This window comes from Roseibium sp. RKSG952, from assembly GCF_009711355.1.
The window spans coordinates 1-51,772 of record NZ_SMMF01000909.1; the positions used below are offsets into that span (position 1 = coordinate 1).

A 51,772-nucleotide genomic window follows, 5' to 3' on the forward strand; every position below is an offset into this window, starting at 1 on the left:
GAACAACCTGATTGGAAACCACACCTAGGCAGCAAACCCTTCTATGCGGAGATCGTTAGGGAGGGCCTTCCGTGAACACATCATATCCACTCAAACGAGTAATAATTCGCGCGCTTGGTAAGAGCTGCGAAGGCAGGCAATATACAAAGGCTTTGACGCTGGTGGATTTTACCCATCAAGCATCTGACGTCATTGCCATATTTCCGCAAGGCCTGATTGCGCCCCGCAGACGAAACCCCAGCTACATCTGGATCACCCCCCGTAAAAACCACACCCTTCGGAAGTATAACCTAAAAATTCATAGAATTGGCAATCAAACCAAATTGCCATTACCTTTTTCAATAATGTAAAAAAATTACAAAACGTTAAATTGCCATTCATTTCCAATTATATCATTTTATAAATGCAGAAACGATCAATCATGTACTCAGTTATGAATATCGGAGGCGAATAATGCTGCAATATTTACAAGAAAAATCACATTTTGAATTCAAAAATTTGCATGATATATTTATGCTAGATCTAGCTAGACTTGAGAAACAAAAAACGCCACCCCTTGTGGAAGACGAGACATTCCTTTTGAATCCGCTTGCAGTCATGGAGGCCGCGCCGCCCGGGCAGTCAGACCCGCTCGATCTGCCGTTCCAGAACCTTGATCCGTTCGTGCTGGACGGCAAGGACGACTTACCGGAATTCGAGCTCATTCCAAACATGCCCGACTATATCGACTGGGAACTGGGTGGGACGCCGCATCAGCTCGAGCACGATCTCGGCGTTTTCGATGTCACCTTGCGATCGGATGAGGCGTTCATCTATCTGGAGGGGCTTTCAGAAACCCGCGTCAGCGAAGTACAGTACTCCCAGCTGAACGGGCAGGATATCGCCATAGAATGGCAGAACGGCCGGGAATACGAGGTCAGCGGAACCATCGATCATCAGGGGATGGGAACAGTTCTGGTCGAGTCGGCCACCGCTTTTCACGAGAGCGTGCAGGCCGAACGCTTCATTTTCAACAATGACGGTAGCATGACCCAGGGGCTGAGCGCCTATGAATGGGGCATGGAAACCGCTCTTGAGGGATCGGCACAGTCTTACGGCATCGACACGTTCGAAATGGAATTCGCCGTGGAAATTGCCATCGAATGGGATCAGGAACTCGGGCTCTACATGTCCACGGTCGGGGCGGAAGTCACTTACACCATCGAGATGCTGGACGGCCGGGTGATGGAAGGCGAAGCCCTGATGGAGATAGAGGGCTTTTGGTCGGATCTCGACTTTTTCAGCTTCGACCTGAGCGCCGACATTATACAAGAGTTGACAAATTTCCAGCGTGACATGGGGGATGCTATGGAGGCTCTCAACGCCTTCGACAACCACATGGAAGCCCTGATGCTTCAGCTGAAGGATGACGGCTGGTACGACCTCTACGAGAGCATGGGCGGCGGGATCGACAACCCGTTCGACTTCAAGCTGCCCGAAATCGAACTGTTCTGATCTCCCCTCGTGTTGCCCACCCCCCCTTCCCGGCCCACACCGGGAAGGGGTCTTGGTTTTCGTATTTCGTTTTTCTCTTCGGCGCAAAAAACGCCAATCGACAGCACCTGGAAAACTGCCTTATGCCGGTTTTGGCGTCCGCAGGATGCGTGTAAGCTCGGTATGCAATACACATAGATGATCTCAAACCGGGGGGACCGGCATGCGCGTCAGGAACGGCAGGAACATTGCAATGTGCGGACTACTGTCGGCCTTGCTTGCCGGATGTCAGGCAGGGGGCAGCGCGGAGCAGCTGGCCGATACGGTTCTGTTTGCCCCGACGCCCAACGCCTCGCGCAATGTGCCGACCACCTACAACACTCCCTATGATTGCCGCAGCTTTGAGGGCACCGGCTGGAAGGGCATCGCGGGCGGGCAGCGGCAGCTGTTCAGCGACAGCTGGAGCGTCTCCCAGGCTGGCTGTTTCAAAACCCAGCAGGAATGTCAGGCCTTTCTGGCGGTCATGCGGCAATATATCACCCGGCCCGGCTATATCGGCTGCCGGCCTTACGACTCCGCCCGCCACAGCTGGCTTTAGCACAGCTCCCCGCTCTCGGGCACAGCTCCCCTTAACACGGGCAAACCGGCGATATGATGTTGCATGAAATCACGCAAGGCTGACGCACGCGCACTCAACAGCCTGCCACTGGGCCAGATTGCATAGATCTCGCGCCGGGGCCCCTGCCAGCGGGGCAAGACCCGCACCAGACGCCCGCTCTCCAGATCCCGCACAATCTCGCTGACCGGCAACAAGGCCAGCCCAAGGCCATCCGCCGCGAACTGGCTGGCAAGGGCGATATCATCCACCGAGAGGAACGACTCCGGCCGGAACGTGGCCGCTTCCTCATCTTTCTCCAGCCGCCAGATCGGTAAAGGGCGCACGCTGATGATCCGGTGATTGTAAAGTTCCTCTGGCACCGCTGGATTGCCCGCAGCTTCCAGATAGGACGGTGCGGCCACAACCACCGTTGCGATGTGACCGAGACGCTTTTGGGACAATTGCGAATCCGGCTGCGGGCCAATTCTCAACGCCATGTCGATCTGCAACCTTTCCATGTCCTCCAGATCAGTGCTGAGCCGGAGGTCCAGACGGACGTCCGGGTACTGCACCACAAACGCCGACCACATGGGCTGCAGGATCCCGACCGATATGTTGGTCGGGGCCGACACCACCAGCTTGCCGCTCATCTGGGACCGGTCCCGGCTCATTTGCCGGGAGGCACTATCGAACTGATCAACCAGCTCTGCGAAGGCGGCATAATAGCTTTCGCCCTCATTGGTGAGCTGGAATGTTCGGGCAGATCGATGGATAAGCCGGCAGCCGAGCGCTTCTTCAAGGCGGCGCAAGCGCCGGGTCACGGTCGGCGCGGCAAGCTTCAGCTGTGCCGCTGCCGCAGCCAGTCCCTGTTGGCGCACGATATGAACAAAGAGAGCGGTGTCGTCATACATGATTTCATTTTTGAAATTTAAATCTGCGATAATTGATCTTTTAGCACAAAAACGAAACTATTACAGCTGTGTCCTGCAACACAACACAGGAAACGGGTCATGAATAACCTATGGATATACGCCAGCCTTGAATTGGAAGCAGGCGCAGACAGGACCGACACCATGCGTAAACTACAAGACCTCGCCCAAATCACCACCCAGTCCGAACCCGGCTGTTTGCTGTTCGAAGTGCGCGAAGACCTGGAAGACCCGAACCGATTTGTCCTTTGGGAAGAATGGACAGGCGAGGCCGCCCTGGCCAACCACTTCACCCTGCCCCACACAATCCGATACAAGGCGCAAAACCTCACCCGCGTCGCGAGGGTAGAGCGGCTCCAGAGGATTGTTACAGCAGCCCCGGACGGGAGGCTTTCATGAAACAAACCCTCGTCCTCGCGATCACATCAACAGCTTTGATGTCCCTTGGAATGTCATTTGTAATGTCGCTCTGGATTTCCTGGATCCATACCGGCTTCACTCCCGGCTTTACCGCCCGCTGGCTGGACACTTTTGTACTTGCGTGGCCCGCTGCAGCCCTGACGTCCTGCCTGCTGATGCCCGTGGTCAAACGGCTGTCGATGGGAATTGCAGAGAGCCTTGCGCGCGCACCACAAGCACGCACTGACGGACTATAGAGGAACTGGAGAGCCGCAAAAATCGCTTGCCTTCCGGGGTCTTCGACCCTTGATCACACGAGGGCTTGCCGGACCCCGGAAAACACGGGTTTCGGATTCCATTTGGCAATGACCCGGCCTGATCGAGGGTAGCCCCAAGGCTGGCCCCGGTCCGGACGGATCGCGCGACCTCATTCCGGAACCGAGGGGATCGCCTTCAGGTAGACTGCAATGGCCTCCCGATCCTCAGGCGCCAGTTTTGCCAGATTCTCTTGGACCGCGACCATCGACCCGCCAACGGAGTCATAATCCGGGGTGAATCCGGTCTCGAAATAGTAGGCAATGTCCTGAACCGACCAGCCCTCAAGTCCCGCAGGCGTGATATCGGGCACCTTGCCGCCGCCTTCGAAGGAAGGGGCGCCTGCGAGCCATTGCCACAAAAGCGGCGCACCGAGGAAATTCCGCGGCGTATGGCATTCACCGCAATGCCCGGCCCCTTCAACAAGATAGCGCCCGCGATGCCAAAGGGCCGTGTCCACATCCAGCCCGACCGGTCCGGCGATCACGGGATTTGCGTCCATGAACAGGACCTTCCACACCCCCACTCCCCGCCGGATATTGAAGGGAAAGGCAAGATCATGCGGCTCCGAATTGCCCGAGACCTCCGGCAGGGTCTTCATGAAGGCAAACAGATCCGCGACATCCTGCAGCTTCATGCGTGTGTAGGAGGTATATGGAAACGAAGGATAGTAGTTTCCGCCGCCGGGCGCCGTGCCATGCACCATCGCGCTGGCAAAGTCGTTCAGGGACCATCCGCCGATCCCGTCATCCGACTGCGAGATATTCGGGGCAACAAAAGTGCCGAAGGGCGATTCCAGCTTCAATCCGCCGCCAAGCTTGAGCTTGTCATCTCCCTTGGCATCCTTGTCAGCATGACAGGAAGCGCAGCCACCCGCCCAAAACCAGTGCTCACCGGCCTCGACGTTGCCGGGGGCCAGTTCGGCAATATCCACCTCGGGCACCTTTGCCCCTGCGGTAAACATGTAAAGCGCACCGGCGAAGACGATTACAATCGCCAAAAGACCGTAAAATGCCGTTTTCAAGTCTCGCTCCCTGCAGGGCCCGGCACCGACCGTTCAGACCATCGAACGGCGCAAGGCTGCTTGACCAATCATTCGCTTACCCGGGGGGGCAGGTTGTGGCCCCACTTGATCCGGCAGTCTATTTCTTGGTCCGGTATCCTTCATGGCAGGACTTGCAAGTGCTCAACACCGGCGCAAAGGCCGCCTTGAAGGCTTGAACACCGTCCGGCCCGTTGCGGCCAGATGCATTCATGGCTTCGGCAGCCGCGCCCTGAAACTTGACGATCTGGCTTTGAAAGCCCTCTGGGTCCGACCAGATCGCTGGCGCCGCCTCGGTGTTTTCACCAGTCTCCGACCCTTCCGGAAAGAAGCTGCCGAAAGACAGGGAGGCTGCATACATTGCCGCAATCGCCGCCTTGGCCGCAGCCGGACTGTAATCGACATTCCCCTTCATCATGCCGCCCCCAAGACCTGCCGCCGCACCGACCGAGCTCATGATTGCCTGACGTGTCTTGATCGGATCATCGGCAGCCGTTGCCGCATAGCCGGCCAGTGTCACCGAAAGCGCCAGACCGGCACCAAGAACCAATGGCATTTTCCGCATGCGTCCGTCTCCTCTCCTGAACCGCCATCTCCCAATGGCATACAATTGATTGCCAATTCAGGCTCAAATTGCCGGACTTAGGAAATCATGCGCGCGTGAAAGGCACAAGACGCGCTTTGCGAACAATGTCAAAAAGAGCCAAGCGGAGGACAGACATGAATCGCCAACGCCAGAGCGTGCCCCGGCCATTTCACACCATCTTTTGGTAAAAAACGGTTCAACCGGTTGAGCGCGTTCGCGAAACGTGACCTGGTTGACCGCATGAACGGTAAAACGCCACCGAATTGCTGTTTTTATCGCCGAAGACCCGCGTCCCTGAGCATGCCGGCTCATCCTGGCGGGCGCTTTTGGCCTCTGGTGCCGACGGTCTGCACTTTTGGTTCAACTCCACTGCTCCCAAACCGCCTCGCCAGACACCAAATGCGCCGCGTTCAAAAAAATCCAAGTGACCGGAACACGCTCCAACCCGCAACCGCGATCCCCGGCGCCACAGGCTATGGCTTCAAGGGCGCTCCAACCGGTATTTTTCGTGGCAGGGTCGGCAGGTTGACAGGACCGGCTCATAGGCCGCCTTGAAGGCTTCGAGATCCAGCGGCCCCGTTTCACCGGAGGCCTTGCATCCCTGTTCGGCCGCAGCAACAAAGTCGGCAAGCTTGGTGTCAAAATCGTCCCGATTCTTCCAGATGTCCGCAGATGCGCCAGTGTCGCCACAATGAGACCCCTCAGGGAACAGCTCCCCGACAGCACGGGCTGCATTGACTAGATCCCGAAGCACCATCTTGCCGTCTTCAGCACTGTACTCGATGTCCCCGGACACGATAGCATTGCCCAACCCGGCAGCTGCAAACGCCGATTGCATCGCTTCCTGACGTGTTTCGACGGGATCATCAAGGGCGTTTGCCGGTCCGGCAATGCCCAGTCCGATTGCCAAGCTGCAAGCCACTTTGCGTATCCACATCCGTTCATCTCCTCATCTCGCTGCGGAGTGGCGCTGATCGAACGGAATTGCGGGTTAAGTCAGGTCCAATTTCGAAAAAACAATGTTATTTCGTATCCGTTAGTGACGAAACAATTCTGACAAACAAAACCCCGGCTCAAATGAACCGGGGTCCCGTATTTTCATTCGGATGCAACAAGATCAGGAGGCAGCTTCGAATAGCTCCAGCACATAATCCCAGTTGATCATGTTGTCGACAAAGGCTTCCAGATACTTCGGACGCGCATTGCGATAGTCGATGTAGTAGGAATGCTCCCAAACGTCACAGCCGAGGATCGGGGTGGCACCGTGAACCAGCGGGTTCTCGCCGTTCGGGGTCTTCATGATTTCCAGTTTGCCGTCCTTCAGTGCAAGCCAGGCCCAGCCCGAACCGAACTGGCCGATACCGGCGGCAATGAAATCGGCGCGGAACTTGTCGAACCCGCCCAGGTCACTGTCGATCCTGGAGGCAAGCACACCCGGCAGGGACGAACCGCCGCCGTCCTTCTTCATCCACTTCCAGAAATGGATGTGGTTGTAGTGCTGGCCGGCATTGTTGAACAGCGCCTGATTGGTGCCGTAGCTTTCCTTGACGATCTCTTCCAGAGACTTGCCTTCCAGACCGCTGCCTGCAAGCAGTTCGTTGCCCTTGGTCACATAGGCCTGATGGTGCTTGTCGTGGTGAAACTCGAGCGTTTCGGCGGACATGTACGGTGCCAGGGCATCATAAGCATAGGGAAGTTCGGGCAATTCGAAGGACATGGTAAAACTCCTTAAGGGTCTACAGACCGGCAGAGTGGTTTATTTTGAACGATTCAAGCAATTACACCCTGCGTCGTGCGGCAATTTAGGCACCAAGTCCCGGTTGGGCAATGACTTCGGACCCGAAAACGAAAAAATTTATAAGGACTTTTTCATATGTCCTGAAACAGCGCCCAAAAATGCGGAAAGCCTTGGCAAATCAATGCCCAACCGGCTGACAGGGCAAAGGCGGGAAATAGCGCGCCACGCCAACAACTGCGCATGTTCGGGCAAATCGTATCCTGATCCCGGCAAGGCATCAGGTCCCTATTCCGAAAGCGCCGAAAACCCCGGCATAAACGCCGAAACCGGCGGTCAGCACCACGACAACCCCGACCGCCCACATCCATATGCCCTTCAGCCGGTATTCTTCCGGCAGGGTCTTGATACTGAGTGCGAAGAGGAAACCGAGCACAATCGGAAGCAGCAGCGCGTTCATCACCTGAACCCCCACATTCAGGTCAATCAGATTGACCCCGGACAGGGTGATCACTGCCCCAACCACCAGGACGGCTGCGTAAACCAGATAGAACCATGGCGCTTCGCGCGGGCTGCTGGACAGCGAGCGCTTGTAGCCGGTCAGCTCGCCCAGTCCCCATGCGGCTGTACAGGAAACCACGATCGCCGCGACCAGTGCCGCCCCGACCATGCCGAGTGAAAACAGCACCTGCCCGACAAACTCGCCAAGGAACGGTGTCAGGGCGTGAGAGATCTGTTCGACCGTTTCCAGTTGCTCGCCGGGATCGGACTTGCCGATGGTCGCCGCCACCGCGATCAGGACGGAGGCCATGACAACCTGCGTGATGATAGCACCGATCACCGTATCCCAACGGCTGTGCTTGAGATGCTTGACCGTCAATCCCTTGTCGACCACGGCGGACTGCTGATAGAAAATCATCCAGGGCATGATCACCGCGCCAATGTTGGCTGCCAGCAAATAAAGATATTCCGGATTGCCAAGCGGGACCTTGACCAGTCCCTGGGCAACGTCCCGGACATCCGGTTTTGCCCATACCATGACGATGAGAAACACAAGCTCGAACAGGCCGATGGACAACGCGATCAGCTCGACCCGCCGGTAGCTGCCCGTCACCACGACAGCGCCCAGAAAGATCACCACCGCTGCAACGCTGACGCTGCTTGGAATGCCCCAGATGTGCCCGACGCCCGCAATCCCCGACATCTCGCTCACGATGGCACCGGCACAGGCGATCACAAGGGTCACGACCGCGATTGCCGCCCAAAGCTTTCCGAAACGCTGGCGAATAAGCTCGCCATGCCCGCGCTGGGTAACAATTCCGAGCCGGACGGTCAGCTCCTGTGCCATGATCAGGATCGGGATCAGGATGAATTGCGCGAGCAGCAACTGGTACCCCCATTGGGCACCACTCTGGGCGGCTGTAATGAGACTGCCTGCATCGGTGTCGGCCAGCATGACGACAAGGCCGGGTCCCATGACCGCCAACCAGATGGACAGGCGGCTGCGCCTGGACATAAACGCCGGCTTGCTTTGCCCAGGCTCATGGGGACTGCTATCCATCACACGCACTCCGGGGGATCGTCCTCAAGCCGACTGGCTTCGGATTCAGGAGATCAGATGACAGGTGCATCACCTGAAGCTGTTGGCATCAGGTAACAATGCCGATGCCGGGAAAGAACGCAACTTGGAAACTCATACCTCTTAACACGGAACTGCATTGCAGCACATGAAAACCTGATAATAAATCTCAAGTTTAGAACAATTCTTAACTACTGCACACGCAAACTTCTCGGGACGCAACAGTTCCGAACGCTGCGCAAGCCGGCAAAAGCGTGTTATTTTCCCATCGAAAATACAACCTGTGATCTGAAACACGTTTTCAATCTGACTTCTCGTTTATCCCTTTGTGCGTGGAAGGATGAACCACAGCAACCGAATGGGAGACTTTGAGAATGACTTCTTTGAAAACACTTGCCTTGTCGATCACCTCTGCCGGCCTGCTCTCTGCAGCAGCATCCGTCAGCGCATTTGCAGGACCGAGCACCGGCTCCAGCCTTGGCGAGTGCTACAACAATTTTATCAATTATTGTAACGAGCACACCACCGGCTACCCGAACAACTGTTACGAAGAAAGCCTCAATCTGTGCGATCAGACCCATTCGGCGGCCATTTCGACTATCCCCGCTTACAAGGTCCAGGCCATGAAAAAGGCAAGCTTGCGGCAGGCGAAACCGGCCCGCGCCCAGCTTAAGGCGCCCGTCCTTCAACCGGCCCGAACCGCCAACTGATTGACCCAGAATTTTTGAAAAACCCGCAGTGTCTTCACTGCGGGATTTTTCCGTTTGCAACCGGTCACTTGCCGTCCGGCACCGGTTCACCTTAGGATCAGGCCTCTGCCAACCGGTGTGTTTCGCTTGTCCGAACAGCCTCCCAATCATCACCCTATTGTTCTGGCGCTCGGTGGCTTTCTTGCGTTGGCCTCTGCCATGGGCATCGGTCGTTTTGTATATACTCCGATTTTGCCCGACATGATCTCCGGCGTTCCCCTGTCACCGGCGGCAGCAGGCGCGATCGCTTCTGCCAATTTTCTTGGCTACCTCGTTGGCGCACTTGCTGGCGCGACCGGTTGGCTGAAAGGCGCTCCGCGTCTCTGGTTCCTGACCGGCCTGGCGCTCAGCACGTTGACCACCGCAGCCATCGGCCTGTTCGGCAGTGTTGCCGCATTCGTGGTCCTGCGTTTCGCAGGTGGTGCCGCCAGTGCGCTGGTACTGGTATTTTCCTCCGCCCTTGTGCTGGATCGGCTGCAACAGATCGGCCGCCCTAGACTGTCGGCCTTGCACTTTGCCGGTGTCGGGACCGGGATTGCCTTTTCCGCAACTCTAATTGGCACGCTCCATTCGCAGTCCGCCTCCTGGCAACAGCTCTGGTTTGCAAGCGGGGCGGCAAGCCTTGTCCTGATGGGCCTTGCCTGGTTATGCGTTCCCGGCGTCCGTTCCCCAAAGACGACCCCGCACGCCTCAAACGAACCCGCCCCGCACCTCGCCTGGTCCCCTGCCCTGATCCGGCTGGTCATCGCCTACGGATTGTTCGGTTTCGGCTATGTGATTACGGCAACCTTTATTTCGGTGATTGCCGCAGATAACCCGCATATGTCCGGTACCGGACAACTTGTCTGGCTGATCGTTGGTCTTGCCGCTGCACCATCGATATTCTTGTGGAACCGGGTCACGGAAGCTTGCGGATCAGCCGCGGCCTTTTCCGTCGCCTGCCTGCTGGAAGCCTTAGGCGTCGCGCTGACTGTTTCCGGCCTCGGTCCCGCCGCCATTGCAATCGGGGCCGCCCTCCTTGGCGGGACCTTCATGGGATTGACCGCGCTCGGTCTGACCCGGGTCCGGCTGATTACGGAAAATGATCCGACTCGCATGCTGGCGCTGATGACCGCGAGCTTCGGGTTGGGACAAATGGCAGGCCCCTCTGTTGCCGGCGCCTTGCGCCAAGCGTCGGGTTCCTACACATTCGCCTCACTGATCGCAGCCGCCGCACTTTTGGCCGCAGCCGCCCTGGTTTTCCGGTCAGATCCGCAAGATTGAACAAGACCCCTGCAACTCTCACGCATACGCAAAGTCCCAGTACAAATCGCGCGCCTTTGCCGTGACCGGTCCGGGCTGGAGATCCCGGTCTTCGATGCGCTTGACTGCGGAAACCTTGTTGTAGTTGCCGGTCGAAAAGATCTCGTCCGCGTCTAGGAATTCCTGATAGGCCATGGTGCGCTCATAGACCGGTGTCCCGGCATCGCGCAGAAGCTTGATCACCCGCTGGCGGGTAATCCCGTTCAGGAATGTGCCATTCGGCGCCGGCGTATGCACATCGCCGTTCTTCGCCATGAACAGGTTGGCCGATGTGAGTTCCGCGACATTGCCAAGCAGGTCCAGCACGACCGCATTGTCAAAGCCGCGCCCCCTGGCTTCCATCATGGCCCGCGCGTTGTTGGGATAAAGGCACCCCGCCTTGGCGTTGACCGGCATGCATTCCATGGTCGGGCGGCGGAATGGCGACAGTGTGATGGCTGATGCAGCATCTTTCGGCGCCATCGGAGCATCGAACAGGCACAGGCAGAAGCGGGTTGTGGCCGGGTCCGGCGTGATCACCCCCGGACCATCGCCTTCCGACCAGTACATCGGCTTCACGTAAATCTGCTTGTCAGATGAGAATTTCGCCGCACCTTCCCAGGACAGTTCGGCCATCTCCTGTGCCTGCATGGTCGGCATCAGCCCGAGCGCACCGGCTGAATCATTCGTCCGCTGGCAATGAAGCAGCAGATCCGGAGCGACCCCTTCAAAGACCCGGGCGCCATCGAAAACGCTTGACCCGAGCCACGCCGCATGGGTACGCGGCCCCATCAGCGGCGGATTCCCCGCATGCCACGCCCCGTCGATCCATGTCCAGGTTTCGCTCAACTCGCCCATTGCGTTTCATCCCGTTTGAACCGCCTGCTGGCGGCTGATTTTTTGTCTGGCCGTGAGATACTGCGTCACCAAACGCCTATCCGGCCTTATGGTCAATAATCTGTCAGGTTTCGCGCAAAAACTGCATGCAATTCACTGCTTTCCGCCTTCCGCGAGGTGATTATTTTCCCAATGTCCGGGCAGACGGAAACAAGCTTTTTTCCGGCATGCTTGAAAGACGGTGCAAGATCGCATCGGATGCAACCGGTCTTTTCAACCGGAAATGTTCGCGATATGTTCAGCGCTCCACTATGTTTTGCCAGGAGAGCAAATGATGGAACAGCGCCTGTCCATGGTGACCCTTGCGGTCGACGATCTGCCCGCCACCCGGCACTTTCTGGAGGCCGGACTAGGCTGGGAGCCCGGAGAGCTCCCCGGAGAAGACATCGTGTTTTATCAGGCCGGTGGCAGCATTCTTGCGCTTTACAAACGGGACGCGCTCGCCCGGGAACTTGGCAGACCCGTTCCCGCACAGGCACTCGGCTCCGTCACCCTTGCCTGGAACGCGCGCAGCGAGGAAGAGGTCCAGTTCACTTTTCAACGAGCGGTCGATGCGGGGGCCGTCGTCGTCAAGCGCCCTGAAAAAGCGTTTTGGGGCGGCTATTCCTCTTACGTGGAAATTCCCGGCGGGCATCTTCTGGAAATTGCCTACAATCCGTTCTGGCCGATCGACAAGGAGGGCAACATCTCCCTGAGCGCCCCGGAAACAGCCTGAGACCAGTCAGCCCGCACAAACTGTTGCAAGGGTAGCGATTGTGCAGTGCAATGTCTTGACGCTGAAGGGCCAAGGCTGTTTTCTGCCGTCATACCAATAATAATCAATTGTGGAGGAACTGGATGCGGCACACCGCTTATGTTTTTGATGCTTATGGAACATTGTTCGATGTTCATGCAGCGGTGCGCAAATACGCGGACAAGGTCGGACCGGACGCGCAGAGACTGTCTGACGTCTGGCGCCAGAAGCAACTTGAGTATTCCTGGGTACGCGCGCTGATGGGCCGCTACCGGGATTTCTGGGACTTGACGCAGGAATCGCTTGATACGGCCTTTGCACTCGTTCCCAGCGCTGACAAGTCGCTCAAATCGGATCTTCTCAACGCTTACTGGACGCTTGACTGTTACCAGGAGGTTCCGGAAGTCCTGACCCGCCTCAAGCAAAACGGCGCGCGCCTTGCCATCCTTTCAAACGGATCACCGACCATGCTGGAGGCCGCGGCCGAAGCCGCGGGCCTGTCGGATCTGTTTGACGAGATCTTCTCGGTCGACATGCTAAAGACCTTCAAGACCGACCCGAAGGTCTATGACATGGTCACCACACATTTCCGGATCTACCCGGATGCGGTGTCCTTCCAGTCATCCAATCGCTGGGACATTGCAGGTGCCACCGCTTTCGGCTTCCGGACCGTGTGGATGAACCGCGCCGGGATGCCCGATGAATATCCGGACCTTGCCCCGGCCGCTGTCCTCAAAGACCTGACCGGCCTGCCCGGGCTTGGTTGATTGCAGATCGAGTTCTCCCTGACTGTGCACATACCCAGTTGTCCGGCCCCGCATCCCGACGGTTCGGGCAGCAGAACCTTGGAAATCCCTGCGAGGCATTGCCCTGAAAATGCTTCAAGGGCCGGGCCAGCGGCTTGCAAGTCCCCGGGAACGGCAAGCTGTGGCCCGTTTCCGATTTATCGGTCACCGGCTCGGCGAAACCGTGCCGCGAGACGCCCTCGCCAGCATGTGCCCCCCATCCGAAACTGCCAATAATTATTTTTATTGATACCGTTCCTTTTCGGAACAGAAGCCAACGGGTTGAACGGCCTCAGAAGCTGGCGCCGGTGAACCTGAAGGTGCCCCTCAGAAGCAACCCGAATGATCACACGGCTGAACAACTTGATTTATCAGCCAAATATCATTTCTTGATTCGGAGACGCGTGGTTCCTTTGCGCCCCTTGAAAACCTGAAATAGCATTAACGTGATAAACGACACATATTGACGTAAGGTCATTTCGTATAATCATATTACGAAAAGCATCAAACCACTAAAACGCAAATGTTACTTACAAGAGTATTGTTTGCGAGATGTCTCATGTTGATTGCATTTAGAAATCGTTTCAGCGGAGCCAGCCCACGGCCGACAATCACGGCAGCGGTCGCCGCTTCATTGCCAGGGCCCCTTCAGGCAACCGGCACTGTATCAGGAGGATGGCATGAAGTCGGTTTGCGTGTTCTGCGGTTCAAGCCCGAAAGCAGTGATCAAATACGGCACCTTCGCCCGCGAAGCGGGCGCGGCGATCGCCCGTGCCGGGCTAACCCTTGTTTATGGCGGAGCCAGTGTCGGTCTGATGGGAGAAGTCGCAGGCGGCGCACTTGCAGCCGGTGGGAAAGTCATTGGAGTGCAACCCAGATCGCTTCAGGACGCCGAACCCTCGTTGCCGGGTCTGAGTGAACTGCATGTGGTAGACACGATGCACGAGCGCAAAGCCCTGATGGCCGAGTTTTCCGACGGCTTCATCGCGCTTCCCGGAGGTGCGGGAACTCTGGAAGAGATTTTCGAAGTGTGGACATGGAACCAGATTGGCGTCCATGAAAAGCCCTGCGGATTTGTCAATGTCCTCGGGTTCTACAACGATCTCTTGGGCTTTCTCGATCATCAGATGCGTGAAGGCTTCATGAGGCCCGAGTTGCGCGACATGGTCCAGGTTGCCCCGAATACGGAAACCATGCTGCGAATTTTCGGCGTTTCAAATGATGCGCCCTTGACTGCCGCACTGGCCTGATCGTTGCCCCAACAGTTATCGCTCCACCGCACCCTCAATTCTGACTGACCAACTAACTACCACTAAAACGAACGCCGGCGGTACCGCCGGCGCAAATTGACTTCAGACAAGAAGCTGATGAACGCCCGTTTAGACGGAAATCTGGCCGTAACGCAGGGCCTCGACCACTGTGTGCGTCTTGTTGGATGCATTCAGCTTTACACTGGCATTTTGAAGATGCGCATGAACGGTGCGTTGCGAGATTTCGAGCAGATCGGCGATTTCCCCGGCAGTCTTCCCGAAAGCCGTCAACTCCAGAACCTTGCGCTCGCGGGTCGACAGGGCTCCCGGACGCTGACCGGACACGACACCAAGGTCGCGGAGCCGCGAAAAGGCAGCTGCTCCCAGAACTTCAAGGCTTGCAAGTTCCCACTTCGTCGCCTGGAGCGAGGGACCGCTTGCAAAGATAAAGGCCTGGAACGGATAAAGCTCAGTCACCGGAATGACAATGATCTTGTTTCCCTCGCCGGCAGCAGCAAGAAGATCGGAATGTTCCATATCCCCCGCGCTGATCGTCCAGACGGTCGCGCGATTCGATGCAAGTCCAAGCATCAAGGCCGTGTCATTTGCAGACAGCGATGTGCTTTCGATCCCGTCATTGCGCTGGTCGGGCCAACGGAACCGGTGGACGAGACTGTCTATTGGCCGATTGGGCATGGGAAGTCCGGTCACCAAGATATGAGTGGCACCCATACGCCTCAGGCTTGATTCCAGAATATCGAGCACATGATGCGCGGCATTCGCCTCGGAGATGGCTCGCAATTTGTTCTTCAGTTCAGTTTGATCAAGCATTGTGCACATCCAATATTATACAATCAGGGACTGTTTCTTTGCTTTGCGGCTCTCGCATTTTTGCGTATTTTTAATACCGCATTGCCGATGGGAGTTTTTACTCTGTTTTTTACTCCCCCCATATTTTGACGTAGCGTTCCGCACGTCAGCTACACTCTAAGAACCGAAAAATTCCCAAGAGGCAGTTTGCATAAGTTACAATATAAATGGAGAGTATACCAATAGGGAAAATACCGTGATCCTAAATTTAATATTATACTTTTGTATTTACGTATAGGTAATATTAATGTCCCTCACATAAAGTTTCCGATTAAAAATCGATTTTTCAGAACCTGTCGCGTCACGCTGCAAATTCGCGATGCGGATGAGTGACATCATTGCGCAAACGACCATTCAGAAACCGGCTCCCGGTCTTAATCAAAGGGCTGAGTTGCCATTTGACGTTTTGACGGACTAAAAAACGTCCACGGGAGACGACCATGACACATTCCACCAGCCTTTCCGTGCCGGACACGTTTTTAGATGCCACCGAAGCCGATTGGCACAAGGCCGTCGAGGCCGCACTGAAAGGGGCAAGTCCGGACCGGTTGAAATCTGTCACCGAAGACGGGATCGGCATCGAGCCGCTTTATACGGGACGGCGTGACACCACGCCCCGTCAGGGACGGGAGGCCGGCGTTCCCTGGTCCGTGATACAACGCGTGGATCTGGTTGACCCTGCAGACGCAAACCGCCAAATCCTTGCCGAACTTGAAGGCGGAGCTTCGGGACTGGAACTGGTCTCGCACGGGTCTGCGCTTGCATATGGTGCCGGGATCCGGATCGAGACCCTTGGGGACATGGAGACCTTACTGGAAGGGGTCCACACCGATCTCGTCGGGTTGCGCTTGTCGGCGGGACACAACAGTCTCGGCATGCTTGCTGTGCTCAACGCCTATCTGGACAAGAAGGCGGCCGACCCGCAAGGCCTCAACCTATCTGCGGGCTTTGATCCGTTCAGCCTGATGGTTCTGGGCAAAGGAACACCGCTTGATGTTCAAAGGGCCCGGGTCAACGACGCTTTGGCCGCCCTTGAGCGGATCGGGTCAATTGCCCGTCTCATCGAGGCAGATGGCCGTGTCTGGCACGATGCCGGTGCAAGCCCCGTTCAGGAACTGGCGATTGTGATGTCGGCGGCAATTGCATACCTGCGCGGTTTCGAGGACAGCGGCACGCTACCGGAGAACTGGGCGGACCGGATTTCCTTTACACTGGTCGCGGATCAGGACCAGATCTCGACCATCGCCAAGGCGCGGGCCGCGCGCCGTCTCTGGGCCGGCGTTCTGGACGCTTGCGGATTGCCGCAAGCGCCGATGCAGCTGCACATGCAGACCTCGTCCCGAATGCTGAGCCGCCGCGACCCTTGGGTCAATCTGCTGCGCAATACGGTCGCAAGCTTTGCAGCCGGTGTCGGCGGGGCCGACAGTGTCGCGGTCCTGCCGCACACGCAGGCGCTCGGCCTGCCGGACGCGTTTGCCCGGCGCCTTGCCCGCAACACCCAAAGCATCCTGCTGGAGGAAAGCAATCTCTACCGGGTTGCGGACCCGGCAGCCGGGTCCGGCGCAATGGAAGCCCGCACCGAAGCATTTGCCGGAGCCGCATGGGAGCTGTTGCAGGATATCGAGGCCGCAGGCGGGCTGGAGGCTGCAATCGAAAAAGGCGAGATCCAGAGCCGGATAAATGCAACGGTTCAAGAGCGGCGCAAGGCCATTGCGCACCGGAAACGCCCGCTGACCGGGATCAGCGAGTTTCCGAACCTTGAGGAAAAGCCGGTGTCCGTCCTGCCGGTGCCGGACACGAGTACAGCGCCCGAGCGGAACAAGCCGGAACTTCCGGATCCCTCTGACGGCGCACGTTTTACGGCACTTTATGACGCCGTGACAAAGGGGGCCCGTATCACCGATCTGGCGGACACTCCGCCGCAAGCAACTGTCCCCGTTTTGACCCTCCACCATGATGCCGAGGAATTCGAGGCCCTGCGGGATGCCGCAGATGCCTTCCTTCTCAATACAGGCACGAAACCGGGGGTATTCCTCGCCTGCCTCGGACCTCTGGCACAGTTTACCGCCCGCGCCACATGGACGGCCAATACCTTTGCAGCCGGCGGTCTTGCCGGGCTGGGCGGTGGCGCAGCCGACAGCCTTGAGGCACTAATCGAAAGCTTCAGGGCGTCTGGTACGTCAGAGGTTTGTCTGGTGTCGTCCGACGCCATATATGAGGCACAGGCAGAAGAGGCCGCGCGCGCCCTAAAACAGGCCGGAGCATGCTATATTTATATGGCGGGCCGTCCCAAGGACTTGAAACAGCGTTTTGAAGCCGCTGGCATTGATGAATTCATCTATGCCGGTGCCGACATTCTCGATCTGCTGCAGCGGGCCCATCATCGCTTGGGACTGATCCCGTCTGATGGCCCTGTTGCCCAAGGTTCGGATTCGGAGGAACAGAAATGAGCCGGATTCCCGATTTTTCGACCATTGCCCTGAAAGACGTACTGGCACCGGCGTCCCCGGCCTCGGAAGCACCATGGGTGACGCCTGAAGACATCGCGGTTCCGGGCGTTGTGCACGCCGGGGACATTGAGGATCTCGATTTCCTCAACACCTGGCCGGGTCTGCCGCCGTTTCTGCGGGGCCCCTATCCGACCATGTATGTGCAGCGGCCCTGGACGGTGCGCCAATATGCAGGTTTCTCGACGGCGGAAGAATCCAACGCCTTCTACCGCCGCAATCTGGCCGCAGGCCAGAAAGGCCTGTCGGTCGCCTTCGACCTTGCGACGCACCGCGGCTATGACAGCGACCACCCCCGGGTGGCAGGTGATGTCGGTATGGCGGGGGTCGCAATCGATTCCATCTATGACATGCGCACACTGTTTTCCGGCATACCGCTCGACAAGATGAGCGTGTCGATGACCATGAACGGCGCAGTGCTGCCCGTGATGGCACTTTACATCGTCGCCGCCGAAGAACAGGGCGTGGCCCAGAAGGACCTCTCGGGCACCATTCAGAATGACATTCTGAAGGAGTTCATGGTCCGCAACACCTATATCTATCCGCCCAAGCAATCGATGCACATCATCTCGGACATCTTCAAGTATACGTCCGAGAACATGCCGCGCTTCAACTCGATCTCGATTTCCGGCTATCACATGCAGGAGGCCGGAGCGACAGCGGATCTGGAGTTGGCCTACACGATCGCTGACGGCATCGAATATGCCCGCGCGGGTGTAAACGCTGGCATGGATATCGACCGGTTCGCACCGCGCCTGTCCTTTTTCTGGGCGATCGGGATGAATTTCTTCATGGAAGTTGCCAAGCTGCGGGCGGCGCGGCTGATCTGGGCAACCTTGATGAAGGAAAAATTCGACCCGAAAAATCCGAAGTCCCTGTCCTTGCGCACCCATTCGCAGACATCCGGCTGGTCCCTGACCGCTCAGGATGTGTTCAACAATGTCATCCGCACCTGTGTGGAGGCGATGGCGGCCACACAAGGCCACACCCAGTCGCTGCACACCAATGCGCTTGACGAGGCGCTGGCGCTTCCGACCGACTTTTCGGCGCGCATTGCCCGCAACACCCAGCTGTTCCTGCAACAGGAAAGCGGCAATGACAGCGTGATCGACCCGTGGGGCGGCTCGTTCTATGTCGAGCGGCTGACGGCGGATCTGGCGGAAAAGGCGATGGGCCACATCCGCGAGGTGGAAAGCCATGGCGGCATGGCCAAGGCGATCGAAAAGGGTATTCCGAAGCTGCGGATCGAGGAGGCTGCGGCCAAGACGCAGGCACGGATCGACAGCCGGGCGCAGACGGTGGTCGGCGTCAACAAGTTCAAGCCGGACCATGAAGAAGCGATCGACGTCCTCAAGGTGGACAATGCCGAAGTGCGGGCACGCCAGATCGAGAAGCTCAACCGGCTGCGTGCCGAACGGAACGAGGCCGAAACACAGGCTGCTCTCGACGCCCTGACACATTGCGCGGAGACCGGTGACGGCAACCTTCTGGACCTGTCGGTCAAGGCAGGGCGTGCCAAGGCAACGGTTGGCGAGATATCGATGGCCATGGAAAAGGTCTTCGGCCGCCACAAGGCGGAAATCAAGTCGATCTCGGGTGTCTACAAGCGGGAGGCGGGCGCCATGGCCGGCACCATGGAAAAGGTACAGAAACTCGTTGAGGAATTTGAACTCAACGATGGCCGCCGTCCGCGGATCCTGGTCGCCAAGATGGGCCAGGATGGCCATGACCGCGGTCAGAAGGTGATCGCTTCCGCTTTTGCCGATCTCGGGTTTGACGTCGATATCGGTCCTCTGTTCCAGACGCCTGAAGAAGCGGCCAGGCAAGCGGTCGAAAACGACGTGCATGTGGTCGGCGTCTCCTCCCTTGCAGCCGGTCATCTGACACTTGTTCCGGCGCTGAAGGCCGCTCTCGAGGCGGAAGGGCGCGGCGATATCATGATCGTCGTGGGCGGCGTGATCCCGCCGCAGGATTATGATGCGCTCTACAAGGACGGGGCGGCTGCAATCTTCCCGCCGGGCACCGTGATCGCCGAAGCGGCCGTCGACCTGATCGCCAAGCTCAACGCCACATTGGGATACGGCCCGGCTCAGGCGGCAGAGTAAGGCGACGACAAATAGCCGGTCCTCGACCAATAGAGGACCGGTTTGGCTGCGGCATTGATCGGTGCTTTTGGCATCTTTCCTTCGTTCACGCAGTCAATCAGGCAGAGATCTCCCCGCGGAACGTCCAGCTTGCGTTACGCGCGGGCGATAGCACCGACGCAGCCAGGGTAACCGTCCGGTCCGAAGATATGGCGGTTTGCCTCCCCTGCAAAGATATTGTAGTAAAATGCTTCTTCTACCGTGAAGCCCGCATCTTCCAAGGTCCTTGCAAAAAACTCCTTGTCGAAGGCGTGGCAGAAGTCGAACATGGCGTCCTCACCAATCCACTCAAGGTAGCCGGGGGCTATGTGCTTGCGGATCGTCTCCTTGTCCATGATGCCGGGCCATGTTTCGGTGGCCTTCCGGCGGTCATACTCGGCTGCGAAGCCTGCAAAGGAGTAGAACATCGGTGACACCACATTCGCAAACAACCGGCCACCCGGCACCAGCCAGTTCCGGAGCTTGGCAAGGGCAATCACCAGGTCTTCTCCTGTCAGGAAATGCAGCACGTAGGAACAAAGGATCGCTTCGAGACTATTGGGCGGAAAGTCGAAATCCTGCGGAAACTTTCCCGGCTGGGTGGTCAGGTAGGGCTGAAACTCGGGAGGGGTTTTTTCCCGCAGCACATCAAGGTGTTCCGGGTTGAGATCGCAGGCGATGACATGTTTGCGTTTTTCAAGTACCGGCAGCGTCGCGACACCATAGGCGCAGCCCATGTCCATCACCGGCAATGTGGCCTGAGCGCTGGCCTTGATAAAGTCACGGCTGACCCTGTTGAGTTCCTGAATGGTAACGCCGTGTTTATTGCTCGTCCGCCGGACCGCATCTTCATTCCGGGTGAGAGTCTCGGTCATGGTTTTGGCTCTTTTGAATAGGAAGGGCACTATTTGGTTCGGTGCCTGTCGGAAACCAAAGTGGGTTCGACCTTTTTGACATGGTCGGTAGTGCCTGAGGCACAAGAGGATATTGCATTACAAACAAGCAACCGAACCAATTGTGTCAACTGTGGCGGTAATAGAGCTTCCGTTTCTCCTTCACGGAGATTATTAAGTCCGGACGGGGGTAATCGCATTTTTCTTGCAGTCAGTGGTGTCTTGCAAAACGACTGTATTCAATATTGGATTTTGCAGACCGGACTGAGCAATGAGGCTTCGTTCTCAGCCCGGAAATCACGGGCTGTGGCGCAAGTGGTACCCGGTTGATATGAAATGCATGCCGAAATGCCGGAGACTTTGAAAGTGACTGCTGACTTGCGGGCCTTCCCGATACCCGAGCCCTATTCCGAGGTATTGGAGCAGGGAATGATGATCAATGCCGGGCTTCAGGACGGACTGCTTGTCATGGCCCGCTTTCATCAGGATCACGTAGACCCGCAATCCTTCGCCCGGTTTGGTATTCCTTTTGACGAAAGCCTAAAACGGGCAGTTGTCTCGCGGCGGGCAGAATTTCTCGCAACCCGGGTGCTGGGGAAACTGATGCTGCGCCAGCTTGGGCTGAGCGAGACCGCGATTGGCCGCAGTGCCGACCGTTCGCCAATCTGGCCAGCCGGGTGCCGCGGCGCCATCAGCCACACCAGCGGAGTTTGCGCCGTGATTGCCTTGCGTGGCGCAGGGGGCTATGCGGGTGTCGATGTCGAGACAATCGTTGGCGACCAGACCCGCAAGGAAATCGCGGAGTCGATCTTGACGCCGCCTGAAATGGCCCTTCTCGGGAACCTGTCAGAACCTGAGGCCAATCACCTGTTGACCCTGCTTTTTTCCGCGAAGGAAACGCTTTTCAAGGCGCTTTATCCTCAAGTTCTCCGGTTTTTTGGTTTCGAATGTGCGCAAATGGTTGCCCCGCCCCAAGGTGGACAACTCGGCCTGCGGCTGACCACCGGCCTGACACCGGACCTGACTGCGGGCCGGGCATTTCATCTCCGCTATATGGAGCACGACTGCAAAATCCTGACATGGATGACCAACGACACCTGTCAGACCAAATAGCCGGGGTGCTCCAAGTACTATTGGCTCCGCCGGGCCGAAAAACCGCAGCACAGTTTTCTGTCATGGAATGCCGCCGTGCTGCGATTGCGCACCAGATCATGAACTCGGTTCGTGACGCTGCGAGAACTGTTACCTGAATGGGCTTAATGGCTGGTCATCGCGCCTTGGGTGCCCCGGTTCCGTCCACCGGACTGGAGCGCGCGCAGACCGGGCGTGTTGAACAGCCGGATCGGCACCGGCTTTTCACGGAAACGCACACCGATCTGGCGCCCATTGCGCCAACGGATATGGGCAATGCCGATGGTTCGCTCCAGATCATCATAAATCAGGACGTCGTCAGGAAGATCGACGGTTTCAGGGGCCAGCAGCCCGACGCCGCCTTCACAGACATCGAACAGGGTGCAGTCGGTCAGATATCCTTCGAACAGGTCGGTGATCTTGCCGAGGCGGGGCCTGGCGCGCCCCTTGGGATGTAATCGGTTGTCCCGATAAGCCGGATTGAGTGTCATTTTAAGTGCCCGCTTGAACATGCGTGGAGACCTCCCCGCACCTGAGAAATCCGCGGGAGGTTGTGAGATCATCTCACCCGACGAACGCTATGGGGCCTGCCTTGTCCGAAACTGACGTTACGGTTTCCGGAGTTTATCGTATTGTTTCCGGTGCCACACATCATGGCCTCGCAGAGGCCGTTGCCAGCACCTCTCCGGTATTGCAACCCTTCCGATTGAAACAGGTTGTTCTTGTAGACCGACGACGGGAATTTCGAAACGCAGTATCGCTCAATAATGGCGAATGCCCATTGGGCATCATTTCGCTTGAGCGCTTTCCTTACGGCTTTGGCAACATGCGGTTCAAAAAAGGTACTGATTGCATTTCATGCAAAGCCGCCGTTGGATCAAATACCGGAAACGCGGCTCATTCCGCCGCGCTTCATTTTCAAAGGGACCAGCAGGAAAACCTGGCCTTGCAGACCGGTCTGCCGTCAGGCCAGCTGGCTGAGGCCCGGGATTTTCTTGACGACGGCATTGACCGTCTCGTCTCCGACCTTTTCCTTGGCAGCCGTGATCAGTTCCTTGGCAACAATCTGGACCTGCTTCATGTCGAGACCGGCAGATGTCAGTTCGTTCAGGGCTGCCATTGCCCCCATGGATCCGCCCATCATGTTGGCAATCCCACCCAAAAGGCCGCCCTTCTTGCCTTGCGCTTCGCGTTCCGCAACCAGCTCGCTGGACCCGGGCAGGGCATCGAAGATCTGCTGCATATGCTCCTTGTCACCGGCGGAATTCAAAAACTTCAAAATAATGGCAATCGCCTCTTTCGCCTTGTCGGCCTCGAGACCGGCCGCAGCTTGAATTCGGCTGATAAGCTCTTCCATCAATCATCTCCCAGTCTGCCGTTGGGCCAAAAGTCCGGTAGGCCCGCAACACTGCAAAGGCTATACACGGGAAGGCAACCAAACGTCGACGGGAAGAAAGTCTGAGGTTAGACTTTTTTGGGGAGCCGCGCACGCGCGGCTGATCGGAATGATTCGAACGAAAGCGGGCAAGGTGGCGGACGACTGCGGGGTTTTGATCGGGGCGAGCGAACGCCGGGAATTCCTGTCTCTCAGGTTTGCCAACAGGCACGGGCTGATTGCGGGCGCGACCGGCACCGGCAAGACCGTTACCCTGCAGGTTCTGGCCGAAGGCTTTTCCAGAGCCGGGGTGCCCGTGTTCTGCGCAGACATCAAGGGCGACCTTGCGGGTCTCGGCATGTCAGGTGTTCCAAGCGAGCGCCTTGAGCGGCGCGCCGCCAACACGGGGCTGGCCGGACACTATGATCACGCAGAAGCACCGGTGGCCTTCTGGGACCTGTTCGGCAAAAAGGGCCACCCCGTCCGGACCACGGTTTCCGATATGGGCCCGCTGTTGCTAAGCCGATTGCTTGACTTGAACGAAACCCAGGAGGGTGTGCTCAACATCGCCTTCGAACTTGCCGACGACGAGGGCATGTTGCTGCTTGACCTCAAGGACCTGCGCACACTTCTTGCCCATGTCGACGAACGGGCAAGCACGCTTTCAAGGCACTACGGCCAGGTCTCCAGCGCATCAGTTGGCGCCATTCAGCGCCGGCTTCTGGTGCTTGAACGCCATGGCGCCAGGGATTTCTTCGGCGAACCGGCACTTGATATCCGCGACTTTCTCCGGATAAGCCCGGGCGGCAATGGCGTCGTCAACATTCTGGCGGCGGAACGGTTGATAAGCGCGCCCCGCGTCTATGCAGTCTTTTTATTGTGGCTGCTGTCTGAACTGTTTGAGGAGCTGCCCGAGGTCGGCGACCTCAAGAAGCCGAAGCTGGTGTTTTTCTTCGATGAGGCGCATCTGCTCTTCGATGATGCACCAAGTGCCCTGATAGACAAGGTGGAGCAGATGGTCCGCCTGATCCGCTCGAAAGGGGTTGGCGTCTATTTCGTCACGCAAAACCCGCAAGACATCCCCGAGACCGTCCTTGCACATCTCGGCAACCGCATTCAGCACGCACTGCGGGCTTCCACACCCAAGGGTCAGCGGGCGGTTCGCGCTGCTGCGGACACGTTTCGCCCCAATCCGGCTCTCGACACCGAACCAGCGCTCGCGAGCTTGGGCACAGGCGAAGCCCTTGTTTCCACCCTCGAGGGCAATGGCGTTCCCTCCATCGTCCGGCAGACCTTGATCCGCCCGCCCTCTTCGCGCATGGGCCCCGTGACCGAGGGCGAGCGGCGCAGCCTGATCCAGTCCAGCCCGCTCTTTGGTGTTTATGAACGGGCAAAAGACAGGTATTCGGCCTATGAAATCCTTCAACACCGTGCAGGGGAAGCCCTTCGCGAAGAAGAAAAACGCAGAACCAAGGAATGGCGGAAAGCAGAGCTGGAGGGCGAGCCCCGGCGGGGCCGGTCCGGGTTTGAGGTGCCGGATTTCGGACGTGACGACCGTCCGCGCCGTGACAGCATTGCCAACCGGACCCGCCGCCGGCGCAGCCGGGGCTCCGCACTGCAAGCGGCCCTGAAAGCCGCCGCGCGCAGCGCAGGCGCCTCACTGGGCAGGGCTCTGGTCCGCGGCCTGCTCGGTTCCCTGAAACGCGGCTACTAGGAGATCTGCGTGACGCTCTCCAAAGACGATCTGGTCAAGCTCGAACGGCGGGCCTTGAAAACCGGTTTTTGGGGCAATGCGTTCTTGGCGATCACCGGTGGCACCGCCGCTTTCCTGTCGCGCTCCGATGCGTTGCTGGTCGATGCGCTCTATTCGCTCGTCAATGTGGGTGCAGCCCTGGCCGCCACCCGAATCGGCGCGAGGGTGGGCGGACCGGCGACCCGTAAACGCCCCTGGGGGCACGACTTTGACGAGGTACTTTATGTTACGTTCCGAAGCCTGATCCTGATCGGCATTCTGATCTTTGCCCTGATCCTGGCGGGCACGAAAATCGTGACCTTTTTCACCGGCGGCGCGGTGCCGGAACTGGCCTTCGGCCCGATCGAGATCTATGCCGTCCTTCTGGTGGCGGTCTGCGCGGCCCTTGCGGTCAACTACCGGATTGCTTTGCGCCGGTCAGAAAATCGCAGTGCGATCCTGAAAGCCGAAACACGAACGGCGCTGATCGACGGCGCGCTCAGCCTCGGCACCGGTCTGGTTCTGCTGTCCCTGCCGCATCTCAAGGGCACGCCGCTCGCCCCCTATACACCGATCGGAGACGCGGTTCTGGTGATCGTGCTGGTGTCGATCATCATCTGGTCACCGCTCAAGGCGTTCCGGACCACCCTGGCCGATCTGGCAGCCGTCAGCGCCCCAAGCAAGACGGTGGCAGCCGTTGGCCGGGCCGCACGCGCCCTTTCGGCCGAACGCGGCTACAAATATCAGCGCTCGGCCGTGCTGCAGGCTGGCCGCATGCATTTCGCCGCCATTTACATCGACCCGCTCAAGCCTGTTCTGGCAACGGATGTCGACACATTCCGGGACACCCTGACCGCCCGTCTGGAGGACGTCATCGGCCCGACGCGGGTGGAGGTCATGCTCACCGCACAATCCGGACCGCTCCCGCGCGGGCAGACTGCATGAAAAAGCCGCGGATGATCCCGAAAAAGATCGGAAATCCAATTGCGGTCGATCCGCGGTTGTGGCCTGTTAGGGCCTAATCATGGGGCAAACACCCAATATTCCAACGACAAGCTCAAGGATGACCGATGAGCCGCATCGACCAGGTCCTCGCACGCATTGATTCCAACCTCGACGACAGTCTCAACCGCCTGTTCGACTTCCTGAAGATCAAGAGCATTTCCGCAGACCCGGACTTTCAGGAGGATTGCGAAGCGGCCGCGAACTGGCTTGCGCGGGAATTGACAGAGGTCGGCATTGCAGCGAGCGTGCGCCGCACAGATGGCCACCCGATGGTGGTCGGCCACCGCAAGACCGGCAAGCCGGGGCCGCATGTCCTGTTTTACGGCCACTACGATGTCCAGCCGGTCGATCCGCTGGAGCTGTGGGATACCGACCCGTTCGAACCGCGCATTGTCACCCGCGAGGATGGCAGCAAGGTCATCGTCGCGCGCGGGTCTGCCGATGACAAGGGCCAGCTGATGACCTTCGTCGAAGCAGCCCGCGCCTATATGGAAATTGCCGGCGACCTTCCGCTCGACATCACCGTGCTGTTCGAGGGCGAGGAAGAATCCGGCTCGCCGTCGCTGGAGCCGTTCCTCATCGAAAACAAGGACGAACTCAGCTGTGACCTGGCGCTCGTCTGCGACACCAACATGTGGGACGAGGACACCCCGGCCATCGCGGTCATGCTGCGTGGTCTGGTTGGCGAGGAAATCACCGTCAAGGCCGCCAGCCGCGACCTGCATTCGGGCTACTACGGCAGCGCGGCCACCAACCCCAACCACGTGATTGCAAAGATCATTGCCGATATCCGGGACGAGAACGGCACAATCACCCTCGACGGATTCTATGACGGTGTGATTGACATGCCGCAAGACGTCACGCGGATGTGGGATACGCTCGGCATGACGGCGGAGAAATTCCTCGGCGAAATCGGCCTCGCGGTTCCCGGCGGGGAAAAGGACCGCACGCTTCTGGAACAGATCTGGACCCGTCCGACGGCAGAGGTCAACGGCATGTGGGGCGGCTATCAGGGCGCCGGCTCCAAAACCGTCATTCCGGCCGAGGCGCACGCCAAATTCACCTTCCGGCTGGTGGGGGATCAGGATCCGCAAAAGATCCAGGCATCGTTCCGCGATTATGTCCGCTCGAAGACCCCTCAGGATTGCTCTGTCGAATTCAGCTCCCATGGCGCGAACCCCGCCCTGCGGCTCGACTTCGACATGCCGGCGCTCGCCCAGGGCAAGAAGGCGCTCCAGGACGAATGGGGGGTGGAAGCAGCCCTGATCGGCATGGGCGGTTCCATCCCGGTGGTCGGCGATTTCAAGACCATGCTGGGCATGGATTCCCTGCTGATCGGCTTCGGTCTGGCCGATGACCAGATCCATTCCCCCAACGAGAAGTACAATCTCAAGTGCTTCCACAAGGGTATCCGCTCCTGGGCGCGGGTTCTGGACGAACTGGCACAAGGCTGATGTGTCCTTGACAACAGGACCTGGCCGCACTTCCGGCCAGGCCCCGGCCTGTTCCGTCCGTCATATTCCATCCGATGAGGACGTCATGAAATCCGTATGTGTGTTTTGCGGGTCCAGCCTTGGAGCTGCTCCCGAATACAGTGAAATGGCCCGGAAAACCGGCGAGACCATTGCAAAAGCAGGGCTAACGCTGGTCTATGGCGGCGCAAGTGTCGGCCTGATGGGGATTGTCGCCGATGGTGCACTGGAGCATGGCGGCAAGGTGGTCGGCGTGTTGCCCAAACACCTGCAGGACAAGGAAATCGGCCATAAAGGCTTGAGCGAACTGCATATCGTCGGGTCGATGCATGAGCGCAAGACCCTGATGGCGGAGCTCTCCGACGGCTTTGTCGCATTGCCCGGTGGCGCTGGCACCATGGAAGAGATCTTCGAGGTCTGGACCTGGGGCCAGCTCGGACTGCACAACAAGCCTTGCGGCTTCCTGAATGTGCTTGGCTTCTATGACGGGTTGATCAGTTTTTTCGACCTGCAGACAAGCGAAGGCTTCATGAAGCCGGTGATGCGCGACATGGTTCAGGTGGCTGACACCCCGCAAAGCATGCTCGACAAGTTCCGCAAGTACGAACCGCCAGCGACCCCAAAATGGATCAAGCCGGGCGAGACGTAATGGCAAAGGGCCTGGACGCAGCCGTCCATGCCCAATCGAGCGCTCTTAGGGACTGTATGTAGCTTGACGGTATAGGTTCTGGCTGGCACCACGCGCCCTGGCTGCTGGCAAGCATACAATTTGCCCCGGATTGTCATCGGACCTAGCGTGCCTTTGCATTCTGCCAGACTGGATGCTATGTCCCCAAGTCTGGGGTCCGGCACGTGGTCCGGAACCAAATTCTTTCCTGTTGTCATGGAGTTAGCGCGTAAATGCGTAGATTGCCGGTTCTGGTTGCATGTGTCTTGTCTTCTCTTGCCACTGCCTGCTCTCCAACATTCGACGCAACCGGCAACTCGGCCTTCAGCGATGAACGAACGTCCGACACGACACTTGTCCAGATCACCTCGAGCCATGTCGGCGGCATCACCAAGGACACCAAATACTCCGGAAAGGCTGTGGAAGCCGCCCTGCCCGGTTTTACCACCGAAGGCATCCAGACCGCCGTTGAAGACAAGACCGAATGGGCCATTGCCGCATTCAACACGGACGGCTTTCAGGTGCTTCAGGTGTTCAAGGGCAAGAACGGGCAGGTGCGTACGGTCCACGGCGTCACCCATCACCTCAAGGGCCCGAATGGTGAGCGCATCGGCATGACTTTTTCGGAAGTCGGCACCCGCCGTGGCGATTGCCGGGTCGGCCGCAACCTGTGGCGCGGCATGGCGATCTGCAAGGCCAAGGGCACACCAAACGTGCAGCTCGTCTACGCGATCCCGCAATATGACGGTCCGTTCGACAGGCTCCCGCCAAACGAAGAACTGCTCGATGCCATGATCCAGCGCATTCTCTGGACACCTCAGGCCTGAGACCGGCCGGCACTTGCAATTAGTGCCCTTCCGGCAGTCCGGTTTTTGGGGACCCGAACCTGCTGCCAAAGGCCGTGGCATTGCCTGTCCTGCCAACCGGTCCGCGATACACACCACCAGCCTGTGCCTGTACCCCGTCAGACGGATCAATCATTCGGCTTGGCGATCCAAGCTTTTCAAGCCACAAGCCACAAGATGGATTGAGTCCCCGCTTCCGTGCAAGGCTCTCTGAGCCCGAGCCACGCACGACACATACATGCTGCGGGCCGTCACCGGCCCGAGCGTTTGTTAAGATCAACACTCAGTAGCGAATGTAGGGGGACCAGCATTGCTGGCGCGGCCCTGAATAGGGCTGATAGGTGTTGTCGTGGGAATTGTAGGTCGAGAAACGGTCAGCACACCACGACACGTGGTTTTTCCAGACATGGTCCTTCACATTGGCGAAGGGGCGCTGCGGCGCAGATGTCTGATAGCCGTACTGCTTGCCGTAGCCACTGCCGTATCCGCTGCCATAGCCGTAACCGCCGGCATGCGCGGCCGATACGCCAGCGGAAGCGAGCATGGCTGAAAAGGATGCGAGAGCGAAGCCCTTGAGGAATGTCTTGCGAAACATGGTGCGTTCCTGTGTCTGTCACTTGTTGCCGGCGAAGCGCTCCCCCGCCGTTGACCAACACTTAGCCGCTCTTTGCTCCGCACCCCTGTGACGCGCGGCACACCCAAAAACCGGGGTGCCCAAATCAACAATTTCGCACGCGATCCAGCCTCAAATCTGCGCAGGGCCGTCCACATCCACAGCGCCAACATCGCGCCAGATGTGACGCTGGCCGAAGCGCTTTTCCATTGTGTCGGCCACCTTCATGAAAAAGGCGAGTTCGCGTTCCTTGATCCCGGGCAGGGATTTCACGTCGAGGCCGGTCCACGGCAGAAACGGATTGCGCCGCATGTGCCAGTGCATTTCGACCCGGGTCGTCGGCTTGTCCGACGGTGTGCGGCCGTGAAAGCCGAATGTATCGGCAACAATCAGCGTGTTTGCCTTAACCGCCATGCGTCTTGCCGGTGGCAGCCCAAGCGACTCAAGCTCTTTCTGGCGGATGCGGAACGAACCGCTGGCGTGATGCGAACGCGGATCCCTGCTTGCCGTCAGCGAGCATTGATACTCCCATTCAAGCCGCTCGGGTGTCAGCCGGTGCGACCCCGGCACGAAACAGAACGGACCGTCCTCCTCACCGACATCATGCAGGAACAGCCAGGCCTTGGAGGTGGCGTGAAAGGTGTCCGCATGAAGATCGGTCTGCGGGTCTTTCTTGCCCCGTTTCGGCTCTGCAATCACGGTCTGCAGAAAGCCGAGTGGCTGACCTCCGCGCGAAGAAGCGTAACGGATCTGCGCGATCGCGCGCGGATCGCGAAAACACGCGGCAAGCGCCGGATTTTGTCCCAGAACCGATGGCGGCAAGGGCGTCATGCGCGTGACCGTCTGGCCCTGGCGCATCTCGCGGGCCTGAAACGGCTTGCCGTAGACCTCGGCCTTCAGCGCCTCGAACTGACCGGCTTCCAGGAAATTCTCGGTCAGGAAAAAGCCCTTTTCATCGAAATGGGCACGCGCATCGGCCGGGATCGATTTGCCAAGGGCCCTGCGGCGGCGTTCGGCCATGGCGGCTGCAATCGATACGCGGCTCCGGTGCAATCCGTTCCGGTTCAGCCATTCATTGCCAAGAAGCGGGTTCTTTTTTGGCGATTTTGCCGATCCGGCGATTTCGAGAACCCAGAGCGGGGATTTCAGAATCGAACTCAAATTCATGGCCGGTCACCTACGGATTGCTAGAATGACAAAGGAATGGCATTGCTTTACACCGATTGCATTCGAAAAAGACAGAGTCTTGTACAACTTCTGTGACGTGACGCTTACTCATCCACTGGTATGCTTTCCCATATGACCTCAACTCCAAGACGCCGACTGGACAACCCGGCTGACCTCGCCGAGGGGATCCGTCACGGAAACAGGGCCGCATTGGCCCGCGCCATCACACTCGCCGAATCGCGCAAGCCCGAACACCGGGAGATTGCGCGCACCCTCATGAAAACCCTTCTTCCCCGGACAGGCAAGGCGCTGCGCGTCGGGATCACCGGCGTTCCGGGCGTCGGCAAGTCGACCACCATCGACACGCTCGGCTCCAACCTGACCGCTGCCGGCCACAAGGTTGCCGTGCTGACTGTCGACCCTTCCTCGACACGCACCGGCGGCTCGATCCTCGGCGACAAGACGCGCATGGCGCAGCTTGCCATCGACTCGAACGCTTTCATCCGGCCCTCCCCGTCCGCTGGCACGCTCGGCGGTGTTGCTGCCAAGACCCGGGAAACCATGCTGTTGTGCGAGGCGGCCGGGTTCGACGTGATTCTGGTGGAGACGGTCGGCATCGGCCAGTCGGAAGTGACCGTCGCCAACATGGTCGATTTCTTTCTGGTATTGATGCTGCCGGGTGCGGGCGATGAATTGCAGGGCATCAAGAAGGGTGTGCTTGAGGTTGCCGACATGATCGCTGTCAACAAGGCCGATGGCGACGGGGCCGATCGCGCACGCCAGGCGGCATCCAACTACCGTGCTGCTCTCCATCTGATGGCCCCGAAATCCATGACCTGGTCGCCACCGGTGATCACGATTTCAGGCCTCGCCAATCAGGGGCTCGACAAGCTTTGGGAGCAGATCGAACTGCATCATTCCAAGATGACGGCCAGCGGTGAATGGCAACAGCGCCGGCAGGACCAGCAAGTCAGCTGGATGTACGACCTTCTGCAACAGCGGGTGATGGAAGCCCTCGAACGCAGCAACCGCAGCAGCAGCCGTTTGAAAGAACTCGAGACCCATGTCCGTCTGGGCGAAACACCCGTCTCCGTTGCCGTGGACGAACTCGCCAAACTGATCGGTGTGCACTGACCGCACTGTTTTTGCTGCGCATATTGTCCCTTATCCGTTTCCTTTTCGAATTGGCAAAACACGCATGAAACCAGCCAGAACCCTTCTCGTCACAGGTTTCGGCCCCTTCCCGGGAGCACCGGTCAACCCGACCGCTCACCTCATTCGCAGGCTGCCCGTAATCCTGGGCAAGACGATCGGCAGCGTTTCTCTGGAATATGCGGTCCTGCCAGCCACCTGGTCAGGGCGCCAAGCCGTAACCCGAACACTGATCGACCGGGTCGCGCCAGACGCCGTGGTGCATTTCGGTGTTGATGGCAAACGGCGCGAGATCAACATCGAAACCCGTGCGGTCAACCGGGCAATCCGGGTCCGCTGCGATGCAGAAGGGGCCTATTCAGCCACCGCCTGTCTCGGCCACCCTGCCGAAGCGCCGCGCCTGTCCACGCTCTCGCCTGCGCGCCTTCTGGAGGCTGTGCGCCGCACAGGCGCCCCGGTGGCGATGTCGAAGGATGCCGGCAATTATCTTTGCAATGCAACCCTATGGGATACACTTGGACGCGGCCTGCCAGCGGTCTTCGTGCATGTCCCGTCCCTGCCGCGCGGCCGGTCCGAAGACCGTCCGCCCTACCGGACAGTTGAACGTGCTGCCGTCAGCCTCCTGAAGGAAGCTGCCCGACTGACCGCATACAGAACCAGCTCCGGCGGAACTGTCGTGCGCTCTGGCCCGGCCGTAGGCGAGGAAGGCCCTTGTCTTAATGCCGCGCGGGCGAAATCAGCCGTTTGAGCTGCGCCAAACGCTCCGACGCCACCTCTCCGCAGAGTTCAACGGCTTGCAAAACTGACCCGGCACACCGCCAAAATGACGTCTCAATCCGACTGGCAAACGCCCAAGGGATTCCCGTCCGGATCGAAAAAAGTGAAATAGCGGAACGCTCCTTCCCCACCGACAGGTCCCATCGGAACATCCCTCTCTTCAAGGGTTTGGCGAACCCTGTCAAAATCGTCGACCAGAAAATTAAAGAACTTGCCGACGTCGTAATCATTGTCCGGGAAAGCGACCGGCAATTCACCCCGGGCTTTCACCAATCCCAGCACGGTCGGACTTTGCGCGGACAACCGTAGAATTGCGGCCTCCGGCTCCAGGAAAATCGCCTTGCACCCGAGCTTTTCAATATACCATGCTGCAGAGAGTTCCGGGTCGGAGACCGGAATGAACACTCCCTCAACGCCTTGCAACAATCCGTGCGCCACGGTCACCTCCACTCCGAATCCACACGTTAAAGTGGTTAACATGCAGACATCCCACCAGCAATAAAAAGCTCCAGTAAAATTCTTAAATATTTATGCAACGCATTGAATAACCTAACGTAACAAGTGGAACTTACATAGGGTCAAGAACCCGTTTCATCCAAGCCGGAATACACCTTTAAAGGGCACTCTGTCATCAACGAGACATATAACAGCCGTAACGAACACGTCTTTGAATACCCTCCCCGCCCGAGACTCAACGCCACATGCCTGCCTACGATTCCTATGTGATCTGCACCTCACCGCGCAGCGGCAGCACGCTTTTGTGCAAGCTTCTGTCAGCGACCGGCATTTCCGGCGATCCGGGGTCCTATTTTCACGAACCTTCGCTTTGCGAATGGTGCACTTATTTCGGGTTGGAGCGCGATAGCGGCGATACAGAACACGCCTTGTTGTCGCGTATATTCCAAGCTGCGATAGCGAAAGGCCGCGGCCCTACGGATACGTTTGGCGTCCGGCTCCAGCGGCACAGCTTTGCCTTCTTCACCGAGCAGCTTGCGCGGCTATGTCCCGGGCACGGAAGCGATGCCGGCCGGTTTGCGGCGGCGTTCGGGCGCACGCTTTTCATTCACCTGACCCGTGAGGACAAAATTGCCCAGGCCGTGTCCTTCGTCAAAGCGGAGCAGACAGGCCTGTGGCACCGCGCACCCGATGGCACCGAACTGGAACGCCTCGCACCGCCCAAAGACCCCATCTACGACAATCATGTCCTCAAAGCGGTTCATGACCGCTTTCAGGCGTATGACCGCGACTGGACTGCCTGGTTTGAACAACAGGGCATTGCACCACTCAGGATCGCCTACGAAGAACTGGCCAAACACCCCGTAGCCACATTGCGGACTGTCCTGAGTGCTCTCGGACTTCCGGCCGATGCGGCAGCGGGTGTTGAACCGGCCGTCGCAAGGCTCTCGGATGAGACCAGCCGGGACTGGACCCGACGGCTGCGCGCGGACCTTGACCTGCAAGATCATATTTCCAAATAGCGGCGGATCCTTCTGCCTATGCGTCCCGGCCCCTCGAGAGGATCGGTAGATATGCGGCGACAAACAGGCCAAAGCCGAATGCCCAAAGGCCCGCGGAGACGAGCATGGCGGGGAAATATCCTACGATTTCCGTCCCGAAAACCCGGATCAGCGCAGCAGTGAGCACCATGAAATAGGCGATGGTTACGGAACCGGACACCACCAGCGGCCGGCCGCTGTGACCGAGTGCAGCGCGTGTCATCATTGCCAGGGTCATGGTGCCGATCGCCCCCACTGCAAGGAGGTGCAAGGCTTCGGTTTCGTTCAGTTCCGTTGACAGAATGGCAAGCCCATAGGCCAGGTAGCCTGTGCAGAGCATCAAATAGGCGGCATGCAAAACCCAGAGGATCGGGCTGAACAGGGTCGCAGCACCCTTCCATTGCAACAAGCGCAAGAGATTGACGCCGCCGGCCGCAAGACACAGAGTTCCGGTTGCCCAATCTGGCAAAAAACCGAAACTTGCAGCGGCGGCACCAAGCGCCAGCAGCGGGCCTGTCCGGTCAAGCCAGAGCAGGTTGCGCAGCTGGATGCCGGCCCTGCCCGCCCGTTCCAGCGCATTGCGCGTGAACATCGGAATGACCCGGCCACCGATGATCGTGATCATGGCCGCACTCAGGAACACGCCAAACCGCACCCCGGCTTCTGCGGTGCCTTGTGTCCAGCCGGTCCAGTCCAGATGCATCATCAGATTGCCGGTGAACAGGGCTGCGAGCAGTCCCAGGAAGACAAAATTCCGGGCTTGTGTCTTCTGCATGAGTTTGAGGGCGATCCCGGATGCCAGAACCGGAATGAAGGCAAGGTCCACAACCGCGACCAGCAGCGGATCGAGAAACCCGGAAAACCAGATCGCGAACCTCCCGAGGATCCAGACGCCCCCGCTCATGGCGACAAACCCGGAACCAGCCTCCTCGGTGCCGGTCCAGTTGGGAACAGCGGTCAGGAAAAAACCGGCCATCACAGCCACTGCATACCCATAGACCATCTCATGCGCGTGCCACAGGTGCGGCGCCATTTGCATCGGTTGCCCGGCAAAAACACCGCCCATGCCATGAACACCAAGCCAGACAAACCATGCCAGCATGGCCAGAACGGAGAAAACTCCGGCTGCAAGAAAATAGAATCGGAACCCGGCGGAGAATATGGTGGCAATCCGGTTGGCGAAGGGCTTCTGTGAAGGAGGTTTTGAAATCATGTGGGTGACCTGCCCGGCGCTTATGATTGGCGGCATCGTTTGTGCCCATCATCGGCGACGGCCAGTCTCCGGGGTTTGATAAAAATCAAAAACATGCAAATTATATGAATGTATAATCTGGCAAGTTTGCAATCGAAACATGTGAGGCCATCAAATGAACGCCTTGGCTTGGGGACATTTCGGCGCAGCGTTTGTGATGTTTTTCGCCTCGCACATGGTGCTGATCCGGCCGCCGCTTCGGCCACGTCTGGAAGCGGTCATCGGTCAGCGCGGCTTCACCGCCGCCTACAGCGCGTTGTCTCTCGCAATCCTGTGGTGGCTGGTTCTGGCCGCCAATGCGGCACCTTTTGTAGAACTATGGCCACGGGCGCTCTGGCAAAACTGGATACCGATCATCGCAATGGTCCCGGCATGCCTGTGCTTGAGTTTCGCGGTGGGCCGGCCGAACCCTTTTTCCTTCGGCGGCCGGAAGAACGACCGCTTCGATCCGGCCCGGGCCGGCATTCTCAGATACACGCGGCATCCGCTCCTGATGGCGCTGGCGCTTTGGTCTACGTCCCATATCGTTCCGAACGGCGATCTGGCACATGTCCTTCTGTTCGGAACGTTCACGGTGTTTTCCATCCTCGGGATGAGGATGATCGACCGGCGGCGCAAGGTACAATTCGGGCCCATGTGGGATGCCTTGTCCAAGGCGACGCGGGAGAGTTGGCTGCCAGCCATCAACACCGAAGGCCTCCTGAGGGGCATGGCAGGCCTTGCCACCTACGCCCTGCTGGCCTTGCTGCATCCCTATCTCCTTGGCGTGTCACCTTTCATTAGGTAGCCGGAACCACGCCCGGTGTTGGTCTGCTTGTTCGACCGGCCTGCGTGTTCTTTCAAAAACACGCGCATGGCGGCCATCAGTTCGCTGGCATGGCCGTGGTCGTTGCGGGCAATCGCGGCGCATATGTTGTCGCGAAACATATGCTCGATCCTTTTCGCCCCGTCTTCGACAGTCAAAAGGCAGGCCCCAAGGCTGGCCGCAACGATGTGAGGGACCTGTTCATGCTCCGCAACAGCGTCAATGGTTTCTTCCGGCAGGCCACTCATGGCGATAACATCTTCCAATGCAATCATGATCAGCACTCCTTCCGTTCTAGCCCCGGCGCCCGCACGCGGACGGGTCACATGAACTGGTAAATCTGCGCTGCCACCTTGAATTTCCCGTTCAGGACAGTACGGCCATGCCGCAAATCCATGCGCCCGCTGGGCGCTTGCTTTCGTTTTTGCCCGAATTCATTTTTATATTTGAATATTATTCGGACTTTATTGGGCCGAGTATTTCACGGCCAAAACGATTGGACACCGGAATTATGTCTTTTCATGTGGGGCATTCTTTGTGCATCGCAACAATCACCCCGTTTTTCAGGGCGGGCGCTTGCCCGCGGATGAGCTGCCCCCCCCAAAAAAGGACGTCAATCGGTCCGGGAAACGTGATTGACGTCATGGGAATAGACGTGCTGATCGGGCCGGCTCCGGCGATCAGTCAATTCGGAGAACACACATTAACAATTCGTGACCCTGAGACGTGACGGCGCTTTTGGAATAATCACCATTCCACGCTCTCTGCCGCTTCAGGGTCATCAAAAAGCCCGTCAGGAGAGGCTGGACTTCAAGGCCGCCAGCAACTCCGCATGCGGGCGGATTTCGCCTACAGCAACACCGAGGCGGGTTTTGACCACGGGATTGACCACACTGTCCAGCATTTTGGCCTCGGCATCATTGAGGTCGAGCATCATCTCGAGCACGGTCGCCATCATGACCTGCGCGGCCCGCGTGCTGCCATCGTCACATTTCAGTGCAACACCGTAGCCAAGCTCCGGAATCGAGGCACAAAAAACACCCTCGGCGCCGGTCTTGACCAAGACCCGGCCGCGAAATGCATCCATGACCGTGGTGCAAAACCGGTCCGTACCGGCTACCATATAGGGCTCGTTGACACAGGCCTCGTAAAGACGCTCGGCAGCCGAAGCCCGTTCCGGATCGAGCCCCTCGCCGGTTCCGAAAACGGCAAAGGCACGGGCAAAACCAGGAAGCGGGCCGGCATAGGTCGGGATCGAGCAGCCATCCGTGCCGCATACGCCGCTTGTCAGCGTATCGCCGGTCAGCTGCTCCATCACCGACTTGATTTCCTGCTGAACCGGATGTTCCGGCAAGGTATATCCCTTGGTCGGCGCGCCCAGAACCTTGGCAAGCCCGAGGAAAGCAGCGTGTTTGCCGGAACAGTTGTTGTGCAGCTGGCACGGCGTTTCGTCAGCCTTGATCAATTCCGCAGCATCTTCCATGCGCAGCGGCCATTGCGGCCCGCATTCCAGATCCTCTTCGGCCAGTCCCGCCTTGATCAACATCACCCGCGCGGCGTTGGCGTGAACGGCTTCACCGTTATGGGAGGCACAGGCCAGTGCCAGTTCCGCATCGTCATAGTCGAGCGCATCGGCAGCTCCCGATTCGACCAGAGGAAGCGCCTGCAGCGGCTTGATTGCGGAGCGCGGAAACACTCGGGCCGAAACATCGCCGATGGCGCATACGGTCTTGCCGCTTGCATCAACGATTGCCAGAGCCCCGAGATGCCGGCTCTCCACCAACGGGCCACGCGTCACGTTCACGAGGACGGGATTGTCCATGAGTATTCTACCTCTAAGTTGAAGGGCGCCAGGCCGGGAAGTCAGATGCGGGCGGAAGCCGCAGGGGAAGATAGATAGGCAGACAGGCGGTCCAGGGCGTCCTGAATGACCTCGTCGCGTTTGCAGAAACAGAACCGGATCAGCTCCTCGGGCGCGTCGGAACCGTAAAATGCCGAGACCGGGACAGCAGCAACACCTGCTTCCGTCACAAGCCTGTGGCACGCCTCGACATCCGTCTCACCAAGGTTCAACCCGGAAATATCACAGGTCAGGAAATAGGTCGCCTCACAGGGAAGAACGCCAAAGCCGAGGGCCGTCAATCCCGCCGCCATCCGGTCACGTTTGGCGGCCAAATCTGACGCGAGACCCAAATAGTAGGCATCATCTTTCGCAAGACCAAAGGCCACCGCCTTTTGAAGGTTGGGCGGGGTCGTGAAGGTCACGAACTGATGTGCCTTTGAAATCGGCGTAATCATGTGCGCGGGACCGGTCACGTAGCCAACCTTCCAGCCCGTCAGGGAAAACGTCTTGCCCGCGGACCCGATCCGGACCGTGCGGTCCCGCATGCCCTCCAGGCTCATCAGGGGCCGGTGTTTCCTGCCGTCAAACACCAGATGCTCGTACACTTCGTCGCAGATGGCATAGACATCATGGGTCTTGCACAGGTTCGCGATCAGCTCCAGTTCCTCGTCCGAAAACACCTTGGCTGTCGGGTTCATCGGATTGTTGATCAGGATTGCCTTGGTGTTTTCGGAAAACGCCCGTTTCAGGGCCTCCGCATCCAGTGACCAGTCGGGTGGATTGACCCGCACCCGCTTTGCAATGCCGCCAACGCGCTTGACCATCGGCAAATAGGAATCATATAGCGGCTCGATCAGGATGACCTCGTCGCCCAGCTCGATCAGGCCCATCAAACATGCCGCAAGCGCTTCCGTTGCGCCCGACGTCACGACAACCTCGCTCTGCCAGTCGATATCCAGCCCGTAGAACCGCTTGTTCGCATCGGCGACCGCCTGCCGCAACTCGGGCACGCCCAGCATCGGCGGATATTGATTTGGACCATCGAGCAGGGACTGGGACGCCTTTTCCAGAATGTCCTGAGGACCGTCGACATCCGGAAAACCCTGCCCCAAATTGACCGCGCCGTTGGCCATGGCCAGCTGCGACATGGTTTCAAAAATGGTCGTTTCGATCCGTGTGAAAATCGGATTGGTGGTCTTCATGGGCGTTCTCCCGGCGGGCGGCGTTCTGTCGATCGCTCTTGCCGGGCCTTTTAACGGTCCTGTTGCGCGCCGTCGAGCGTCTTGCTCGCCCAAACTGCCCCCTTCCCCGATACCGGACCGTTTCCCAAGCGTTTTCCGCCATTCAGGCCGTCCTGCCCGCCACGGCCGAAGGGCTCATTGCCGTCAGGAAAAAACGGCCAAAAAAACCTGCATGGCAGCTGCCCGGCGCCGAAACCTTGCTGCATTGCAAATAATCAATTAAAAGGGCGCTCAGTTATCAAGGGTCTTTGCGCTTGTCACAGGTTATCCGGCGCTGCCCCGAACAAGACTCATCGCAAAGATTGGAGTATTTCTTGACCGCGCGTGCCGAGGCCCTTGCGCCTGTTTCTACCAAACTCACACCGAACCGGATCAAGATCGAATTGCTGGCCGGTCTGACCGTGGCACTGGCACTGGTGCCCGAGGCCGTGGCCTTTGCCTTTGTGGCAGGTGTCAATCCGCTGGTCGGGCTTTATGCCGCCTTTTTCATCGGCTTGATCACCGCCTGCATCGGCGGCCGTCCGGGCATGATTTCCGGCGCGACCGGCGCCCTGGCCGTTGTCATGGTTTCGCTCGTTGCCCAGCACGGGGTCGAATACCTGTTCGCAACCGTCGTGCTGATGGGCATTATCCAGATCGCCGTTGGTCTGCTGAAATGGGGAAAGTTCATCCGCATGGTGCCGCATCCGGTGATGCTGGGCTTTGTAAACGGACTGGCAATCGTGATCTTTCTGGCCCAGCTCGGCCAGTTCAAGGTGGAAGACCCCACCGGCGGTCTGACCTGGATGTCCGGCATGGAGCTTTACCTGATGCTCGGGCTGGTGGCACTGACCATGGCCGTGATCTGGCTGTTGCCCCGCTTCACCACGGCCTTTCCGGCACCGCTTGCCGGCATTCTGGTGGTCTCGGCCATTGCACTCGGCTTCGGTCTCGACACCCGCGCGGTCGGCGACCTCGCCTCGATCGCTGGCGGCCTGCCGGAATTCCACATTCCCATGGTGCCACTCAATCTGGAAACGCTTGAGATCATCCTGCCCTACGCCGTGATCCTTGCCGCCATCGGCCTGATCGAATCGCTTCTGACCCTCAACCTGGTGGCGGACATGACCAACACCAAGGGTGGCGCCTCCAAGGAGTGTCTGGCTCAGGGCACGGCCAACATCGTCACCGGCTTTTTCGGCGGCATGGGTGGCTGTGCCATGATCGGCCAGTCGATGATCAATGTGAAATCGGGCGCCCGTACCCGGATCGCCGGAATCGCGGCTGCCCTGTTCCTTCTGTCCTTCATCCTGTTCGCGTCACCGCTGATCGAACAGATCCCGGTCGCCGCCCTGGTCGGCGTGATGTTCATGGTCGTGATCGGCACCTTTGCGTGGACCAGCCTGAAGATCATGCACAAGGTCCCGATGATCGACGCGGTCGTCATGGTAATCGTCACCGGCGTCACCGTCTATGCCGACCTCGCCGTTGCCGTCGTTGTCGGCGTGATCATTTCCGCGCTTGCCTATGCCTGGAATGCTGCGAGCCGGATCAGCGCCCGGATCGGCACGAGCAAGGAAGGCTGGAAAGTATACCGCCTGTCCGGCCCGTTGTTCTTCGGTTCGGCCACGGGTTTCACGGACCTGTTTGATCCGGTCAATGATCCGGACGATGTCGTTGTCGACTTCATTGACAGCCGTGTGGTCGATCACTCGGGCCTTGAGGTGATCGACGCGCTTGCCTCGAAATACGAGGCTGCGGGCAAGCGTCTGCACCTGCGCCACCTGTCGCCTGACTGTCAGAAGCTGCTGGCAAAGGCCGGTAACCTCGTCGAGGTCTCGGTTCTGGAAGACCCGGATTACGAAGTCGCCGTCGACTACGGTCACACATTCGACAAGCCAGCACCAGCGCGCTGACCCTCAGCCTTCATTGAACCCGAGAAGTACCAGCCCGCAAGGTCTTGACCTTGCGGGCTTTTTTGCGGCTAATACCAACTGCCGGAATTATTGACCCTTTTGATGGAAGCAAGGCACGTGTCGGCTCGGCGCATCGCGCAGTGCGGCCTTTATGGCCGGGAAAGCGGTGTAACGACGCCCGACAGCAGCCCTGCCCCCATCAAAAGGGTCAATAATTCCGGCGGTTGGTATGAATTCCGCTACAGGACGATATCGTATCGCCTCGCCAACTAAGGGGAGCCGTGGGCCCCGTGTCCTTCCGCAAGAAATTCTTCATCACCCCGACGCTGACCACCGTGCTTGGCATCTTTGTGATCCTGACAGCTGGCGTTGTTTTCCTGATTCAGGCGGTCACGTCCCGTGAAGTGGTGCGCGACCTTGGCGGGCAACTGGTCGATGTCGGCATGGAGGGGTTGGAGACCGCGTTCGCCGAACAACTCTACACGGTCACCGAGGCGGTCGAGTACACCACGCTTGCCCTCAACCTCGGCACAATTTCGCTTGATGAACCGATGGCGCTGGAAACCTATCTGTTTGGCGTCCTCGCCCCGATGGAACATGTATCCTTTATTGTCGTGTCGGATGTGGCTGGAAACGGGGTCCAGGTTGACAGGGGCGATGCCGAAGGCTTGCTTCATGCTGAGGTCGTCGAAATCCCGGTCGAGGAACCCTTGCTCAAACCTCTGTTTGACAAGGCAAAATCTCAAAGGAAACCCTTCTGGAGCGATCCGCTCTACCTGCCGGGCCGCAAGCACACTTATTTGAGTTACATACGCCCGATTTACCGCGATGGCGCCTATCAGGGCACGGTCATCATGGCCATGTCGCTTTACCGGATTTCAGAGATCACGGATTTTCTCTCGGACGACGAGTTGACGGTGTTTTTGTTGCGCAAGGGCACCCACGGCGTCGTTGCCCATCCGGACCTTGATGAAAAGTTCGATGAACTAGCGAGCCACAAGGCGCTTCTGGATGTGCGGGAGGTCCCCGATCCGTTTCTGGCAGGGCTTGAGGACCTTGAGCCGGTGCTGACCGAAGCCCATGGCCTCAACAAACGGGAGCGGATCTATTCCGGATACGATGAGACCGGCGAGAAACGCTATCTCATTCTTGAGGAGGAAAACCCGAATTTCTACGGCTTGCCCGTCCGGATCGGGGTTCACTTTCCCGCGGCCTATCTGAACCAGCCAATGCAGGAGCTGATCTTCGCGGCCGTGATCGGAGCCGGCATGCTGCTGGTATCGCTTGCTGGCGCGGGACTTCTCGCGCGGCAGATTGCAAGACCGGTGCAGCGGGCTGCTTCGGCCGCCAAGGAAGTGGCGCGTCTCAATATTGATGCGGTTGGCCCGCTGCCGCACAGCAGCATCCGCGAACTGGACGACTTGGCGAAAGGCTTTAACGCCATGGCGGGCGGTTTGAAGGCCTTTAACCGCTATTTGCCAAAGACCCTTGTGATGAAACTCTTGTCGGAAGGGCGTACCGAAGCCCCGCCGGAAGAACGCGAAGTCGCGGTACTGTTTACCGACATTGCCGGTTTCACTTCCCTATCGGAAGGCATGTCAGCCAGTGAAACCGCCGCCTTCGTCAATCATCACCTGTCGCTGCTGGGCACCCATATCCGCAAGGAGCGCGGCACCATCGACAAATATATCGGCGACAGCATCATGGCGTTCTGGGGCGCGCCGGAAATGCTCGACAATCCGGCAGAACACGCAGCGCAAGCAGCTCTTGGCATGGCCCGCGCCATCCATGAGGACAATCTCAAACGTGCCAAGGACGGCAAGGCCCCCGTGCGTATCCGGATCGGAATTCACCTGGGCCCCCTCGTCGTCGGAGACATCGGCGCGCCAGAGCGTGTGAATTACACCGTGATCGGCGACACGGTGAATGTCGCCTCACGGCTGGAACACATGGGCCGGGAAATAGACGATACGGCAGAGGTCATCATCACGGTTTCAAGCGACGTTGCGGACCGTCTTCGTCCCGACATCGCCCGAAAACCCATCGGTCTGCGCAAGGTCAAGGGCAAGGACACACCCGTGGAGGTGGTCCGGCTGTTGGTTTGACACACTTCCCGAGGACAGCAATCATGAAACGAAAAAAATCTAACTGCTGGACAACATGCTCATCTGCTCAAAACACTATCAACACTATTCTTTTTGACTAAATATTCTCAAAAAAATAGAAACAGCTCGAATTATCACCAATGATAAAGAGCTCACATGACCAACCCGACTACTACGCCCAAAATTATCGCCTTTACGTTGTTGGCAGGATTGCTCGCCGGCTGCCAAACTTCCCAAAATACCAGCACCAGCACTTCTGCTTCATCAGAACCTGCGAAGAAGCCCGCCAGCCTTTGCGAGAAGTACAAAAACGCTGGCGATTACAACACTCCTCAGGGGCGCGCGATGGCAAAAGCAATCTGTACGGGAAACATTGACGACTCGAATTACGTTTACCGCGAACTTGCCCGTCAAAATACATGCAAAACAGAAACCGGGCGCTTGTGCGACGATTGATTGTCGGGGTACGGAGAGTGTTGCTTCATTGCCTCCCGCTCCGTACCCAATCCAACAAATCTCTCGTGACGTTTAGACACAAGATCTGGACCCAAAGCTCAAACCCCATGTTTCTGCACGAGTTAAGAGCCGACGTATTTTGCGAAACTAAGTCCGTTTCAGCATTCCCTCGTCAATCATTTGCTGGAACATGTCCTTGAGTGAAACTTCCATGGGCCGGTAGGTCTGCCCAAGTTCCTGCTTGGCCTTGGAGTTGTCACACTTAAAAGCATGGCCGACATTTTGCGCAATCATCTTGCGGGTCATACCGGTCCCTGCCATCGGGCCGAACGCCCAAACAAACCATTTCGGCAGGACGCGGGTAGGAACCGGATAGGCCACGAAGTTCTTTTTGAGCAGCTTTGACATCTGAAGGAAATCCGTATCGTGCCCGCAGATGATGTTGCGGCCGTTCGCGGCCGGTTCAAACCCGGCAGCGACATGCGCATCGGCAAGATCACGGACATCCACCACACCGACACCCCAATGGGGCACTCCCATCTTCATGGTCCCGTCACCCATCTGCCCGATCAGGTTAAAGCTCTCGGATGTCGGTTTTTCATTCAGCGACGGGCCGATGACAAAGGCCGGATTGATCACAACCAGTTGCCAGCGCTTCTGAGCATCAGCCATCTCCCAGGCTGCCTGTTCTGCAAGCGTTTTCGAATAGGAATAGGGCATGTGCTCCAGCGACGACGACGTGTTCCAGCGGGTCTCGTCGATCTGCTGTCCCGGCAAGGATGCAAGATCGGCATTATCGCCGAAAATCGCCACATAGGAGGATGTCAGCACCACCCGTTTGACAGAACCCGTCCGGTTTACCGAGGCCAATACGTTCTTGGTGCCGTTGACAGCCGGGTCGACCAGCTGGGTCTGCGGGTCTTTCACATCCATCGTGAAAGGTGACGCTGTATGGAACACCACCGCGCATCCCTGCATCGCCGCGTCATAGGACCCCTGTTCCAGAAGATCCGCCCTGAAAAACCGGATCTCCCCGGACGAGCGGTCTGCCAATTCGCTCAGGTGCCGCAACTTGTCGAGACGATCGGGATTGCGCACCGGCGCATGAACCGTGCACCCGGCATCAAGCAAACGCTTGATGATCCAGCCCGCGACATATCCGGTAGCGCCGGTTACCATCACAGGGGCAGATGTGTCGATATCAGTCATGGTAGGGCTCATTTCCTTGAATAATCCGGGCAGCACGTTCACCGGGCGTGAAGCGTTTGCATCCGGGCTCTCCTGACGCGTTCCGGGGGAACAGAACGCCCAGGCGGGCTGATTGGCACAAAAGCAGATCCGGGCGGGCAAACACCGGTTTGCCATCCTGGAAAGCGTAAAATTCCGGGCAGGGAATGTTCGTGGCGAACTGGTCTGAACAGGTCCCGCCCTTGCAACCCGGACACGTTCCTTGATGAAAGTGGCAAGGTCAACAAGTCAGATATCAGGTTCGAGACGACGGATTTCAAAATCCGATCACGCCAACCACCTATCAAAACGCGCCAAATTGCAAAACAGGATTACATCGGGCCTGCGCGCGCTTCTGCCGGGGTCATGCCCGTCCAGACTTGAAAGGCCCGGTAAAAGGAATTCGGTTCGCGATAGGCCAGAAGGTAAGAGATTTCCTCAATGCTCAGGCTGTCCTCAGCCAGATAATGCCGGGCCAGTTCCGCCCGCGTGGCCGCAAGAACCGACTGAAAGGTCTCGCCCTCTTGTTTCAACAGACGCTGCAGCGTCCGCTTTGACAGGGCAAGCCGCCTGCACAAGGCTTCGATAGAGGCTTCGCCACCCGGCAACATGTCGTGCAGGGCTGCTTTCGCGCGGATTGCCGTCGACAGGTCGCCTTCCCGTGCCGCCAATTCGCGGCGCAGGGTCTTCTCGAAATCCGGCCAGACATCAGCGTTTTCAGTAATCAGACGCAATCCGGCATCTTCGGAGGAGAAACTGATCCGGGCCAAAGGGCCCGGCACCGGTTCGAACTGCATGAACTCCCGGTCCACGTCCTCGATCCGGGTCCCTTCCGGGATCCTGATTTCACACGGCACCACTTCGACGCCCGAATAGCTGCGCGCGCTTTCAACAAGACACAGGATCTCGAACCAGACCATGCGGAAAGGTGCCGGAACCGCCGTATCGATCGACACGAGCGAGACATGAAGACCTGATCCGTCTTCCTCGACGGTCATTGTCATTGGCGCCATGAGCGGCTTGAAATCCGCAAGTCTGCGAAATCCGGTACGCAGGTCCGGACTGCAGGAAAACGCGAACATCGCAGGCGTAAACGGCCTGCTCACAAAAGCCTTTGCCAGATAGAGCAATAAACCGGGCCGGGCAGCTTCGGCTTCCATCGCCTCCCACGTTGCATAGACCTGCTCTTGAGTGCCGCCCTTGCCTTCATCCTGCAGGAAGCCCCGGGGCAGTCCGGCCCTGCGGGCGACCCGTTCCGGGTCGACATCAAGCAACATCCCGAATTGCAGCATCGGGCGGGCAAGGGGATAAAAGCGGGAGGGCATGGGCAGGTCCTGTTGTTTCACCGCCCATTATCTGATCACAAGAACAAGTGGCTGCAAGGGACTTCTCTTTCGGCAATGCCTGTTTCAGGCAGCTTTCGGCAACGACCCCATGCCATGCACTTGCGGGACGGCAACCGGATCCAAAGGCCCAGCCCCGGCAAGTTCTCCGGAAAGCCCGGACAAATGTCCGGCCTGCAGGTCCAGTCCGAGGAAGCGGCCCCGGTCAACGGGTCCCGGCATGTCGACGCCATCGAGCAGCCCGGCTGCAAAACCGAAGCGCTGATAGTAAGGCAAGTCGCCCACAAGGATAACAGACCCATGGCCGCAGACAGCCGCCTGATGGAGCGCATGCCGCATCAACCGGCCGCCGACCTTCAAGCCGCGGCATGAAGGATCAACCGCGAGGGGGCCGAGCAGCAGGCTTTCGCCGGAGCCCGCGCCGCAAACCCGCCACAGACGCACCGTTCCGATCAGCCGGTCCGTTTCGTCAAGAACCGCAAAGGCAAAGACCGGCACCCGGCCCTCACGCAGACGATGCGATGTCTTCAGGAACCGGTCCGGACCGAAGCTGAGGTCAAGCAAGGCCTCACGGGCGCCGAAGTGATCCGGCGCCTCGTCGGCGATGGCAATCATGACCGTCCGTCCTCAGATGACGTAGGACGCCAGCGGCGCAAAGCCGTTGAAGCCGACCGAGGAATAGGTGGTGGTATAGGCCCCGCATGCCTCGATCAGGACCTTGTCGCCTATCGACAGGCTGACCGGAAGTTCGTAAGGGGTCTTCTCGTAAAGCACGTCAACACTGTCGCAAGTCGGACCGGCCAGCACGCACGGCGCGGTCGCGTCACCGTCTTTCGGGGTACGGATCGGATAGCGGATCGCCTCATCCATCGTTTCGGCCAGCCCGTGGAACTTGCCGATGTCGAGATAGACCCAGCGCACTTCGTCAGCATCCGATTTTTTCGAGATCAGGACGACTTCCGCCTCGATCAGGCCCGCATTGCCCACCATGCCGCGGCCCGGCTCGATGATGGTCGACGGCAGGCGGTTGCCGAAATGCTTGGTCAGCGCCTGAAAAATCGCAGCGCCATAGGTGGGGACGCCCGGAATGTCCTTCAGGTAGCGGGTCGGGAACCCCCCGCCCATATTGACCATTTTCAGGTCTATCCCGCGAAGCGCCATCTCTTGGAAGACCCCGGCTGCCATGGCGAGAGCGAAATCCCAGGCTTCGAGGTTGGCTTGCTGCGAACCGACATGGAAGGAGACGCCGTAAGCGGCCAGTCCGTTGCGATGGGCGTGTTCGAGCACGTCCGGTGCCATGTCCGGATCACATCCGAACTTGCGGGAGAGGGGCCATTCGGCGCCGGCCCCGTCGCACAGGACGCGGCAGAAGACCCGGCTTCCGGGAGCGACCCGGGCGATCTTGTCGACTTCCTCGACGCAGTCCACGGCAAAGAGCCGGACGCCGTATGCATAAGCTTTTTCAATGTCTCGCTCCTTCTTGATGGTGTTGCCGTAGGAGATGCGGGACGCGTCGGCACCGGTTGCAAGAACCATTTCAATCTCGCCGACCGAGGCGCAGTCGAACGCAGAGCCGAGGCTTTCCAGAAGTGTCAGGATTTCCGGGGCCGGATTGGCCTTGACGGCATAATAGACAGAGGTGTCCGGCAAGGACTTGGCAAACGCAAAGTAGTTGTCGCGGACAATGTCCAGATCGACGACGACACAGGGGCCGTCTTCGTCGCGGCCTCGGAGGAATTCGCGGATACGGTCACTCATGGGGTTGCTCCCCTTTCCAATTTTCTTGCTGCAGCCGCGCCTTCTTGCTGGCTCTCGGCGCACCGCAGTTTCACGTCGCAGGATGCCGCATAACGCGCCGGGCCTCCCCCCGGGTTGGAAACCGGAGGCCGGGTTGCAAGCGGCTACGGTCGGCAATGCAGCGTTCCATCGGAAAATCGCTGCGCAATGCTTTCCCGCGTCGGGAATGCCGTTGATTGGATCGGAAAAACCGAACCGCACGTCGGGCAAGGATGTAACAAGTGCCTCTTCAGTGACGCCGGAGGTTGGAGACCCCGGCAGAGACCAAAAAAGCCCTCTTACGTCGTTGCTTTAAGCCGTACGGACTTGCTGCCCCGCCCCTTGGCGGTTGTTTCTTGACAGCACCCCCTTAAGAGGTTCTTTCATTCGAACCCCATGAACGGCCTCGGGCACGTGCGAATTTGGGCAAGGGGGATATGCGCTTTTTTACCTATGATTTCAAGTGGGAATTTCCAACTATCCCGACAAACGTTCGAGAAGCTCAGCCAGCTTGGGACATCACCGTATCCGCAAAAAATGCCCCGAATTGCATAATTTGCATTTCCGCCCCCTCATTTGCCCTTGAAGACACGCTCGATCTCGTCGTCAACCCGCTCCAGAACTGTTCCCTTCGGCTCGGGTGCATATTTCACGGCAAAGAGCAGCCCGATCAGGCAAAAACCCGTGAACATTATAAAACTGCCTACACCTCCGGCCGCTGCCAACACAACGGGGAAGACCAGCAACAAGATGAAATTCGTCATCCAGAAAACCATGGAGGCGATGCCATACCCTTTGGCGCGGACCGACAGCGGAAACAACTCGGAGGCGTAGATATAGGCCATCGGGCCGATTCCAACTCCAAAGAAGACAATCATCGCAAGCAATCCAACGAGTGCCCCATAGGTCTGAAGCGGCTCGCCGATTGCATAGCTCGCCGCAACAAGGACGCAGCTGGACGCCGCACCGGCAAACCCGGTGATGAACAAGGGGCGGCGCCCAAACCGGTCAACCAGGCTCATCATCACCACAGTCACGGCCACATTGATGACCCCCAGCCCTATCGTGGCCAGAAATTGCGCATTGCTGCCTGAGAAGCCCGCATTCGAGAAAATCGCGGGGGCGTATGTCAGCACCGCATTGATACCGGTCAGCGGGGCCAGCACAAAGGTTGCGATCACGAACAATAGCGCAAAGCGCACCCCGGCAAGCTTGAACACCTGCCACCCTTCAACCCCGGTCTCTTTCTCCTTCTCGGCCTCGGACCCGGCCATAGCCTCATCGATTTCTGCCAACTCATCCTTTGGCGTGATGTTTTCGAGCACGCGGCGTGCGTCTTTTATCTGCCCCTGCATCAACAGCCAGCGCGGCGTTTCAGGAACAAGCAGGACGCCGACGATACAAAGCCCGGCCGGTATCACTCCAATGGCAAACATCGCACGCCAGTCCTGCCCGGGTGAAAACGCAAGACCGGATACAAAGGCAAACAGGATTCCGATGGTGATCATCAACTGGAATGTGCCGACAACCGCACCGCGGTATTTGGCGGGCGCGATTTCCGCCAGATAGATCGGCGCAACAAGCGTCGAGGCTCCGATTGCAAACCCCAACAAGAGCCGGGCCGCCAAGAGCACCGAGGCTTCGGGCGCGGCCGCAGATCCCAACGCACCGAGCGCAAACAGAATCGCACTGATCAAGAGGACCTTGATCCGGCCCATCGTGTCAGCGGTTTTCAGGCCCCAGACCGTCCCGGCAACTGCGGCGAGCGGAACAACACTCACGACCAGTCCCTCCATGAAATTGGACAGAGAAAACTGGGTCGTCAAAAATGGCAGCGCAGACGTCATCACACCCGTATCGAACCCGAACAAAAATCCGAAAAGTGCGGATATGGCCGTAATTTTGATCCGGACAAACAGCTCCATGTTCCTTCTGGCAATTGCCCCGCAGGCGATCCGGATCTGGCGGCCGCTTGCAGCGCCAACACGGTTTGCCGCCCCTCGCAGCCAAGAGAACCAAGGACGGCACTTGCCGTCACTGCCGCCGAACTTTGGCAGGACAGGTCAGGCATCCGCGGCCACGCTTCGCTTGCCCGGTGTCTCCCGGGCAAAGGTAAAAGCAAACACAAAGACTGCCAAGGCCAGAATGGCGGCTGTCAGGAACACGGCCGGAAACAGACCGGTAATCGACAGCATGAGACTGGATACCGTCACTCCGAACGTGCCGCCGAGTATCCTGAATGTGGCATAGGCCCCCATCACTTCGCCGTGCCGGTCCGGGTCGGTCCGGTTGAGGATTAACCGGATCGAGGGCACGAAACACAAGGGCATGCTGGCACTAAACACCACAAGGGCAATCAACATCGGATAGAACCAGCCGAAATGAGCCGATACAGCCACACCAGCCAGACTCGCCCCCGCTCCGGACAGACCGGTCAGAACAGGCAACCGCGAGCCGTAAGTGTCGGTAAACCGGCCGCCAAAAGCCGCACTGAACGGGGCAAGCACAACGGCAGCGGAAGTTGCAAGCCCGCTGTAAAACGGATTGAGATGAAGCACGTCATAAAAATACAGGGCTGCGAAGATCGCCACCGTCAGCTTGCAGAACTGGCCGGTGAAGGCGGTCGCGCCGCCTGCGGCCACGACTGGGTGCGAGAGAAGACGCACATTGATCAGCGGCTTTTCGCTGCGCTTTTCATACCGGAAGAAGAACACCAACACAGCCACGCCGATCAAGATCGCGCCGACCGCATAACACCGGATGGGCCCCTCTCCCGGAGCTTCCATAACTCCAAAGACAAGAAGCGCCAGACCAAGCAACAAGAGCGAGAACTCCCTGAGATCAGGCAGACCTTTTTGGGCCGTTTTGCTTCCGTTCCCTGCAAGCATCAGCAGCGAAAGTGCAGCAATCGCAAAAATCGGGACGTTCAGCCAGAAAATCCAGCGCCAGTTTGCGAACTCGGTCAAGGCACCGCCGATGAGCGGACCCAGTGCCAAGAGCGTTGTGCCCGTGCTGGACATGATGCCCAGCGCCATACCTTGACGATGAAACGGAAAAGCGCTGGCGATTGTGGGGGTAACAACGGGATAGAGCAGCCCGGCGCCCAGTCCCTGAAGGCAACGTGCCACGATGACCATCCAGAGGTCCGGCACCACTCCACCAAGCAAACTCCCGATCAGGAAAAAACCGCCCCCTGTCAACAGCACAAAACGAAGTCCGTAGACGTCACGCAGTTTGCCGCCAAGAGCTGCAAAACATGCAAACACCAGAAGATAGGAGTTGATCACCCATTGGGTTGCAATCGCGGACGCACCAAATTCGGCTTGCATGTGAGGCAATGCCGGCCCGAAAACAGTGTCATCCATCAGAAAAAGCGAGAAGATCGCCGAAGCGGTGATCAGGATCAGCCATTTGCGGGCACAGGCCAGCCTGTCCATTTGCCTTCCTCACAAATACGTCGAGTGCCGAAGCGGAAATTGAAACAAGCGAAAAAGCGGCGGAACCTCTCCGGCCCCACGTCAGACCTTTCCAGACTACAGGCCGGCAGGCGAATGTCGACGGCCGGTTTTCGAATAGCATGACCCCGCACGGCAGACGGTTTGAAACCATGAGCGTCAACGCGCCTAACAGCCTGTTGACGAAGTCGGACCTGG

General features: G+C 58.5%; 47 protein-coding genes and 1 pseudogene. 24 read left to right on the top strand and 24 right to left on the bottom strand.

Annotated elements, in window-relative coordinates; translation table 11 throughout:
- Positions 1-513: 513 nt before the first annotated feature.
- Together E1297_RS18285 and E1297_RS18290 are read left to right on the top strand one after the other, a co-directional pair.
- Positions 514-1,494 (top strand): hypothetical protein, encoded by a 981-nt coding sequence (locus tag E1297_RS18285; protein ID WP_155140851.1) that lies wholly within the window; start codon positions 514-516, stop codon positions 1,492-1,494.
- A gap of 232 nt (positions 1,495-1,726) precedes the next feature.
- Positions 1,727-2,071: a hypothetical protein gene (locus E1297_RS18290; protein ID WP_155140853.1), complete on the top strand. Its 345-nt coding sequence runs from the start codon at positions 1,727-1,729 to the stop codon at positions 2,069-2,071.
- Here the strand turns inward: E1297_RS18290 and E1297_RS18295 are convergent.
- On the bottom strand, positions 2,068-2,982 hold the full coding sequence (locus E1297_RS18295) for a LysR family transcriptional regulator (protein WP_155140856.1): 915 nt from the start codon (positions 2,980-2,982) through the stop codon (positions 2,068-2,070). The two genes, E1297_RS18290 and E1297_RS18295, sit on opposite strands and share 4 nt — an antisense overlap.
- A gap of 99 nt (positions 2,983-3,081) precedes the next feature.
- Between E1297_RS18295 and E1297_RS18300 the strand changes: the two genes are divergently transcribed.
- Together E1297_RS18300 and E1297_RS18305 are read left to right on the top strand one after the other, a co-directional pair.
- The gene (locus tag E1297_RS18300; protein ID WP_209015841.1) at positions 3,082-3,399 is read left to right on the top strand and encodes a putative quinol monooxygenase; all 318 of its coding nucleotides are present in this window, start codon (positions 3,082-3,084) and stop codon (positions 3,397-3,399) included.
- Positions 3,396-3,656: a DUF2798 domain-containing protein gene (locus tag E1297_RS18305; RefSeq protein WP_155140858.1), complete on the top strand. Its 261-nt coding sequence runs from the start codon at positions 3,396-3,398 to the stop codon at positions 3,654-3,656. Before E1297_RS18300 ends, E1297_RS18305 begins: the two co-directional genes overlap by 4 nt.
- Before the next feature lie 170 nt (positions 3,657-3,826).
- On the opposite strand, the gene E1297_RS18310 is transcribed toward E1297_RS18305, so the two are convergent.
- From E1297_RS18310 to E1297_RS18330, 5 genes are all read right to left on the bottom strand, one after another.
- On the bottom strand, positions 3,827-4,678 hold the full coding sequence (locus tag E1297_RS18310) for a cytochrome c (RefSeq protein ID WP_155140940.1): 852 nt from the start codon (positions 4,676-4,678) through the stop codon (positions 3,827-3,829).
- 178 nt (positions 4,679-4,856) lie between these two features.
- Positions 4,857-5,321: a cytochrome c gene (locus tag E1297_RS18315; RefSeq protein ID WP_155140860.1), complete on the bottom strand. Its 465-nt coding sequence runs from the start codon at positions 5,319-5,321 to the stop codon at positions 4,857-4,859.
- Between the two features lie 502 nt (positions 5,322-5,823).
- Positions 5,824-6,279 (bottom strand): cytochrome c, encoded by a 456-nt coding sequence (locus tag E1297_RS18320; protein WP_155140862.1) that lies wholly within the window; start codon positions 6,277-6,279, stop codon positions 5,824-5,826.
- Between the two features lie 180 nt (positions 6,280-6,459).
- Positions 6,460-7,059 carry a superoxide dismutase gene (locus E1297_RS18325; protein WP_155140864.1) on the bottom strand — a complete coding sequence of 200 codons (600 nt, stop codon included), beginning with the start codon at positions 7,057-7,059 and terminating at the stop codon, positions 6,460-6,462.
- A gap of 298 nt (positions 7,060-7,357) precedes the next feature.
- Complete coding sequence (locus E1297_RS18330) at positions 7,358-8,638, bottom strand: NRAMP family divalent metal transporter (RefSeq protein WP_155140866.1); 1,281 nt, start codon at positions 8,636-8,638, stop codon at positions 7,358-7,360.
- Between the two features lie 392 nt (positions 8,639-9,030).
- On the opposite strand from E1297_RS18330, the gene E1297_RS18335 reads away from it, so the two are divergent.
- Positions 9,031-9,366, top strand: a complete 336-nt coding sequence (locus E1297_RS18335; protein WP_155140868.1) for a hypothetical protein — start codon at positions 9,031-9,033, stop codon at positions 9,364-9,366.
- A 126-nt stretch (positions 9,367-9,492) separates the two neighbouring features.
- Positions 9,493-10,668, top strand: coding sequence for a YbfB/YjiJ family MFS transporter (locus tag E1297_RS18340; protein ID WP_209015842.1), 1,176 nt, complete (start codon positions 9,493-9,495; stop codon positions 10,666-10,668).
- A gap of 18 nt (positions 10,669-10,686) precedes the next feature.
- On the opposite strand, the gene E1297_RS18345 is transcribed toward E1297_RS18340, so the two are convergent.
- Positions 10,687-11,544, bottom strand: a complete 858-nt coding sequence (locus E1297_RS18345) for a branched-chain amino acid aminotransferase (protein WP_155140870.1) — start codon at positions 11,542-11,544, stop codon at positions 10,687-10,689.
- 310 nt (positions 11,545-11,854) lie between these two features.
- Here E1297_RS18345 and E1297_RS18350 point away from each other — a divergent pair, with 310 nt between their 5' ends.
- The 3 genes from E1297_RS18350 to E1297_RS18360 all read left to right on the top strand — a co-directional run bounded on the left by E1297_RS18350 (position 11,855) and on the right by E1297_RS18360 (position 14,351).
- A complete protein-coding gene (locus E1297_RS18350) occupies positions 11,855-12,298 on the top strand; it encodes a VOC family protein (RefSeq protein WP_209015843.1) in 444 nt (147 codons plus the stop codon).
- Between the two features lie 122 nt (positions 12,299-12,420).
- A complete protein-coding gene (locus tag E1297_RS18355; protein WP_155140872.1) occupies positions 12,421-13,083 on the top strand; it encodes a haloacid dehalogenase type II in 663 nt (220 codons plus the stop codon).
- A gap of 698 nt (positions 13,084-13,781) precedes the next feature.
- A complete protein-coding gene (locus tag E1297_RS18360; protein WP_155140874.1) occupies positions 13,782-14,351 on the top strand; it encodes a TIGR00730 family Rossman fold protein in 570 nt (189 codons plus the stop codon).
- A 129-nt stretch (positions 14,352-14,480) separates the two neighbouring features.
- Here E1297_RS18360 and E1297_RS50340 read toward each other — a convergent pair whose 3' ends face one another.
- Positions 14,481-15,182: a helix-turn-helix domain-containing protein gene (locus E1297_RS50340; RefSeq protein WP_155140876.1), complete on the bottom strand. Its 702-nt coding sequence runs from the start codon at positions 15,180-15,182 to the stop codon at positions 14,481-14,483.
- Between the two features lie 479 nt (positions 15,183-15,661).
- On the opposite strand from E1297_RS50340, the gene E1297_RS18370 reads away from it, so the two are divergent.
- Both E1297_RS18370 and scpA read left to right on the top strand, forming a co-directional pair.
- Positions 15,662-17,671, top strand: coding sequence for a methylmalonyl-CoA mutase subunit beta (locus E1297_RS18370; protein ID WP_155140877.1), 2,010 nt, complete (start codon positions 15,662-15,664; stop codon positions 17,669-17,671).
- On the top strand, positions 17,668-19,833 hold the full coding sequence (scpA, locus tag E1297_RS18375; RefSeq protein WP_155140879.1) for a methylmalonyl-CoA mutase: 2,166 nt from the start codon (positions 17,668-17,670) through the stop codon (positions 19,831-19,833). Before E1297_RS18370 ends, scpA begins: the two co-directional genes overlap by 4 nt.
- Before the next feature lie 134 nt (positions 19,834-19,967).
- Here scpA and E1297_RS18380 read toward each other — a convergent pair whose 3' ends face one another.
- The gene (locus E1297_RS18380) at positions 19,968-20,726 is read right to left on the bottom strand and encodes a class I SAM-dependent methyltransferase (protein ID WP_155140881.1); all 759 of its coding nucleotides are present in this window, start codon (positions 20,724-20,726) and stop codon (positions 19,968-19,970) included.
- Positions 20,727-21,110: 384 nt separating this feature from the next.
- Between E1297_RS18380 and E1297_RS18385 the strand changes: the two genes are divergently transcribed.
- Complete coding sequence (locus tag E1297_RS18385; RefSeq protein ID WP_196223352.1) at positions 21,111-21,857, top strand: 4'-phosphopantetheinyl transferase superfamily protein; 747 nt, start codon at positions 21,111-21,113, stop codon at positions 21,855-21,857.
- A 143-nt stretch (positions 21,858-22,000) separates the two neighbouring features.
- Here the strand turns inward: E1297_RS18385 and E1297_RS18390 are convergent, their stop codons facing one another.
- Entirely contained in the window at positions 22,001-22,387 is a 387-nt protein-coding gene (locus tag E1297_RS18390; protein ID WP_155140885.1) for a PilZ domain-containing protein, read from the bottom strand.
- A gap of 452 nt (positions 22,388-22,839) precedes the next feature.
- Positions 22,840-23,232 (bottom strand): DUF2267 domain-containing protein, encoded by a 393-nt coding sequence (locus tag E1297_RS18395; RefSeq protein WP_155140888.1) that lies wholly within the window; start codon positions 23,230-23,232, stop codon positions 22,840-22,842.
- A gap of 148 nt (positions 23,233-23,380) precedes the next feature.
- On the opposite strand from E1297_RS18395, the gene E1297_RS18400 reads away from it, so the two are divergent.
- The 5 genes from E1297_RS18400 to E1297_RS18420 all read left to right on the top strand — a co-directional run bounded on the left by E1297_RS18400 (position 23,381) and on the right by E1297_RS18420 (position 28,953).
- Positions 23,381-24,964 carry a helicase HerA-like domain-containing protein gene (locus E1297_RS18400; RefSeq protein ID WP_155140890.1) on the top strand — a complete coding sequence of 528 codons (1,584 nt, stop codon included), beginning with the start codon at positions 23,381-23,383 and terminating at the stop codon, positions 24,962-24,964.
- Between the two features lie 9 nt (positions 24,965-24,973).
- Positions 24,974-25,927 carry a cation transporter gene (locus E1297_RS18405; RefSeq protein ID WP_209015844.1) on the top strand — a complete coding sequence of 318 codons (954 nt, stop codon included), beginning with the start codon at positions 24,974-24,976 and terminating at the stop codon, positions 25,925-25,927.
- 125 nt (positions 25,928-26,052) lie between these two features.
- Entirely contained in the window at positions 26,053-27,441 is a 1,389-nt protein-coding gene (locus E1297_RS18410) for a dipeptidase (RefSeq protein WP_155140892.1), read from the top strand.
- Between the two features lie 85 nt (positions 27,442-27,526).
- On the top strand, positions 27,527-28,108 hold the full coding sequence (locus E1297_RS18415) for a TIGR00730 family Rossman fold protein (protein WP_155140894.1): 582 nt from the start codon (positions 27,527-27,529) through the stop codon (positions 28,106-28,108).
- A gap of 251 nt (positions 28,109-28,359) precedes the next feature.
- Positions 28,360-28,953: a DUF1131 family protein gene (locus E1297_RS18420; RefSeq protein WP_155140896.1), complete on the top strand. Its 594-nt coding sequence runs from the start codon at positions 28,360-28,362 to the stop codon at positions 28,951-28,953.
- Positions 28,954-29,254: 301 nt separating this feature from the next.
- Here E1297_RS18420 and E1297_RS50345 read toward each other — a convergent pair.
- Positions 29,255-29,368 (bottom strand): annotated as a pseudogene (locus E1297_RS50345) (BA14K family protein); the annotation flags it as partial.
- Positions 29,369-29,716: 348 nt separating this feature from the next.
- Entirely contained in the window at positions 29,717-30,751 is a 1,035-nt protein-coding gene (locus E1297_RS18430; protein WP_155140900.1) for a phytanoyl-CoA dioxygenase family protein, read from the bottom strand.
- Between the two features lie 132 nt (positions 30,752-30,883).
- Between E1297_RS18430 and meaB the strand changes: the two genes are divergently transcribed.
- Both meaB and E1297_RS18440 read left to right on the top strand, forming a co-directional pair.
- Positions 30,884-31,885, top strand: a complete 1,002-nt coding sequence (gene meaB, locus E1297_RS18435; RefSeq protein ID WP_155140902.1) for a methylmalonyl Co-A mutase-associated GTPase MeaB — start codon at positions 30,884-30,886, stop codon at positions 31,883-31,885.
- A gap of 64 nt (positions 31,886-31,949) precedes the next feature.
- Positions 31,950-32,651 carry a peptidase C15 gene (locus E1297_RS18440; protein WP_155140904.1) on the top strand — a complete coding sequence of 234 codons (702 nt, stop codon included), beginning with the start codon at positions 31,950-31,952 and terminating at the stop codon, positions 32,649-32,651.
- An 83-nt stretch (positions 32,652-32,734) separates the two neighbouring features.
- On the opposite strand, the gene E1297_RS18445 is transcribed toward E1297_RS18440, so the two are convergent.
- A complete protein-coding gene (locus E1297_RS18445) occupies positions 32,735-33,118 on the bottom strand; it encodes a VOC family protein (RefSeq protein ID WP_209015845.1) in 384 nt (127 codons plus the stop codon).
- Between the two features lie 263 nt (positions 33,119-33,381).
- On the opposite strand from E1297_RS18445, the gene E1297_RS18450 reads away from it, so the two are divergent.
- Complete coding sequence (locus E1297_RS18450) at positions 33,382-34,158, top strand: Stf0 family sulfotransferase (protein ID WP_155140908.1); 777 nt, start codon at positions 33,382-33,384, stop codon at positions 34,156-34,158.
- 16 nt (positions 34,159-34,174) lie between these two features.
- On the opposite strand, the gene E1297_RS18455 is transcribed toward E1297_RS18450, so the two are convergent.
- On the bottom strand, positions 34,175-35,389 hold the full coding sequence (locus tag E1297_RS18455; RefSeq protein WP_209015846.1) for an NnrS family protein: 1,215 nt from the start codon (positions 35,387-35,389) through the stop codon (positions 34,175-34,177).
- 154 nt (positions 35,390-35,543) lie between these two features.
- Between E1297_RS18455 and E1297_RS18460 the strand changes: the two genes are divergently transcribed.
- The gene (locus E1297_RS18460) at positions 35,544-36,215 is read left to right on the top strand and encodes an NnrU family protein (protein ID WP_155140912.1); all 672 of its coding nucleotides are present in this window, start codon (positions 35,544-35,546) and stop codon (positions 36,213-36,215) included.
- Here the strand turns inward: E1297_RS18460 and E1297_RS18465 are convergent.
- From E1297_RS18465 to E1297_RS18475, 3 genes are all read right to left on the bottom strand, one after another.
- Positions 36,182-36,508: a hypothetical protein gene (locus tag E1297_RS18465; RefSeq protein ID WP_155140914.1), complete on the bottom strand. Its 327-nt coding sequence runs from the start codon at positions 36,506-36,508 to the stop codon at positions 36,182-36,184. The genes E1297_RS18460 and E1297_RS18465 overlap by 34 nt on opposite strands.
- A gap of 518 nt (positions 36,509-37,026) precedes the next feature.
- The gene (locus tag E1297_RS18470) at positions 37,027-38,055 is read right to left on the bottom strand and encodes an asparaginase (protein WP_155140916.1); all 1,029 of its coding nucleotides are present in this window, start codon (positions 38,053-38,055) and stop codon (positions 37,027-37,029) included.
- Between the two features lie 41 nt (positions 38,056-38,096).
- Positions 38,097-39,278: an aminotransferase gene (locus E1297_RS18475; RefSeq protein WP_155140918.1), complete on the bottom strand. Its 1,182-nt coding sequence runs from the start codon at positions 39,276-39,278 to the stop codon at positions 38,097-38,099.
- A gap of 353 nt (positions 39,279-39,631) precedes the next feature.
- Between E1297_RS18475 and E1297_RS18480 the strand changes: the two genes are divergently transcribed.
- The 3 genes from E1297_RS18480 (at position 39,632) to E1297_RS18490 (ending at position 43,773) form a co-directional block, all read left to right on the top strand.
- On the top strand, positions 39,632-41,212 hold the full coding sequence (locus E1297_RS18480; protein ID WP_155140919.1) for a SulP family inorganic anion transporter: 1,581 nt from the start codon (positions 39,632-39,634) through the stop codon (positions 41,210-41,212).
- A gap of 290 nt (positions 41,213-41,502) precedes the next feature.
- Positions 41,503-43,317, top strand: a complete 1,815-nt coding sequence (locus E1297_RS18485; RefSeq protein WP_209015847.1) for an adenylate/guanylate cyclase domain-containing protein — start codon at positions 41,503-41,505, stop codon at positions 43,315-43,317.
- Positions 43,318-43,473: 156 nt separating this feature from the next.
- On the top strand, positions 43,474-43,773 hold the full coding sequence (locus E1297_RS18490; RefSeq protein WP_155140922.1) for a hypothetical protein: 300 nt from the start codon (positions 43,474-43,476) through the stop codon (positions 43,771-43,773).
- A gap of 147 nt (positions 43,774-43,920) precedes the next feature.
- Here the strand turns inward: E1297_RS18490 and E1297_RS18495 are convergent, their stop codons facing one another.
- From E1297_RS18495 to E1297_RS18520, 6 genes are all read right to left on the bottom strand, one after another.
- Positions 43,921-44,982 (bottom strand): aldehyde reductase, encoded by a 1,062-nt coding sequence (locus E1297_RS18495; protein ID WP_155140924.1) that lies wholly within the window; start codon positions 44,980-44,982, stop codon positions 43,921-43,923.
- A gap of 350 nt (positions 44,983-45,332) precedes the next feature.
- The gene (locus E1297_RS18500; protein WP_155140926.1) at positions 45,333-46,325 is read right to left on the bottom strand and encodes an AraC family transcriptional regulator; all 993 of its coding nucleotides are present in this window, start codon (positions 46,323-46,325) and stop codon (positions 45,333-45,335) included.
- Between the two features lie 84 nt (positions 46,326-46,409).
- The gene (locus E1297_RS18505) at positions 46,410-46,958 is read right to left on the bottom strand and encodes a GNAT family N-acetyltransferase (protein ID WP_155140928.1); all 549 of its coding nucleotides are present in this window, start codon (positions 46,956-46,958) and stop codon (positions 46,410-46,412) included.
- Between the two features lie 12 nt (positions 46,959-46,970).
- A complete protein-coding gene (locus E1297_RS18510; RefSeq protein WP_155140931.1) occupies positions 46,971-48,101 on the bottom strand; it encodes a type III PLP-dependent enzyme in 1,131 nt (376 codons plus the stop codon).
- A gap of 590 nt (positions 48,102-48,691) precedes the next feature.
- A complete protein-coding gene (locus E1297_RS18515) occupies positions 48,692-50,044 on the bottom strand; it encodes a sugar porter family MFS transporter (protein ID WP_155140933.1) in 1,353 nt (450 codons plus the stop codon).
- A gap of 138 nt (positions 50,045-50,182) precedes the next feature.
- Entirely contained in the window at positions 50,183-51,556 is a 1,374-nt protein-coding gene (locus E1297_RS18520; RefSeq protein ID WP_155140936.1) for an MFS transporter, read from the bottom strand.
- Positions 51,557-51,772 lie beyond the last annotated feature (216 nt).

Coding starts and splice junctions, on each gene's coding strand:
- E1297_RS18285 (WP_155140851.1), top strand. CDS start 514: ATGCTAGATCTAGCTAGACTTGAGAAACAAAAAACGCCACCCCTTGTG.
- E1297_RS18290 (WP_155140853.1), top strand. CDS start 1,727: ATGTGCGGACTACTGTCGGCCTTGCTTGCCGGATGTCAGGCAGGGGGC.
- E1297_RS18295 (WP_155140856.1), bottom strand. CDS start 2,982: ATGTATGACGACACCGCTCTCTTTGTTCATATCGTGCGCCAACAGGGA.
- E1297_RS18300 (WP_209015841.1), top strand. CDS start 3,082: ATGAATAACCTATGGATATACGCCAGCCTTGAATTGGAAGCAGGCGCA.
- E1297_RS18305 (WP_155140858.1), top strand. CDS start 3,396: ATGAAACAAACCCTCGTCCTCGCGATCACATCAACAGCTTTGATGTCC.
- E1297_RS18310 (WP_155140940.1), bottom strand. CDS start 4,678: ATGTTTACCGCAGGGGCAAAGGTGCCCGAGGTGGATATTGCCGAACTG.
- E1297_RS18315 (WP_155140860.1), bottom strand. CDS start 5,321: ATGCGGAAAATGCCATTGGTTCTTGGTGCCGGTCTGGCGCTTTCGGTG.
- E1297_RS18320 (WP_155140862.1), bottom strand. CDS start 6,279: ATGTGGATACGCAAAGTGGCTTGCAGCTTGGCAATCGGACTGGGCATT.
- E1297_RS18325 (WP_155140864.1), bottom strand. CDS start 7,059: ATGTCCTTCGAATTGCCCGAACTTCCCTATGCTTATGATGCCCTGGCA.
- E1297_RS18330 (WP_155140866.1), bottom strand. CDS start 8,638: ATGGATAGCAGTCCCCATGAGCCTGGGCAAAGCAAGCCGGCGTTTATG.
- E1297_RS18335 (WP_155140868.1), top strand. CDS start 9,031: ATGACTTCTTTGAAAACACTTGCCTTGTCGATCACCTCTGCCGGCCTG.
- E1297_RS18345 (WP_155140870.1), bottom strand. CDS start 11,544: ATGGGCGAGTTGAGCGAAACCTGGACATGGATCGACGGGGCGTGGCAT.
- E1297_RS18350 (WP_209015843.1), top strand. CDS start 11,855: ATGATGGAACAGCGCCTGTCCATGGTGACCCTTGCGGTCGACGATCTG.
- E1297_RS18355 (WP_155140872.1), top strand. CDS start 12,421: ATGCGGCACACCGCTTATGTTTTTGATGCTTATGGAACATTGTTCGAT.
- E1297_RS18360 (WP_155140874.1), top strand. CDS start 13,782: ATGAAGTCGGTTTGCGTGTTCTGCGGTTCAAGCCCGAAAGCAGTGATC.
- E1297_RS50340 (WP_155140876.1), bottom strand. CDS start 15,182: ATGCTTGATCAAACTGAACTGAAGAACAAATTGCGAGCCATCTCCGAG.
- E1297_RS18370 (WP_155140877.1), top strand. CDS start 15,662: ATGACACATTCCACCAGCCTTTCCGTGCCGGACACGTTTTTAGATGCC.
- scpA (WP_155140879.1), top strand. CDS start 17,668: ATGAGCCGGATTCCCGATTTTTCGACCATTGCCCTGAAAGACGTACTG.
- E1297_RS18380 (WP_155140881.1), bottom strand. CDS start 20,726: ATGACCGAGACTCTCACCCGGAATGAAGATGCGGTCCGGCGGACGAGC.
- E1297_RS18390 (WP_155140885.1), bottom strand. CDS start 22,387: ATGTTCAAGCGGGCACTTAAAATGACACTCAATCCGGCTTATCGGGAC.
- E1297_RS18395 (WP_155140888.1), bottom strand. CDS start 23,232: ATGGAAGAGCTTATCAGCCGAATTCAAGCTGCGGCCGGTCTCGAGGCC.
- E1297_RS18400 (WP_155140890.1), top strand. CDS start 23,381: ATGATTCGAACGAAAGCGGGCAAGGTGGCGGACGACTGCGGGGTTTTG.
- E1297_RS18410 (WP_155140892.1), top strand. CDS start 26,053: ATGAGCCGCATCGACCAGGTCCTCGCACGCATTGATTCCAACCTCGAC.
- E1297_RS18415 (WP_155140894.1), top strand. CDS start 27,527: ATGAAATCCGTATGTGTGTTTTGCGGGTCCAGCCTTGGAGCTGCTCCC.
- E1297_RS18420 (WP_155140896.1), top strand. CDS start 28,360: ATGCGTAGATTGCCGGTTCTGGTTGCATGTGTCTTGTCTTCTCTTGCC.
- E1297_RS18430 (WP_155140900.1), bottom strand. CDS start 30,751: ATGAATTTGAGTTCGATTCTGAAATCCCCGCTCTGGGTTCTCGAAATC.
- meaB (WP_155140902.1), top strand. CDS start 30,884: ATGACCTCAACTCCAAGACGCCGACTGGACAACCCGGCTGACCTCGCC.
- E1297_RS18440 (WP_155140904.1), top strand. CDS start 31,950: ATGAAACCAGCCAGAACCCTTCTCGTCACAGGTTTCGGCCCCTTCCCG.
- E1297_RS18450 (WP_155140908.1), top strand. CDS start 33,382: ATGCCTGCCTACGATTCCTATGTGATCTGCACCTCACCGCGCAGCGGC.
- E1297_RS18455 (WP_209015846.1), bottom strand. CDS start 35,389: ATGATTTCAAAACCTCCTTCACAGAAGCCCTTCGCCAACCGGATTGCC.
- E1297_RS18460 (WP_155140912.1), top strand. CDS start 35,544: ATGAACGCCTTGGCTTGGGGACATTTCGGCGCAGCGTTTGTGATGTTT.
- E1297_RS18465 (WP_155140914.1), bottom strand. CDS start 36,508: ATGATTGCATTGGAAGATGTTATCGCCATGAGTGGCCTGCCGGAAGAA.
- E1297_RS18470 (WP_155140916.1), bottom strand. CDS start 38,055: ATGGACAATCCCGTCCTCGTGAACGTGACGCGTGGCCCGTTGGTGGAG.
- E1297_RS18475 (WP_155140918.1), bottom strand. CDS start 39,278: ATGAAGACCACCAATCCGATTTTCACACGGATCGAAACGACCATTTTT.
- E1297_RS18490 (WP_155140922.1), top strand. CDS start 43,474: ATGACCAACCCGACTACTACGCCCAAAATTATCGCCTTTACGTTGTTG.
- E1297_RS18495 (WP_155140924.1), bottom strand. CDS start 44,982: ATGACTGATATCGACACATCTGCCCCTGTGATGGTAACCGGCGCTACC.
- E1297_RS18500 (WP_155140926.1), bottom strand. CDS start 46,325: ATGCCCTCCCGCTTTTATCCCCTTGCCCGCCCGATGCTGCAATTCGGG.
- E1297_RS18505 (WP_155140928.1), bottom strand. CDS start 46,958: ATGATTGCCATCGCCGACGAGGCGCCGGATCACTTCGGCGCCCGTGAG.
- E1297_RS18510 (WP_155140931.1), bottom strand. CDS start 48,101: ATGAGTGACCGTATCCGCGAATTCCTCCGAGGCCGCGACGAAGACGGC.
- E1297_RS18515 (WP_155140933.1), bottom strand. CDS start 50,044: ATGGAGCTGTTTGTCCGGATCAAAATTACGGCCATATCCGCACTTTTC.
- E1297_RS18520 (WP_155140936.1), bottom strand. CDS start 51,556: ATGGACAGGCTGGCCTGTGCCCGCAAATGGCTGATCCTGATCACCGCT.